At 58.8% G+C, this 56,951-nt stretch carries 49 protein-coding genes (2 of these 49 running past the window's edge); 31 read left to right on the top strand and 18 right to left on the bottom strand.

From position 1 onward, the window contains the following. The 7 genes from ilvG to AC4PR2_RS10565 all read left to right on the top strand — a co-directional run. Positions 1 to 1,602, top strand: partial view of an acetolactate synthase 2 catalytic subunit gene (gene ilvG / locus AC4PR2_RS10595; protein ID WP_197804302.1) — the 3' portion only. Its footprint begins 45 nt before the window's first position; only the last 1,602 of its 1,647 coding nucleotides appear in the window; the start codon falls outside the window, past its left edge; its stop codon occupies positions 1,600 to 1,602. Beyond that, positions 1,599 to 1,856 (top strand): acetolactate synthase 2 small subunit, encoded by a 258-nt coding sequence (ilvM, locus tag AC4PR2_RS10590; protein WP_038874702.1) that lies wholly within the window; start codon positions 1,599 to 1,601, stop codon positions 1,854 to 1,856. Before ilvG ends, ilvM begins: the two co-directional genes overlap by 4 nt. A gap of 23 nt (positions 1,857 to 1,879) precedes the next feature. Then, positions 1,880 to 2,806: a branched-chain amino acid transaminase gene (locus tag AC4PR2_RS10585; RefSeq protein ID WP_033636413.1), complete on the top strand. Its 927-nt coding sequence runs from the start codon at positions 1,880 to 1,882 to the stop codon at positions 2,804 to 2,806. A 76-nt stretch (positions 2,807 to 2,882) separates the two neighbouring features. Further along, entirely contained in the window at positions 2,883 to 4,733 is a 1,851-nt protein-coding gene (ilvD, locus tag AC4PR2_RS10580) for a dihydroxy-acid dehydratase (RefSeq protein WP_033649965.1), read from the top strand. Between the two features lie 5 nt (positions 4,734 to 4,738). Further along, a complete protein-coding gene (gene ilvA / locus AC4PR2_RS10575; RefSeq protein WP_033654502.1) occupies positions 4,739 to 6,283 on the top strand; it encodes a threonine ammonia-lyase, biosynthetic in 1,545 nt (514 codons plus the stop codon). A gap of 23 nt (positions 6,284 to 6,306) precedes the next feature. Further along, complete coding sequence (gene ssi4, locus AC4PR2_RS10570) at positions 6,307 to 6,870, top strand: immunity protein Sip4 (RefSeq protein ID WP_489433946.1); 564 nt, start codon at positions 6,307 to 6,309, stop codon at positions 6,868 to 6,870. Between the two features lie 21 nt (positions 6,871 to 6,891). Beyond that, positions 6,892 to 7,593 carry a DUF2461 domain-containing protein gene (locus AC4PR2_RS10565; RefSeq protein WP_070914471.1) on the top strand — a complete coding sequence of 234 codons (702 nt, stop codon included), beginning with the start codon at positions 6,892 to 6,894 and terminating at the stop codon, positions 7,591 to 7,593. Positions 7,594 to 7,601: 8 nt separating this feature from the next. On the opposite strand, the gene ilvY is transcribed toward AC4PR2_RS10565, so the two are convergent. Next, the gene (ilvY, locus tag AC4PR2_RS10560) at positions 7,602 to 8,492 is read right to left on the bottom strand and encodes an HTH-type transcriptional activator IlvY (RefSeq protein WP_033636409.1); all 891 of its coding nucleotides are present in this window, start codon (positions 8,490 to 8,492) and stop codon (positions 7,602 to 7,604) included. A gap of 168 nt (positions 8,493 to 8,660) precedes the next feature. On the opposite strand from ilvY, the gene ilvC reads away from it, so the two are divergent. Further along, positions 8,661 to 10,136: a ketol-acid reductoisomerase gene (gene ilvC / locus AC4PR2_RS10555; protein WP_038874693.1), complete on the top strand. Its 1,476-nt coding sequence runs from the start codon at positions 8,661 to 8,663 to the stop codon at positions 10,134 to 10,136. A 48-nt stretch (positions 10,137 to 10,184) separates the two neighbouring features. Here the strand turns inward: ilvC and AC4PR2_RS10550 are convergent, their stop codons facing one another. Next, complete coding sequence (locus tag AC4PR2_RS10550; protein ID WP_060441493.1) at positions 10,185 to 10,886, bottom strand: LuxR family transcriptional regulator; 702 nt, start codon at positions 10,884 to 10,886, stop codon at positions 10,185 to 10,187. A 239-nt stretch (positions 10,887 to 11,125) separates the two neighbouring features. Further along, positions 11,126 to 12,058, bottom strand: coding sequence for a 2-dehydro-3-deoxygluconokinase (kdgK, locus tag AC4PR2_RS10545; RefSeq protein ID WP_084827063.1), 933 nt, complete (start codon positions 12,056 to 12,058; stop codon positions 11,126 to 11,128). A 238-nt stretch (positions 12,059 to 12,296) separates the two neighbouring features. Here kdgK and pdeH point away from each other — a divergent pair, with 238 nt between their 5' ends. Next, positions 12,297 to 13,088: a cyclic-guanylate-specific phosphodiesterase gene (pdeH, locus tag AC4PR2_RS10540; protein WP_060425390.1), complete on the top strand. Its 792-nt coding sequence runs from the start codon at positions 12,297 to 12,299 to the stop codon at positions 13,086 to 13,088. 90 nt (positions 13,089 to 13,178) lie between these two features. Next, on the top strand, positions 13,179 to 15,218 hold the full coding sequence (locus tag AC4PR2_RS10535; protein WP_492175108.1) for an AsmA family protein: 2,040 nt from the start codon (positions 13,179 to 13,181) through the stop codon (positions 15,216 to 15,218). Here the strand turns inward: AC4PR2_RS10535 and AC4PR2_RS10530 are convergent, their stop codons facing one another. The 3 genes from AC4PR2_RS10530 to yhjD all read right to left on the bottom strand — a co-directional run bounded on the left by AC4PR2_RS10530 (position 15,219) and on the right by yhjD (position 18,757). Beyond that, on the bottom strand, positions 15,219 to 15,986 hold the full coding sequence (locus AC4PR2_RS10530) for a CDP-diacylglycerol diphosphatase (protein WP_047729636.1): 768 nt from the start codon (positions 15,984 to 15,986) through the stop codon (positions 15,219 to 15,221). Between the two features lie 100 nt (positions 15,987 to 16,086). Next, positions 16,087 to 17,409, bottom strand: a complete 1,323-nt coding sequence (locus AC4PR2_RS10525) for an MFS transporter (RefSeq protein ID WP_038874673.1) — start codon at positions 17,407 to 17,409, stop codon at positions 16,087 to 16,089. 328 nt (positions 17,410 to 17,737) lie between these two features. Beyond that, positions 17,738 to 18,757 (bottom strand): inner membrane protein YhjD, encoded by a 1,020-nt coding sequence (gene yhjD / locus AC4PR2_RS10520; RefSeq protein WP_060425396.1) that lies wholly within the window; start codon positions 18,755 to 18,757, stop codon positions 17,738 to 17,740. Positions 18,758 to 19,099: 342 nt separating this feature from the next. On the opposite strand from yhjD, the gene AC4PR2_RS10515 reads away from it, so the two are divergent. After that, positions 19,100 to 19,966, top strand: coding sequence for a crotonase/enoyl-CoA hydratase family protein (locus tag AC4PR2_RS10515; protein WP_038874666.1), 867 nt, complete (start codon positions 19,100 to 19,102; stop codon positions 19,964 to 19,966). Positions 19,967 to 19,982: 16 nt separating this feature from the next. On the opposite strand, the gene pdeR is transcribed toward AC4PR2_RS10515, so the two are convergent. Next, complete coding sequence (gene pdeR / locus AC4PR2_RS10510; RefSeq protein WP_197659079.1) at positions 19,983 to 21,977, bottom strand: cyclic di-GMP phosphodiesterase; 1,995 nt, start codon at positions 21,975 to 21,977, stop codon at positions 19,983 to 19,985. 535 nt (positions 21,978 to 22,512) lie between these two features. On the opposite strand from pdeR, the gene spy reads away from it, so the two are divergent. Then, entirely contained in the window at positions 22,513 to 23,001 is a 489-nt protein-coding gene (gene spy / locus AC4PR2_RS10505; protein ID WP_038874659.1) for an ATP-independent periplasmic protein-refolding chaperone Spy, read from the top strand. 92 nt (positions 23,002 to 23,093) lie between these two features. Here spy and AC4PR2_RS10500 read toward each other — a convergent pair whose 3' ends face one another. Continuing rightward, on the bottom strand, positions 23,094 to 24,311 hold the full coding sequence (locus AC4PR2_RS10500; protein WP_060425401.1) for a Tm-1-like ATP-binding domain-containing protein: 1,218 nt from the start codon (positions 24,309 to 24,311) through the stop codon (positions 23,094 to 23,096). 250 nt (positions 24,312 to 24,561) lie between these two features. Between AC4PR2_RS10500 and AC4PR2_RS10495 the strand changes: the two genes are divergently transcribed. The 4 genes from AC4PR2_RS10495 (at position 24,562) to AC4PR2_RS10480 (ending at position 33,247) form a co-directional block, all read left to right on the top strand. Further along, the gene (locus tag AC4PR2_RS10495) at positions 24,562 to 25,215 is read left to right on the top strand and encodes a TetR/AcrR family transcriptional regulator (RefSeq protein ID WP_492175106.1); all 654 of its coding nucleotides are present in this window, start codon (positions 24,562 to 24,564) and stop codon (positions 25,213 to 25,215) included. A 478-nt stretch (positions 25,216 to 25,693) separates the two neighbouring features. Beyond that, a complete protein-coding gene (locus AC4PR2_RS10490; RefSeq protein ID WP_492175105.1) occupies positions 25,694 to 28,717 on the top strand; it encodes an autotransporter outer membrane beta-barrel domain-containing protein in 3,024 nt (1,007 codons plus the stop codon). Positions 28,718 to 28,834: 117 nt separating this feature from the next. Further along, complete coding sequence (locus tag AC4PR2_RS10485) at positions 28,835 to 31,939, top strand: autotransporter outer membrane beta-barrel domain-containing protein (protein ID WP_492175104.1); 3,105 nt, start codon at positions 28,835 to 28,837, stop codon at positions 31,937 to 31,939. A 456-nt stretch (positions 31,940 to 32,395) separates the two neighbouring features. Then, a complete protein-coding gene (locus AC4PR2_RS10480; RefSeq protein WP_038873866.1) occupies positions 32,396 to 33,247 on the top strand; it encodes a helix-turn-helix domain-containing protein in 852 nt (283 codons plus the stop codon). Here the strand turns inward: AC4PR2_RS10480 and AC4PR2_RS10475 are convergent. The 4 genes from AC4PR2_RS10475 to AC4PR2_RS10460 all read right to left on the bottom strand — a co-directional run bounded on the left by AC4PR2_RS10475 (position 33,237) and on the right by AC4PR2_RS10460 (position 37,994). Further along, complete coding sequence (locus AC4PR2_RS10475) at positions 33,237 to 35,021, bottom strand: ATP-binding response regulator (protein ID WP_102985379.1); 1,785 nt, start codon at positions 35,019 to 35,021, stop codon at positions 33,237 to 33,239. The genes AC4PR2_RS10480 and AC4PR2_RS10475 overlap by 11 nt on opposite strands. Continuing rightward, positions 35,018 to 35,512 (bottom strand): putative pterin-binding protein, encoded by a 495-nt coding sequence (locus AC4PR2_RS10470; RefSeq protein WP_033636391.1) that lies wholly within the window; start codon positions 35,510 to 35,512, stop codon positions 35,018 to 35,020. The genes AC4PR2_RS10475 and AC4PR2_RS10470 overlap by 4 nt, the downstream gene beginning before the upstream one ends. A gap of 156 nt (positions 35,513 to 35,668) precedes the next feature. Next, entirely contained in the window at positions 35,669 to 37,021 is a 1,353-nt protein-coding gene (gene gorA, locus AC4PR2_RS10465; protein WP_141960502.1) for a glutathione-disulfide reductase, read from the bottom strand. A 130-nt stretch (positions 37,022 to 37,151) separates the two neighbouring features. Continuing rightward, on the bottom strand, positions 37,152 to 37,994 hold the full coding sequence (locus tag AC4PR2_RS10460) for a 23S rRNA (adenine(2030)-N(6))-methyltransferase RlmJ (protein ID WP_004931012.1): 843 nt from the start codon (positions 37,992 to 37,994) through the stop codon (positions 37,152 to 37,154). A gap of 159 nt (positions 37,995 to 38,153) precedes the next feature. Between AC4PR2_RS10460 and AC4PR2_RS10455 the strand changes: the two genes are divergently transcribed. The 8 genes from AC4PR2_RS10455 (at position 38,154) to AC4PR2_RS10420 (ending at position 45,605) form a co-directional block, all read left to right on the top strand. Further along, on the top strand, positions 38,154 to 39,371 hold the full coding sequence (locus tag AC4PR2_RS10455) for a tyrosine-type recombinase/integrase (RefSeq protein ID WP_492175103.1): 1,218 nt from the start codon (positions 38,154 to 38,156) through the stop codon (positions 39,369 to 39,371). Positions 39,372 to 39,398: 27 nt separating this feature from the next. Beyond that, complete coding sequence (locus AC4PR2_RS10450; protein ID WP_492175102.1) at positions 39,399 to 40,376, top strand: hypothetical protein; 978 nt, start codon at positions 39,399 to 39,401, stop codon at positions 40,374 to 40,376. Positions 40,377 to 40,485: 109 nt separating this feature from the next. Continuing rightward, on the top strand, positions 40,486 to 40,803 hold the full coding sequence (locus tag AC4PR2_RS10445; RefSeq protein ID WP_492175101.1) for a helix-turn-helix transcriptional regulator: 318 nt from the start codon (positions 40,486 to 40,488) through the stop codon (positions 40,801 to 40,803). An 84-nt stretch (positions 40,804 to 40,887) separates the two neighbouring features. Further along, on the top strand, positions 40,888 to 41,517 hold the full coding sequence (locus tag AC4PR2_RS10440) for a host cell division inhibitor Icd-like protein (protein ID WP_492175100.1): 630 nt from the start codon (positions 40,888 to 40,890) through the stop codon (positions 41,515 to 41,517). Between the two features lie 173 nt (positions 41,518 to 41,690). Beyond that, entirely contained in the window at positions 41,691 to 41,957 is a 267-nt protein-coding gene (locus AC4PR2_RS10435; protein ID WP_492175099.1) for a hypothetical protein, read from the top strand. A gap of 183 nt (positions 41,958 to 42,140) precedes the next feature. Continuing rightward, entirely contained in the window at positions 42,141 to 42,467 is a 327-nt protein-coding gene (locus tag AC4PR2_RS10430) for a derepression protein (protein WP_492175098.1), read from the top strand. 45 nt (positions 42,468 to 42,512) lie between these two features. Beyond that, positions 42,513 to 45,170, top strand: coding sequence for a toprim domain-containing protein (locus tag AC4PR2_RS10425; RefSeq protein WP_492175097.1), 2,658 nt, complete (start codon positions 42,513 to 42,515; stop codon positions 45,168 to 45,170). Positions 45,171 to 45,191: 21 nt separating this feature from the next. Continuing rightward, positions 45,192 to 45,605 carry a hypothetical protein gene (locus AC4PR2_RS10420; protein ID WP_492175096.1) on the top strand — a complete coding sequence of 138 codons (414 nt, stop codon included), beginning with the start codon at positions 45,192 to 45,194 and terminating at the stop codon, positions 45,603 to 45,605. A gap of 1,192 nt (positions 45,606 to 46,797) precedes the next feature. On the opposite strand, the gene AC4PR2_RS10415 is transcribed toward AC4PR2_RS10420, so the two are convergent. Both AC4PR2_RS10415 and AC4PR2_RS10410 read right to left on the bottom strand, forming a co-directional pair. Next, on the bottom strand, positions 46,798 to 47,445 hold the full coding sequence (locus AC4PR2_RS10415; RefSeq protein WP_492175095.1) for a hypothetical protein: 648 nt from the start codon (positions 47,443 to 47,445) through the stop codon (positions 46,798 to 46,800). Positions 47,446 to 48,181: 736 nt separating this feature from the next. Continuing rightward, entirely contained in the window at positions 48,182 to 48,460 is a 279-nt protein-coding gene (locus tag AC4PR2_RS10410) for a hypothetical protein (protein WP_492175094.1), read from the bottom strand. 183 nt (positions 48,461 to 48,643) lie between these two features. Here AC4PR2_RS10410 and AC4PR2_RS10405 point away from each other — a divergent pair, with 183 nt between their 5' ends. Continuing rightward, positions 48,644 to 49,456, top strand: a complete 813-nt coding sequence (locus AC4PR2_RS10405) for a hypothetical protein (RefSeq protein ID WP_492175093.1) — start codon at positions 48,644 to 48,646, stop codon at positions 49,454 to 49,456. Between the two features lie 27 nt (positions 49,457 to 49,483). Beyond that, entirely contained in the window at positions 49,484 to 49,669 is a 186-nt protein-coding gene (locus AC4PR2_RS10400) for a hypothetical protein (RefSeq protein ID WP_492175092.1), read from the top strand. A gap of 3 nt (positions 49,670 to 49,672) precedes the next feature. Here AC4PR2_RS10400 and AC4PR2_RS10395 read toward each other — a convergent pair whose 3' ends face one another. Then, positions 49,673 to 49,885, bottom strand: coding sequence for an ogr/Delta-like zinc finger family protein (locus AC4PR2_RS10395; RefSeq protein WP_492175091.1), 213 nt, complete (start codon positions 49,883 to 49,885; stop codon positions 49,673 to 49,675). Positions 49,886 to 49,896: 11 nt separating this feature from the next. Further along, positions 49,897 to 50,130 carry an ogr/Delta-like zinc finger family protein gene (locus AC4PR2_RS10390; protein WP_492175090.1) on the bottom strand — a complete coding sequence of 78 codons (234 nt, stop codon included), beginning with the start codon at positions 50,128 to 50,130 and terminating at the stop codon, positions 49,897 to 49,899. A gap of 317 nt (positions 50,131 to 50,447) precedes the next feature. On the opposite strand from AC4PR2_RS10390, the gene AC4PR2_RS10385 reads away from it, so the two are divergent. Further along, on the top strand, positions 50,448 to 50,852 hold the full coding sequence (locus tag AC4PR2_RS10385) for an ASCH domain-containing protein (protein WP_443014715.1): 405 nt from the start codon (positions 50,448 to 50,450) through the stop codon (positions 50,850 to 50,852). Here the strand turns inward: AC4PR2_RS10385 and AC4PR2_RS10380 are convergent. Next, the gene (locus AC4PR2_RS10380; protein ID WP_033649404.1) at positions 50,847 to 51,752 is read right to left on the bottom strand and encodes a LysR family transcriptional regulator; all 906 of its coding nucleotides are present in this window, start codon (positions 51,750 to 51,752) and stop codon (positions 50,847 to 50,849) included. The two genes, AC4PR2_RS10385 and AC4PR2_RS10380, sit on opposite strands and share 6 nt — an antisense overlap. Positions 51,753 to 51,858: 106 nt before the next feature. Between AC4PR2_RS10380 and AC4PR2_RS10375 the strand changes: the two genes are divergently transcribed. The 4 genes from AC4PR2_RS10375 (at position 51,859) to rsmJ (ending at position 56,766) form a co-directional block, all read left to right on the top strand. After that, complete coding sequence (locus AC4PR2_RS10375) at positions 51,859 to 53,301, top strand: amidase (protein WP_230201703.1); 1,443 nt, start codon at positions 51,859 to 51,861, stop codon at positions 53,299 to 53,301. A gap of 87 nt (positions 53,302 to 53,388) precedes the next feature. Next, on the top strand, positions 53,389 to 53,850 hold the full coding sequence (locus tag AC4PR2_RS10370) for an HIT family protein (RefSeq protein ID WP_159318763.1): 462 nt from the start codon (positions 53,389 to 53,391) through the stop codon (positions 53,848 to 53,850). A 118-nt stretch (positions 53,851 to 53,968) separates the two neighbouring features. Then, complete coding sequence (gene prlC / locus AC4PR2_RS10365) at positions 53,969 to 56,011, top strand: oligopeptidase A (protein WP_149571556.1); 2,043 nt, start codon at positions 53,969 to 53,971, stop codon at positions 56,009 to 56,011. Between the two features lie 8 nt (positions 56,012 to 56,019). Then, positions 56,020 to 56,766 (top strand): 16S rRNA (guanine(1516)-N(2))-methyltransferase RsmJ, encoded by a 747-nt coding sequence (gene rsmJ / locus AC4PR2_RS10360; RefSeq protein ID WP_087762442.1) that lies wholly within the window; start codon positions 56,020 to 56,022, stop codon positions 56,764 to 56,766. A 28-nt stretch (positions 56,767 to 56,794) separates the two neighbouring features. Here the strand turns inward: rsmJ and AC4PR2_RS10355 are convergent, their stop codons facing one another. Then, positions 56,795 to 56,951, bottom strand: partial view of a KpsF/GutQ family sugar-phosphate isomerase gene (locus AC4PR2_RS10355; protein WP_060424423.1) — the end only. Its footprint extends 443 nt past the window's final position; 157 of the gene's 600 nt are visible here — the last part of the coding sequence; the start codon falls outside the window, past its right edge — the gene reads right to left on this strand; it ends in the stop codon at positions 56,795 to 56,797.

Raw genomic sequence — 56,951 nt, 5'->3', positions numbered from 1 at the left:
GTGGATACCGTATTCGGCTATCCGGGGGGGGCAATCATGCCGGTGTACGATGCGCTGTACGACGGCGGTGTGGAACACCTGCTGTGCCGCCATGAGCAGGGCGCCGCGATGGCCGCCATCGGCTACGCCCGCGCCACCGGCAAAGTCGGCGTTTGCATCGCCACTTCCGGCCCTGGCGCCACCAACCTGATCACTGGCCTGGCTGATGCGCTGCTCGATTCCGTTCCCGTTGTCGCCATCACCGGTCAGGTGGGTTCCGCGCTGATCGGCACCGATGCCTTTCAGGAGATCGATGTTCTCGGCCTGTCTCTGGCCTGCACCAAGCACAGTTTCCTGGTGGAATCGCTGGACGCTTTGCCGGGCATCATGGCGGAAGCGTTCGCCATCGCCGCAGGCGGCCGCCCTGGCCCGGTGCTGATCGATATCCCGAAAGACATCCAGCTGGCGCAGGGCGACTTGCACCCGCATCTGATGCCGGTCGACGAAGCGCCGGCGTTCCCGGCGGCAGCGTTGGCAGAAGCGGCCGAGCTGCTGGCGCAGGCGCACAAACCGATGCTGTACGTCGGCGGCGGCGTGGGCATGGCACAGGCGGTGCCGGCGCTGCGTGAATTTATCGCCGTGACCCGCATGCCGAACGTCGCCACCCTGAAAGGACTGGGCGCGCCGGATGCGCAAGATCCGCTGTACCTCGGCATGTTGGGCATGCACGGCACCAAGGCTGCCAACCTGGCGGTGCAGGCGTGCGATTTGCTGATTGCCGTCGGTGCGCGTTTCGATGACCGCGTGACCGGCAAACTGAACGCCTTCGCACCGCACGCCAAAGTGATCCACATGGATATCGATCCGGCGGAGATGAGCAAGCTGCGCCAGGCGCATGTGGCCCTGCAGGGCGATCTGAAAGCGTTGCTGCCGGCGTTGCAGCGCCCGCTGAACATCGCCGCCTGGCAGCAGCAGGTGGCGGCACTGAAAGCCGAACACGCCTGTCGCTACGATCACCCCGGCCAGCCGATCTACGCGCCATTGTTCTTGCGCCAGCTGTCCGCCCGCAAGCCGGCCAACAGCGTGGTGACCACCGACGTGGGCCAGCACCAGATGTGGAGCGCGCAGCACATGACGTTCGAACGCCCGGAGAATTTCATCACCTCCAGCGGCCTCGGCACCATGGGGTTCGGCGTGCCGGCGGCGGTGGGGGCCCAGATCGCGCGCCCGCATGATACGGTGATCTGCGTCTCGGGCGATGGCTCCTTCATGATGAACGTGCAGGAGCTGGGTACCATCAAGCGCAAACAGCTGCCGCTCAAGATCGTGCTGCTGGACAACCAGCGCCTCGGAATGGTGCGTCAGTGGCAGCAGCTGTTCTTCGACGGCCGCTACAGCGAAACCAACCTGTCCGATAACCCCGACTTCCTGATGCTGGCCGCCGCCTTCGGCATTCCCGGCCAGCGCATCAGCCGCAAGGATCAGGTGGAGGGCGCGCTCGAGGCGCTGTTCAACACCGAAGGCCCTTATCTGCTGCAGGTCTCTATCGACGAACTCGAAAACGTCTGGCCGCTGGTGCCGCCGGGCGCCGGCAACGAAACCATGTTGGAGGAAATATCATGATGCAGCATCAACTCTCTATCCAGGCGCGTTTTCGCCCCGAAATGTTAGAGCGCGTATTGCGGGTCGTGCGTCATCGCGGCTTTCAGGTTTGTGCTATGAATATGGTTTCTCCGGCCAACGCCGACAGCATCAATATCGAATTGACCGTTGCCAGCCCGCGTCCGGTCGCCCTGTTGTCATCTCAGCTAAGCAAACTGCTGGACGTCTCCTGCGTCGAGATCCAGCAGCCAACATCACAACAAATACGCGCCTGAGGCGCCGAGAAGGATAAATAACAATGACAAAGAAAGCCGATTACATTTGGTTCAATGGTGAGATGGTTCCCTGGGCCGAGGCCAAAGTGCACGTGATGTCGCACGCGCTGCATTACGGCACGTCGGTATTTGAAGGCGTGCGCTGTTACGACTCGCACTTGGGGCCGGTGGTGTTTCGCCATCGCGAGCATATGCAGCGCCTGCATGACTCGGCAAAAATCTACCGCATGCCGGTTTCGCAAAGCGTCGACGAGCTGATGGAAGCCTGCCGCGCCACGCTGCGCAAGAACAACCTGGTCAGCGCGTACATCCGCCCGCTGGTGTTCGTCGGCGATGTCGGCATGGGCGTCAACCCGCCGGCCGGTTACAAAACGGACGTGATTATCGCGGCGTTTCCTTGGGGCGCTTATCTGGGTGAAGAAGCGCTGGATCAAGGCATCGATGCGATGGTCTCCTCCTGGCACCGCGTCGCACCAAACACGATCCCCACTGCGGCCAAGGCCGGCGGTAACTATCTTTCCTCCCTGCTGGTGGGCAGCGAAGCGCGTCGCCACGGCTATCAGGAAGGCATCGCGCTCGACGTCCACGGTTACATTTCCGAAGGGGCGGGCGAGAACCTGTTTGAAGTGAAAGACGGCGTGATTTACACCCCGCCGTTCACCTCTTCGGCGCTGCCGGGCATCACCCGCGACGCGATCATCAAGCTGGCGAAAGACATGGGCTTCGAAGTGCGTGAGCAGGTGCTGTCGCGCGAATCGCTGTACCTGGCCGACGAAGTGTTCATGTCCGGCACCGCGGCGGAAATCACGCCGGTACGCAGCGTGGACGGCATTCAGGTCGGCATCGGCAAATGCGGCCCGGTGACCAAACAGATCCAACAGGCGTTCTTCGGCCTGTTCAGCGGCAAGACAGAAGACAAATACGGCTGGCTGGATCCGGTAAATCCGTAACGACAAGACAGACAGATAAGAATATCCAGGCGGTTCGTTCGCCGCCTGTCATAAATACATTTGGAGTGAAAAGAGCATGCCTAAGTACCGTTCCGCCACCACCACCCACGGCCGCAATATGGCGGGTGCCCGCGCATTGTGGCGCGCGACCGGGATGACCGACGCCGATTTCGGCAAGCCGATCATCGCCGTGGTCAACTCCTTTACCCAGTTCGTGCCGGGCCACGTGCATCTGCGCGATCTGGGCAAACTGGTCGCCGAGCAGATCGAAGCTTCTGGCGGCGTGGCCAAAGAGTTCAACACCATCGCGGTGGATGACGGCATCGCCATGGGCCACGGCGGCATGCTCTATTCCCTGCCGTCGCGCGAGCTGATCGCCGACTCGGTCGAATACATGGTGAACGCCCACTGCGCCGACGCGATGGTGTGCATCTCCAACTGCGACAAGATCACCCCGGGCATGCTGATGGCGGCGTTGCGCCTGAATATCCCGGTGATCTTCGTCTCCGGCGGCCCGATGGAAGCCGGCAAGACCAAACTCTCCAACCAGATCATCAAGCTGGATCTGGTGGATGCGATGATCCAGGGCGCTAACCCGAACGTCAGCGACGCCGACAGCGAGCAGATCGAGCGTTCCGCCTGCCCGACCTGCGGTTCCTGCTCCGGCATGTTCACCGCTAACTCGATGAACTGCCTGACCGAAGCGCTGGGCCTGTCGCAGCCGGGCAACGGCTCGCTGCTGGCCACCCACGCCGATCGCAAAGCGCTGTTCCTCAACGCCGGCAAGCGCATCGTCGAGCTGACCAAACGCTATTACGAGCAGGACGACGAGAGCGCGCTGCCGCGCAATATCGCCAACAAGGCGGCGTTTGAGAACGCCATGACGCTGGACATCGCCATGGGTGGCTCGACCAACACCGTACTGCACCTGCTGGCTTCGGCGCAGGAAGGCGAGGTGGACTTCACCATGGAAGACATCGATCGCCTGTCGCGCAAAGTGCCGCACCTGTGCAAGGTGGCGCCGAGCACGCAGAAATACCATATGGAAGACGTGCACCGCGCCGGCGGCGTAATCGGCATCCTCGGCGAGCTGGATCGCGCCGGCTTGCTGAACCGCGAGGTGAACAACGTGCTGGGGCTGACCCTGCCGCAGACGCTGGAAGCCTACGACGTAATGCTGACCCGCGACGAAAGCGTCAAGAAAATGTACTCCGCCGGGCCGGCCGGTATCCGCACCACGCAGGCATTCTCGCAGGACTGCCGCTGGGATTCGCTGGACACCGACCGCAAGGAGGGCTGCATCCGCACCCGTGAACACGCCTACAGTCAGGACGGCGGGTTGGCGGTGCTGTACGGTAACCTGGCGGAAAACGGCTGCATCGTCAAAACCGCCGGCGTAGACAAGGAAATCCTCACCTTCCGCGGCCCGGCCAAAGTGTATGAAAGCCAGGATGATGCGGTAGAAGCGATCCTCGGCGGCAAAGTGGTGGCGGGCGACGTGGTCGTTATCCGTTACGAAGGGCCGAAAGGCGGGCCGGGCATGCAGGAAATGCTTTACCCAACCACGTATCTGAAATCGATGGGGCTGGGCAAGGCGTGCGCGCTGATTACCGACGGGCGTTTCTCCGGCGGCACCTCGGGGCTGTCCATCGGCCACGCCTCGCCGGAGGCGGCCAACGGCGGCCTGATCGCCCTGGTGCAGGACGGCGACATGATCGCGATCGACATTCCTCATCGCGGCATCCAGCTGGACGTCAGCGAGCAGGAGCTGGCGGCGCGGCATGAAGCGGAACTGGCGCGCGGCGACGCGGCCTGGACGCCGAAAAACCGTGAGCGTCAGGTATCCTTCGCGCTGCGCGCCTACGCCTCGTTGGCCACCAGCGCCGACAAAGGCGCGGTGCGCGACAAGAGCAAACTGGGGGGATAAGCAGCATGGCGGTCTCTCAACCCCTACCCAGTGCCCCCTGCGGCGCGGAATATCTGCGAGCGGTACTGCGCTCGCCGGTCTACGAGGTGGCGCAGGTCACCCCGTTGCAGGCCATGAGCAAAATTTCTTCGCGCCTCGGCAACACCATTTTGGTGAAGCGCGAAGATCGCCAGCCGGTGCACAGCTTCAAGCTGCGCGGGGCCTATGCGATGATCGCCGGGCTGGACGAAGAGCAGAAGGCGCGCGGCGTCGTGACGGCTTCGGCCGGCAACCACGCGCAGGGCGTCGCCTTCTCCGGTAAACGGCTGGGCATCAAAACGCTGATCGTGATGCCGGTGTCCACTGCGGACATCAAGGTGGATGCGGTGCGCGGTTTCGGCGGTGAAGTGCTGCTGCACGGCGCCAATTTCGACGAGGCCAAAGCGAAGGCGATCGAGCTTTCCCAGCAGCAGGGCATGACCTTCGTGCCGCCGTTCGATCATCCGACGGTGATCGCCGGGCAGGGCACGCTGGCGATGGAGCTGCTACAGCAAGACGCGCATCTGGATCGGGTCTTCGTGCCGGTCGGCGGCGGCGGCCTGGCCGCCGGGGTGGCGGTGCTGATCAAGCAGCTGATGCCGCAGATCAAAGTGATCGGCGTCGAAGCGGAAGACTCCGCCTGCCTGCGCGCGGCGCTGGATGCCGGCCATCCGGTGGATCTGGCGCGCGTCGGGCTGTTCGCCGAAGGCGTGGCGGTGAAGCGTATCGGCGACGAAACCTTCCGCCTGTGCCGTGAGTATCTGGACGACGTAATCACTGTGGACAGCGACGCCATCTGTGCGGCGGTCAAAGATCTGTTTGAGGACGTGCGTGCCATTGCCGAACCTTCCGGCGCGCTGGCACTGGCGGGGCTGAAAAAGTACGTCCAGCAGCACAACATTCAGGGCGAGCGTCTGGCGCACGTGCTGTCTGGCGCCAACCTCAACTTCCATGGGCTGCGCTACGTTTCCGAACGCTGCGAACTGGGCGAACAGCGTGAAGCGCTGTTGGCGGTGACCATTCCGGAACAGCAGGGCAGCTTCCTCAAGTTCTGCCAACTGTTGGGCGGCCGCTCGGTGACCGAATTCAACTATCGCTACGCCGATGCCGACAACGCCTGTATTTTTGTCGGCGTGCGTCTGACGCGCGGGCACGCCGAACGGCGGGAAATCATCGACGAGCTCAATGCCGACGGTTATCAGGTGGTGGATCTGTCGGACGACGAGATGGCCAAACTGCACGTGCGCTACATGGTGGGCGGGCGTCCGTCGAAGCCGCTGCGCGAACGGCTGTACAGCTTTGAGTTTCCGGAGTCGCCGGGCGCGCTGCTGAAATTCCTGCAAACGCTGGGCACGCACTGGAACATTTCGCTGTTCCACTATCGCAGCCACGGCACCGACTTCGGCCGGGTGCTGGCGGCCTTCGAACTGGCGCAAACCGAGCCGGAATTCGAGCGGCACCTGCAGGCGCTGGGCTACGATTGCCACGACGAAACCGACAACCCGGCGTTCCGCTTCTTTTTGCAGGGGTGAGCCCGGTGCGTTTACCCGGCCGGCTGGCCCGCTTATTGACGCAGGGCCGGGAGATGGAACGCCAAATCGCGGCGCGCGATCGCGCACTGTTCGCCGGCGTGGATGCGCAGCTCGAACAGCATTTCCTGACGCCGGGCCAGCGGCTGTCGCCGCCGGGCGTCGGCAATGTCATGTTGCTGCTGGTATGCCTGACGTTGGGGCTGGCGGGCGTGATGGGCCTGGCCACGGACGTGGCGGCCGCCTGGAGCGGCAACACTTCCGCCGCCGTTCTCATGGGCAGCGGCGCGATCGTGGCGGTGTGGATGACATTGATCCTGTTCCAACTGGTGCAGGGTAAAAACAGCGGGGTGGTATTGTTGCAATATTACCTTGGCATGCTCGGCCTGTTTTGCCTTGGCGCCGCAGCGGCGTGGGCGTCGGGGATGACCGGCATCGCCACCGTCGCCATGCTGCTGGGGGGCGTGGTTGGCGGTGCACTATTCAGCAACCGGGCGGCGTTCTCTCTCTATGTCGCTTACTTTCGCACGCGTCGGCGCGTGTTTATCAAACGCCGTTGGCAGAGGGAAGATCTGCGCAACACCCGATAAACCGTCAGAACGGAAAAACTTATGGCGCAACCTTTCTCCGGCTTTAGCCAGCAGGGTCTGAATTTCCTGCAGCAGGTGCGGATCGAGAACGATAAGGCGTGGTTCGACGGCAACCGCGATATCTACGATCGCGAGCTGTTGGCGCCGTTTCGCGCGCTGGTGGAGCAGCTGGCTCCCGGCATGCTGGCGATCGACCCGCAGTTCGAGACTCGCCCGGCGATCGGCAAAACGCTGTCGCGCATTCATCGCGACACGCGCTTTTCTCATGACAAATCGCGCTACCGCAGCCGCATGTGGCTGACGTTCAAGCGTCCGAGCAAAGACTGGAAAGACGCGCCGGTCTACTTTTTCGAACTGGGGCCGGACATGCTGCGCTATGGGCTCGGCTACTACAGCGCCAACAAGCCGACTATGGATCTGTTCCGCCATACGCTGAGGCAGCGGCCGCAGCCTTTCCTTGAGGTGGCCGCCTGCTGCCGGCGGCCGTTCGAGCTGGTGGGTGAGAGCTACAAGCGCCCGCTGGTGAAGGAGCAGGCGGCGGAGATCGCCACCTGGTACAACCGCAAGTCGTTTGCGGTGATGGTGACCGACAGCGAAGTGGAAAAGCTGTTCAGCGCCGATCTGGTGCCGCTGCTGACCGGGGCATTTTTGCAGCTTGAGCCGCTCTACCACTGGTTGATGCAGGTAGAGACGATGAAGCAGATCGATCCGGCGGATCTGTAAACCTCGCGTCAGCGGGGATGCAGCAAGCGCCAAAAGGCGTCGATCAGCGGATCGCTGAGGCGCTTTTTCTGGACGCAGACCCCCAGCTCGAACGGTTCGACCATCGAGATGTTATCCAACTGCGAGATGCGGTTGCGTACCGGCTCCGGGCTGTTGTCCACCACCACGCTCGGGATCAGCGCGATGCCGCAGCCCAACGCGACCATCGACACGATGGCTTCGTGGCCGCCGACGGTGGCGTAAATCAGCGGATTGCTGATGCGGTGGCGGCGGAACCACAGTTCGATGCGTTTTCGCGACGGGCCGTGCTCCGGCAGGATGAACGGGATCTCGGCCCAGTCGGGCCTGTCGGCGAATGCCTGGCTGCGCACCGCACAGGGCAGCGCCGGTGCGATCAGCACCAGCGGAATTTCGCCGATTTTGGTGAACGCCACGCTGGCGGGCAGCGTTTCCGGCCGGCCGGCGATGCCGAGATCGGCCTCGTTGGATTGCACTTTGTCGACCGCGTCGGCGGCGTCGCCGGTGGTCAGCTTAATCTCGACCAGCGGGTGCTGCGCGCGGAAGCGATCGAGGATCGGCGGCAGGTGGCTGTACGCCGCGGTCACCGAGCAGAACAGCCGCAGTTCGCCGCTCAGCGAAGGGCCGTGCTGGCCGAGCGAGTGCTTCAGCTGCTGATACTGCAGCAGCGTTTGCTGGGCGAATTCTTTCAGCTGTTCGCCGGCGTCGGTCAGCTGCACGGTGCGGTTGTCGCGCAGGAACAGCGGCTGCCCGAGGATCTCTTCCAGCCGCTGGATCTGGCGGGAGAGCGTCGATGGGCTGACGTGCATCGCCTTGGCGGTGCGCCCGAAGTGATGGCTTTCGGCCAAATGCAGGAACAGCTTTAAATCACGTAAATCCATATCGATACGCTCGCAGTGAGAGTGTTGCATAAATTGCAATATCACGTTCTCAATATATCAATTTAAGCAACGCATTTCCTGTTATACATTGAGTTTAACGAATCTCCGCACAGACAGGGCGGGGAATGAAAATAACAATGCAAGACAACATCAAACCGGAGTACCACCATGGCTAACTATTTCAACACATTGAACCTGCGTCAGCAGTTGGCGCAATTGGGTAAATGCCGCTTTATGGCGCGCGACGAATTTGCTGACGAAGCCGGCTACCTGAAAGGTAAAAAAGTGGTGATTGTCGGCTGTGGCGCCCAGGGGCTGAACCAGGGGCTGAACATGCGCGACTCCGGCCTGGACGTCGCCTATGCCCTGCGCAAAGAAGCGATCGACGAGAAGCGCGCTTCCTGGCGCAAGGCGACCGAAAACGGCTTTAAGGTCGGCACCTACGAAGACCTGATCCCGCAGGCGGATCTGGTGGTCAACCTGACGCCGGACAAGCAGCACTCTTCCGTGGTGCGCGCGGTGCAGCCGCTGATGAAAGACGGCGCGGCGCTGGGTTACTCCCACGGCTTCAACATCGTTGAAGTGGGTGAGCAGGTGCGTAAAGACATCACCGTGGTGATGGTCGCGCCGAAATGCCCGGGCACCGAAGTGCGTGAAGAGTACAAGCGCGGCTTCGGCGTGCCGACTCTGATTGCGGTTCACCCGGAAAACGATCCGAAAGGCGAAGGCATGGCGATCGCCAAGGCCTGGGCGGCGGCGACCGGCGGCCACCGCGCCGGCGTGCTGGAGTCCTCCTTCGTCGCCGAAGTGAAATCCGACCTGATGGGCGAGCAGACCATTCTGTGCGGCATGCTGCAGGCGGGTTCGCTGCTGTGCTTCGACAAGCTGGTTGCTGAGGGCACCGATCCGGCTTACGCCGAGAAACTGATTCAGTTCGGCTGGGAAACTATCACCGAAGCGCTGAAACAGGGCGGCATCACGCTGATGATGGATCGCCTGTCCAATCCGGCCAAGCTGCGTGCCTATGCGCTGTCTGAACAGCTGAAAACCATCATGGCGCCGCTGTTCCAGAAGCACATGGACGACATCATCTCCGGCGCTTTCTCCAGCGGCATGATGGCCGACTGGGCGGAAGACGACGTGAAATTGCTGACCTGGCGCGAAGAGACCGGCAAAACCGCGTTCGAGAATGCGCCGCAGTTTGAAGGCAAAATCAGCGAGCAAGAGTACTTCGATCACGGCGTGCTGATGGTGGCGATGGTGAAAGCGGGCGTTGAGCTGGCGTTCGAAACCATGGTCGATGCCGGCATCATCGAAGAGTCGGCTTACTATGAGTCGCTGCACGAGCTGCCGCTGATCGCCAACACCATTGCGCGCAAACGTCTGTATGAAATGAACGTGGTTATCTCCGATACCGCAGAGTACGGCAACTACCTGTTCGCCAACGCGGCGGTGCCGCTGCTGAAGGACTTCATGACCACCCTGCAGGCGGGCGATTTGGGCAAAGCCGCGGCGGGTACGGCGGTGGACAACGCGCAGCTGCGCGACGTGAACGAAGCGGTGCGCAGTCACCCAATCGAAACCGTCGGTCGCAAACTGCGTGGCTACATGACCGACATGAAACGTATCGCCGTTGCGGGCTGATTTTCCGCAAGGTAAAGAACACAAAGCCGGCTGTGATGCCGGCTTTTTTTATGCCTCCGGCGGCGCGAGCAGCTGCCGTTCAAGGCAGCGCCGGATCGCGTGTTTGGCGTTGGCGACCCCCAGCTTACGCACCGCATTGCCGATGTGAAACTTCACCGTGCCGGTTTTGATCCCCAGGATCAGCGCGATCTCATGGTAGGTTTTGCCCTGGCTGGCCCAGTAGAGGATTTCCCCTTCGCGCGGCGAGAGCCGGTCTGTCCGGCTCGCCTCGGCGCTGGCCAAGGCCAGAGCGTGCTGGTGGGTATCGACCAATACCATCTGCAGGCTGGCCCTCTCGTCTTCCATCAGCTGCCGCAGATCGGCGTCATCGGCTGCCGTGGCGCTGATCGACAAGATCGCCAGGTTATTGTCGTGATCGTGCAAAACAAAGCTGCAGCCGTGCACGATGTCGTATTCCCGCGCCTGGCTGAAGATCTTCCGGTAATGCCGATCCTCGGTGGTGACGGGGGTGTCGTGCCACATGAAGGGCGCGCAGCGACTATGGGCGGCGCGCACGACGGGATCGATGCGCTGATAGCGATTGGCGCTGTATATGTCCAGCCATTCTTGCGGGTAGCTCGAGACCAGCAGATGGCGATCGGGACGGTGTTTGTTGAAGGTCAAATAAGCGTATTTGAATTGGCTGAAGGCGTGCAGTCGGCCGTCAAGATGCAGTCTTGCGGCGACGGCGTTGGCGAATGCGACGGCCATCGGTAACCTCCCTGTCGTTCGGCGGCTCAGCCCGACCTGCACCAAAGTCCAGCTAGTCAGTGCGGCGGATTGAAATTTATACTCGGCTAATAAATTCAAAAGGCGGTAATGCCAAGACCCGAGCTTAGCAGCTCTGGGCGGAAATAAGCCAACGCCAGGGAAATTCTTTCAATCATCCTCTGATCAATGTTTCTGGGAACTATTGCGCGGGCGGCGGGGTAACCTCGCCGCCTTATTGGCTATGCGGGCATTGCCGTTGCGGGAATGATGGCGCCGCGATGTTGGATCACCGTCGCGGCAAGCCGGTGGCCGCGCTGCGCCGCCTGCTGGGCGCTGCCGCCGCTCAGGCGTTCCGCCAGATAACCGGCGCTGAAAGCGTCGCCCGCCGCGGTGGTATCCACTACGCACTCCGGCGGCAGCGCAATCGCCGGTACCTCAAGTCGCTCTCCCTCCACGCCGAACACCAGACAGGCATCCGCGCCGCGTTTGATAACGATCTCGCCGACGCCGAGCGCCTGCGTGCGTGCCACCACCTGTTCAACCGGCTGCGTGCCCCACAGCAACGCTTCGTCATCCAGCGTCAGGAAGGCAATGTCGGTGCAGGCCAGCACCTCGCGGTAGGCCAGCTGTGTTTCTTCACGGCTTTGCCACAGGCGCGGGCGGTAGTTGTTGTCGAAGATAACCTGGCCGCCGTTGGCGCGGCAGCGGTGCAGCAGCGCCAGCAGCTTCGTGCGGTCGGCAGGCGCGAGGATCGCCAGGCTAATGCCGCTGAGATACAGATAATCGAACTGCGCCAGCTGGGCGCACAGTACCTCGGCCTGGGGGCCCGCAAGCCAATACCGGGCGGCGGCGTCGTTGCGCCAGTAGTAGAAGGTGCGTTCGCCGGCGGCGTCGGTTTCGATCACGTACAGGCCCGGCAGTTTGTTTTCCAACTGCTGAATCAGCCCGGTCTCGATCTTCTCCTGCCGCCAGGCCTGCAGCATCTCGCCGCTGAAGCTGTCGGTGCCGAGCGCGGTGACGTAATGCACCTGCAGCGCCTGTTCCGGCATTTGGCGGGCGAGGTAGACGGCGGTGTTGAGGGTATCGCCGCCAAAGCCGCGCGTCAGCTGCGCGCCCTGCTGCGACAGCTCGATCATGCATTCGCCGATCACGGCGAGATTTCGGATAGTCATCGTCAATAAGCCCTGGCTAAAGAAGAAGCAACAGCCATCAGTCTCCACGCAAGGCGGTGAGGGAGTCAATAAATTAAAACAGTGTTTTAATTTTTTATGATCGCGATCGGCCCGTGCCAACAGGGCGAAGAGGAAAGCGCGCGGCAATTCATGCTTAAAGTTTTACGCGGTGCGGCCGATAAGCTGGGTAAAGAAACAGCGGCAGCGCTCTCACTTCCCCGCCACGGCGATAGTACCGATGATAACCAACCTGATCTCGGGTCTGCTGGCGCCCTGTTTTGCCCTCTATGCCTGCGCCAAATCGCGGCGCTACTGGCGGCAATGCCGGCGCTTGTATACCTTCCAGCCGATTTATCGCACCAGCGGCGCGCTGCTGGCGGTGGAACTGCTGACGGCGGTATATCACCCGAATGAGCCGGACAAACGGCAATCCCCGGAACAGTATTTCGCCTCGCTCGGCGTCGCCCAGCGTTTACGGGTGATCCAGGAACAGCTGGCGCTGTTGCAGCGCTGGCAGGCATTGTTCATTCGCCACGCGGTGATGGTGTCGGTCAATATCGACGGCATCGCGCTGCAAGCGTTGCAACGTCATAGCGAGCTGCAACGCCAGATCGCCGAGATGCCCTATCTGCGCTTCGAGCTGGTGGAGCACGCCGAAACGGCGTCAAACCACCCGTTGCAGCAGATCGTCGGCGGCGAACGGCTGTGGCTGGACGATTTCGGCAGCGGGCTGGCCAACTTCTCCGCCGTCGGCGCCTGGCGCTATCAATACATCAAGGTGGCGCGCGAGTTGTTCACCTTGCTCAAACAGTCGGAAGAGGGCGTACAGCTGCTCGGCACCCTGATCACGATGATGAACCAGCACAGCGACGGGGTGATCGTCGAAGGCGTGGAAACCGAGCAGGAGTGGCGGCTGGTGCAGCGTTCCGGCGCGTTGGCCGCGCAGGGCTACTATCTTTCCCGCCCGGCGTGCTTTGAAACTCTGCACAGCGTACCGACGCTGTTCGCCGCGCCCGGCGCGCCGGCGTGAACTCCGGCCTATCCTCAGCTAGGCTTAAACGGGGCTGCTCATTCTTTTTCCTTTCATTCGGCAGCCCGGTTTATGTGCTGAGGGAGCCCTATGACAAGAACAGGAAAGGTTTTCAGCTGGCTGGGCGGCATTGTGCTGCTGGCGATCGTCGCGCTGGCGATCTTCATCGCTACCTTCGACTGGAATCGACTCAAACCCACCATCAACGACAAAGTGTCGGCCGAACTGCGGCGGCCGTTCGCCATCCGCGGCGATCTGGGCGTCGACTGGTCGCGTAACCGGGATGAGGGCGGCTGGCGCGCCTGGGTGCCCTGGCCGCATATTCACGCTGAAGACGTGTGGCTGGGTAACCCGAAAAACATGCCCGGCGACAGCATGGTGACGCTGCAGCGCGTCGACGCCAGCATCGCACCGCTGGCGCTGCTGAGGAAAGAACTGCTGATCCCGCGCATCTGGCTCAAGCAGCCGAATGCGTCGTTAGAACGCCTGGCCAACGGCGACAACAACTGGACGTTTGATCTGGCTGCTGGCCAGGATCCGCAGCAACCGCCTTCCGCCTGGTCGTTCACCGTTCACGACATCGTGTTCGACAAGGGACAGATCGCCTTTAAAGACGCCACCCTGAAGGCGGATTTCCGCGCCGTCATCGATCCGCTCGGTAAACCGCTGCCGTTCAGTGAAGTGACCGGCAAGCAGAGCGGCGGCAAGGCCGCTACCCCCGACTACGTTTTCGGTTGGCAGGTCAAGGGCAAATATAACGGCGAACCGCTGAGCGGCAGAGGCAAGATCGGCGGCATGCTGTCACTGCAGAGCGCCGATCTGCCGTTCCCGCTGCAGGCCGACGTGCGTTCCGGCAGCACCCGTGTTGCGGTGGCGGGCACCTTGTCCGATCCGCTGAACCTCGGCGGCCTGGACGTGCAGCTGAAATTTTCCGGCGAAAGCCTGGGTGACCTCTATGGCCTGACCGGCGTGCTGTTGCCGAACACGCCGCCGTATGCGACCGATGGCCATCTGATAGCCCGCCTGCATCAGCCGGGCGGCGCCGTGTTCGAATATCAGAAGTTCGACGGCAAAATCGGCGACAGCGACATTCACGGTGACTTGAAATACGTTGCCGGTAAGCCGCGGCCGACGCTGAGCGGCGCGGTGAGCTCCCGGCAGCTGAGGTTGGCGGATCTGGCGCCGTTGATCGGCGCGGATTCCAACGCTGCCAAAGCCGGGCGCGGCGAGAAGAGCCGCCAACCGGCGGATAAGGTGCTGCCGGTCGCGCAGTTCGATACGCAAAGCTGGCGCAAGATGGATGCGGACGTGAAGTTTGCCGCCGCGCGCATCGAACGCGGCAGCGATTTACCGCTGAGCGATTTGGCCACGCACCTGAAGCTGAACAATGGCGAGTTGCGTCTGGATCCGCTGCGCTTCGGCATGGCGGGCGGCAGCCTGAACGCCGTGGTGCGCCTCGACGGCGGCAAAAAGCCGATGCGCGGCCAGGTGGATATGCACGCGCGCAAACTCCAGCTCAAACAGCTGTTGCCGAACGTAGCGGCGATGAAGCGCAGCCTTGGGCAAATGAACGGCGATGCCAGGCTGACGGGCAGCGGAAATTCGGTGGCCGAGCTGCTGGCGACCAGCAACGGCGACCTGCGCCTGTTGATCAATAACGGGGTGATCAGCCGTAGCCTGATGGAGATCCTCGGCCTGAACGTCGGCAACTATCTGGTGGCGCAGCTGTTCGGCGACGACGTGGTGGGCATCAACTGTGCCGCGGCGGACGTCGGCATCCGCAGCGGCGTCGCCGCGCCGCGGCTGTTCGTGTTCGACACCGAGAACGCGGTGATCAACATCACCGGCAACACCAACCTCGCCACCGAACGGCTGGATTTGTCCATCGATCCGGAAAGCAAGGGGATGCGCGTGCTGACCCTGCGCTCGCCGCTGTACGTGAAAGGCACCTTCAAGCACCCCGACGCCGGGGTGAAAGCCGGGCCGCTGATCGCGCGCGGCGCGGCGGCGGTGGCGTTGGGGGCGGTGCTGACGCCGGCGGCGGCGCTGCTGGCGTTGGTCTCGCCCAGTGAAGGCGGCGAGGAAAACCAGTGCGGGCAGATCCTGCGGGAGATGAAAGGCAAAAAGTAATCAGGCACGCGGCGGCGGTGAGAGTAGCCGGCAGTCGTGATCCTGGATCTCTTCCGCCGAGGCCAGGGTGAACGGCAGCAGGCTGCGCTCGGTCGCCAGCAGCAGGAAATCGCCGTCCGGCAGCGCGGTCATCGCCAGGCCGAAGCTGCCCATGCGCCCGTCGGCGCGCGGCAGGCCGGAGGCCAACAGACGGAAGGCGCCCTGTTGCTCCAGCTCGGCAGGGGTCACCCGCCGCCCCAGATAGTCATGCCCCAACAGGCCGCCGGGCAGCGGTTGCCATTGCTCGATAAAATCGGGGCCGATCTGCGCCAGCCGCTGTTTTACCGCCGGCAACAGGCAGGAGATATGAATATGCAGCTGGTTTTGCGTGCGGCCATATTCCGAGTTGATCGCCAGTGAAATATCGCCGTCGTCGATCGGTTTGCCATAGCGTTCCGCCATCACGTGGCGCGCGCGCCAGGCCTGGGCGAAGAAATTCGGCGTGGCGGCGTCCAGCACCGCCGGGCTTTCTATCCCGGTGATTTTGGCGCTGGGCATCAGCAGGTATTGCAGCGGCCCGTTGCGATCTTTAAACACCACGAAGCCGGCCGGCACATCCACCTGCGCGCAGGGCGCCGGGTTGTCATGCGCCTGCTGATTGGGCAGACATTGCTGGCTGACGATGCGCCACAGCGCATCGGGATGGTCGGGCTTCAACCCGTAATAGAGCGCGATGGCGAGAGCCGCCAGCAGCGCAACGCAGACAAATACCCCACGACGCAGAGACATCGGCCAATCCTGTTACCGAGAGAAACGTCCAGCATAGCCCGGTTTTATGACAGGAAACGAACAACGCGTGCGGCCCCCCGCAGTGAGGGGCCGTAGGGGATCACAGCGACTGGTGGCGGGTTTCTTTCATCAGCAGCAGGGCCAGCAGCGTCAGCCCGGCCATCGCCGCCAGGTACATGCCGACGTAGAACAGCCCGTAGTGGGCCGCCAGCCAGGTGGCGATATAAGGCGCCACGGACGCGCCGAGAATAGACGCGACGTTGTAGGAGAACGATGCGCCGGTATAGCGCACTTCGGTCGGGAACAGCTCCGGCAGCAGCGCGCCCATGGGGCCAAAGGTCAGCCCCATGATGCTCAGGCCGCACAGCAGGAAGCCCATCACCAGCGCCTGGTTACCGGAACCCAGCAGGGTCGGGAACAGGAACGCGAAGCCGATCATCAGCAGGGTAATGGCGATCATGGTCTTGCGGCGGCCGAACGCGTCCGCCAGCAGGCCGGCGATCGGTACCATCACGCCGAAACCGATTACCGCCACCATCAGCATCCACAGGAAGCTGTTGCGGGAGTAGCCGAGCCCCAACGGCTGCGGCGTGGTGCCGTAGGTCATCGAATACACCGTCATCAGATAAAACAGCGTGTAGGTCGCCAGCATGATGAAAGTGCCGAGGATGGTCGCTTTCAGATGCTTGCTCAGCAGCGTGCCGAGTGGCACTTTCACCTGTTTGCCGGCTTTGGCCACTTTGGCGAACACCGGCGTTTCATGCAGCGACACCCGAACGTACAGGCCAATCAGCACCAGCGCGGCGGAGAGGATGAACGGCACGCGCCAGCCCCATTCCATAAACTGCTGGTCGCTCAGCAGCCAGGAGAGCAGCAGGAAGGTGCCGTTGGCGAAGAAGAAGCCGATCGGCGCGCCCAACTGGGGGAAGGAGCCGTACAGCGCGCGCTTTTTGGCCGGCGCGTTCTCCGTCGCCAGCAGGGCGGCGCCGCCCCATTCGCCGCCCAGTCCCAGGCCCTGCCCGAAGCGCGCCAGCGCCAGCAGGATAGGGGCGAAGATGCCGATGGTTTCATAGCTCGGCAGCAGGCCGATCAGCACGGTGGAAATCCCCATGGTCAGCAGCGAGGCGACCAGCGTGACCTTGCGCCCCACGCGATCGCCGAAGTGCCCGAACAGCGCAGAGCCGATAGGGCGCGCGACAAAGGCGACGGCGAAGGTGGCCAGCGATTGCAGCGTTGCGGTGGTCGGGTCGCCCTGTGGGAAGAAGATATGTGGAAACACGATCACCGCGGCGGTGGCGTAGATGTAGAAGTCGAAGAACTCGATGGCGGTACCGACCAGCGAGGCGACGATGACTTTCCCGCGGGAGTTCACCGGTGTGGACGCGTCGTCGGCGTCGAGTGGGGGTGCGATGGTGGCTTGCATAATATTTCTTATTGTTGGAAGGGGTAAAAATCCATCTTAGTGACAGCATTCGGCCTTTTCAACGCGGGAACTTTGGGCAATGGCCCCGCTAACCGGTTAAAAAGACTAATGTTTTATCTGGCTTGTTTTCTGCAGCGTTAAACGTTGAGAAAGGGCTTTCGTGCAGAGGGAATGGCTGTAAAAGCGGCAAAGAAAAGTGAGCGAGCAGTTTGTTATGCTGGTTTTTCGGATCGCGCGCCGCGTTATTTAGACGTATTGACTGGTTTTCTAGCTGATATCCAGAGGAAAGTGCCGGTGTGTGCGATAACACCGGCACGATCGCATGGCTTCAGCGCGCCGGAGGTTCGCGTTCCGGCAACGCTTTGTCGCCTTTGTAGTCGGCGGTGGCGATCCAGGCGGCGCAAAACAGCGTCAAACGAGCGAAGAAGTAGAAGAACGCCATCAGCCCGATCACCGATCCGAAGGCCGCGCCGGAAGGCGACTTTGCCACCTGCGGCAGCGTCATGGTCATCACGAACTTGATCACCTCAAAGCCGATGGCGGCGAGCAAGGTGCCGCGCAGCAGCGCTTTTTTCTTCGGTTTGTGGCGCGGCAGCATCCAGAAAATCCACAGGAACAGCAGATAGTTGGCGAAGATCGAGATCGACAGCGCGATCAGCGTCAGCGCCGGCCGCAGCCATTCGATGCCGTCCAGCCCCAGCGCATTGACGATCGCCGCCTGCGCCGACCCGGCGACCGAAGTCAGCGACAGCGTAATGATCAGCGCGACCACCAGGCCGGTCAGCGAGATGAAGTCGCGGGTGTATTTGAAGTAGATTTTCTCCTGATCCTGCGGATTGCGCTCCCAGACATCGCGCGACTGCGCGCGGATCGCCTCGCGCAGGTTGCCCATCCAGCTGATGCCGGAATAGAGCGCCAGCGCCAGGCCGGTCAATCCCACGGTGGTGCGCTGTTGAATGGCGGTGTTGACGGTGTTCTTCAGCGTGCTGGCCAACGTCGGATCGCTGATGCTGCCGACGATGCGGTTGATCAAGCGGGCCAGCAGATCCGGGTTGGAGGCCAGCACGAAGCCGGCGGCGGCAAACGACACCATCAGGATCGGGATCAGCGAGAGGAATGAAAAATAGGTAATAGCGGCGCCGAACTGGCTACCCAGCCGATCGTTAAAGCGTTCGGCGGCGCGCAGCAGGTGCGCCACGCTTGGCCAGGCTTTGATGCGTTCAATCAGACGTGAAAAACCACCGATGCGGCGGTCGAGGGTCTCATGGCCGGTCTTGATGGCGATAAGCGGCTTCGGCGGCGTGTCTTGTGCGGGCTGGTGGCGTTCCTGGTCTGGTCCTGTAGGCATTACTTCACGATTTCCTTAACGTTAAACGGCATGTTTCAGCGTTGATTATAGCCAAAGCCCCGCAGCGTTTTGAACGCCGGGGCGGCAAACGGTCATTTTCCGAGCTTAGCGCGTTAGCGCCCGGCATGAAATGCCGGGGAGGGGTCGATAGGTAAAATTCCTATGAAAACCCCGTGGCGCCTCGGTTTTTTTCACTTCCCTACCTCCAATTTTTATCTGTTTCGTCGGCGAGAAAGCGTTTACTCATGATGTGGCGTCGCGCTTTTGCCGCCCACCGCTCCGCTGCAGCCGTAGGGGCTGGAACGGTCTCATCCGTCATCAACAGAAAAACTGGAAGGTCTTATGAAATTGCTTAATCACCCCACCTGTCGTCCGTTTACCGAAGCGGGCAATCTGTCGCAGCTGTCCGCCTACTATGAAGAGGGGCGGCACATCATGTGGATGCTGCTGCGCGCCGCGCCGCGCCCCTGCTTCAACCAGGCGCTGATCGAAGACATCATGACGCTGGCGCAGGCGGCGAAGGAGTCTTCGCTGCGGTTCGATTTCTGGGTCACCGGCTCGCTGGTGCCGAACATGTTCAACGTCGGCGGCGATCTGCAGTTCTTCGCCGAAGCGATCAAAAACCGCAAGCGCGAGGCGATGATGGCCTACGCGCGCGCCTGCATCGACTGCGTACATGCGGCGGCGCGCGGTTTCGACACCGGCGCGGTCAGCATTGCGATGGTCGAAGGCAGCGCGCTGGGCGGCGGCTTTGAAGCGGCGCTGGCGCACCATTTCGTGCTGGCGCAGAACAACGCGCGCATGGGGTTTCCGGAGATCGCGTTCAACCTGTTTCCCGGTATGGGCGGTTACTCGCTGGTGGCGCGCAAGGCTGGCATGCGCTTGGCCGAGGAGCTGATTTGGGGCGGCGAGTCGCACACCGCAGAGTGGTTCGAGAGCCGCGGGCTGGTAGACCAGCTGTTCCAGCCCGGCGACGCCTACATGGCGACGCGCACCTTTATCGATACCATACGGCCGAAGCTCAACGGCATGCGCGCCATGCTGCGGGCGCGTCAGCGCGTGTTGCAGCTGACGCGTTCCGAGCTGATGGACATTACTGAAGACTGGGTGCACTCGGCCTTTACCATTGAGGAAAAAGACCGCGCCTACATCGAGCGGCTGGTGATGTTGCAGGATCGCCATACCCTGAACCTGCGTCGTGCCGGCTAACGTTAACGCGCCCGCCTCACGCGGAGGGTGAGTGCGGGCGGTAGGACTGCAGCCAATGCTCCAGCTGTTCCGGGAGCATTGGCCGCGCAAACAGAAAGCCCTGTTTTTCGTCCACGCCGACCTCGTCGAGGAAGTGGTTTTCGCTCTCGGTCTCCACCCCTTCGGCGATCACCCGGAACGCCAACGCCTCCGCCGCCGCAACAATCGCGCGCACCAACGATTGCGATACCGGGTTGAAATTCACCCCGCGCACGAAGCTTTTATCCAGCTTGATGGCGTCCAGCGGAATACGCGCCAGCTGCGCCAGCGACGAATAGCCGGTGCCGAAGTCGTCGAGATGCACCTGCGCGCCCAGTTCGCGCAACCGGGTGATCAGCGCGCGAGCGCGGTTCTCGTCTTCAATCAGGCTGCTTTCGGTCAACTCGAAGTCCAACAGACAAGGGGCCATGCGGTGACGGCGCAGCACCCCGAGCAGGTCGTTGACGATGCTGTCGTCGGCCAGCTGCCGGGCGGAGAGGTTGACCGCCACCCGCAGATTCAATCCCCGCTCTTGCCACTGCGCCGCCTGGCCGGCGGCGGTCTGCAATACCCATTGCCCCAGCGGGCCGATCAGGCCGGACTCCTCGGCGTAGGAGATGAACTGCAGCGGCGGGATCAGGCCGCGTTCCGGCGAATCCCAGCGCACCAGCGCTTCCACGCTGTGCACTTCACCGCTGCGCGCGTCGATTTTCGGCTGGTAATACAGCACCAGCTGATTTTGCTCCAGGCCTTTGCGCAGATTGGTGTCCAGCCACATGTATTCGGCGACGCGCTTGTTCATCTCCGGCGAGAAGACGGTATAGGTGCGTTTGCCGTGCTCCTTGGCGACGTACATGGCGGTATCGGCGCTGCGGATCAGGCTGTCGAGATCGTTGCCGTGCTCCGGGCACAGCGCGATGCCGATCGAACAGCCGGTATACACCTCAATCAGGCCGATGCGGAAAGGGGTTTTCAGCCTGTCGATGATGCGCTGCGCCAGCGTTTGCAGGCGCTCGCGATCGGTTTGCGGCGCCAGCACCAAGAATTCGTCGCCGCCGAGGCGGGCGAGCACCTGGTCCGGGCTCAGGCAGCCGAGGATCGCCAGCGCGACCTCGACCAGCAGCCGATCGCCGAACATATGGCCGTAGGCGTCGTTGACCTTCTTGAAGTTGTCGAGATCGAGGTAGACCAGGCCGAAACTCTCTTCGCCGCGCGTGGCGATGGCGTGATTGATCTTGTCCTGGATCGCGTTGCGGTTCGGTAGGCCGGTGATGAGATCGGTGTTGGCCAGCACCCGCAACCGCTCCTGCGCACGGCGTTCTTCGGTGATGTCGGTACCGGAGCAAATAAGATACACCTCGTTCTTGCCGCTGCCGCTGTGCACGAACTTATTGCGGAACAGGAACAGCCGTTCGCCCTTGACCGTTTTTACCCAGCGTTCCACCTCATAGGACGAACCGTTGCGGAAGAAGCCGGCGATGTTGCGCCGCGAAGCGGCGGCTTCTTCCGGGCTCATAAACAGCTGGAAAACGTTTTTGCCGATCACTTCATGTTCGCGCAGCCCGGTGTACTCCTCGCTCAGCCGGTTGAAGCGTTGGATGCGGCCGTGCTGATCGACGATCACGATCACCGAGTTGGCTTCGGACACCACCTGCTCGGCGAAGGAGAGGCCGTGCACCAGATCGCGCGCCACGGATTGGGTGTCGCTGAAGGCGGAAGCGGTGCCCGCCCATTCGAGGTTATTGACGCGGCGCCCCACCAGATGCAGATGCAGCGGCTCTCCGGCGAGCGTAATGGTCAGTTCAAGGCTGGCGGTGACGCCGGTCAGGCGGCGGATTTTCGCCGCTTCCATGGCGCTGAGCGCCACCGCGACGTGGGCTTTGCCCTTAACGGCGGACAGCTCCAGGGCATTGCTGTCAAACGCCAGCCGCCAGTGGGGGCTTTGGGTGCCGAAGTGGGCGTTAAGAAGCTCAGGGCCTTGGTCTGCGGGCATGATGATTCCTCAAAAGAGCACGGGCGGCCGGTCAGCACAGCTCCGGGGCAGCCTGTTGGCCCGAAAGTGGTCGCCGTGCGCATCTGTGCATCATATAACAGGTTTTCACAGGCGAGGCGGGTGATGGAAACTATTATATAAGCAATGATTAGTTTTGCGGTGTAAACGTCACCCGGCGGCCGGTTGTCTTAAAGTGTAGGAGAACATCGGATCCTGTGATGTTTGTACCGACCTCCCCGCTATCGGAAAACGGTTGATGCAAGGTTGCCGTGGAGGCGAGTAAATTATAGCGGTGAGGGGAAAGCGGAAAAATAACTCCACCGGGGGGATTTTTACCGGGAAATTAAAATTTCCATCAAATAAACGCCATCTTCATAGTTTTCTCATAATTGGTGAATAAATCCGAGACGGGTTTTAAAAAGTTTACACACCCTCGCATTACTTGAATTTTATCAGCCTATTATTATCTCCGACGACGAATGAGCCTGTTAACGTACAGCGCTCCTGATGAAGAAAAACTTTTAAGGAAATGATTATGCGTAAATTGACGGCTTTATTTATTGCTTCCACGCTGGCTCTGGGTTCTGCTTCTGCGGCGTTCGCTGCAGACACGACGGCACCGGCACCGGATGCGGCGCCGATGAAAATGATGCATCACAAGGGTGAAGGCAAAGGCGGCCCGTTCGCCGGGCTGAATCTGACCGAACAGCAGCGCCAGCAGATGCGCGACATCATGAAAGAGTCGCACCAGAAGCGCGGGCCGGGCATGAAAGAGGAACGCCAGGCGCTGCATAATCTGGTGGCTTCCGACAGCTTTGACGAAGCGAAGGCGAAAGCGCAAATTGACGCGATGGGCAAAGCGCAATCCGAACGCATGCTGGAACGCGCCAAAGCGGAAAATAAAATGTATAACCTGCTGACTCCTGAGCAGAAAAAACAATACAATGAGAATTATCAGAAACGCGAGCAAAAGATGATGGACCATATGAATAAAATGAAGGAGCAGATGTCCTCCGGTCAGTAATATCCGCTCGCGGTGAATATAAAAGGGCCAGACTATTTGTCTGGCCTTTTTTATTTGGCGTTATCACCGGCAGGTTCTGCAGTGAGTGATAATCATTCCCCGCCGACAATGTGCCGGAACTGTTCGGCAACGGCCTGTGCAAAGCGCGGGTCGTTAATATGATAAGGCGTTTTTATCAGCCGGCGTTTGTCGGTGGCGTATACCGTCTCCTCCAGCGCTTGCGTAAAGGCGGCCAGCGCCGCCGGATCCCAGAACGGTTGCCCCGGCGCATCCAGAGCCGATACGCCGCCTGCCGGGATCACGAAGCGCACTTCGCCCGTACAGGCATTGATTTTTTCGCCCATCCAACGTCCGATTAACGCGCTTTCCCGCGCGCTGGTGCGCACCAGCGTCACTTGCGGATTGTGATGGTGGCGCAGGCGGTTGGCGTAGCGAGCCGGCACCGTATTCGGCGCGCCGAAGTTGATCATGTCGATCGCGCCGCAGGAGAGCACGCAAGGGATGCCGGTACGCGCGATGGCCCCGAAACGATCTGCATTGCAGGGTAGCACACCGCCAAACAGGTAATCGGCCACTTCGGTGGTGGTCAAGTCGATGGCGCCGCGCAGTTGGCGGCTATCGATCAGTTTTTCCAGCGCTCTGCCGCCGCTGCCGGTGGCGTGAAACGTCAGGCAATCCCATTGCGGCTCAAGGTCGGCAACCAGCGCCTGAATGCAGGGCGTGGTGACGCCAAACATCGTCAGGCCAATCGCGGGCTTGTCGTCGGGATAGTCGACGGCGGCGAAGCGTACGGCCCCGGCTATCTGGCGCGCCGCGTTGCCGAGCACCCGTCGCGAGATGCGGTTCAGACCGGCGAGATCGGTGACCGAATACAGCATGTTGATGTCACTGGCGCCGACATAGGCGGAAACGTCACCCGCCGCCATGCTTGAGACCATTATTTTCGGCAGGCCGATCGGCAGCTGCTGCATGGCCGGCGTGATGATGGCGGTGCCACCGGAGCCCCCCAGGCCAAGCAGGGCGGCAATATCGCGGCGCGTCAGGATAAAGCGTTCGAAAGCGGTCGCCATGGCGGCGATCGCCTGGCCGCGGCTGGCGCAGAAGACCGCGCCGGCGCCTGCCGGATGGTGGCGGGCAACGTCCTCTGGGCTGATATCGGCGGGGGAATCAAACGGCAGGCTACGGGTGGAGAGATCGACGGTTCGCGTAGGTAAATTCAGGGCAGCGATCAGCCGCCGTACGTACTCCAACTCTTGTCCTTTGGTATCTGCTGTGGTAGCAATATAGACAAAATTTGAAGTATCAATCATGGGGTTTTCCCGAGTGTTTCTAGTTTTTATTTATAAATTATGATGTTATATTTTTAGTGGAACCCTGGTGCTGGCTATTAGGTTAAAGTAATTAATGTATTTATATAATGAGACGGCCGTATCATTTTTGCAAGGGTTAGGCGATGCAAAATGGGACTTCTGTCTCATTTTTGAGCTTTTCAACGTGGCCGGCGCTTTGCCGGCAACCGGCCAACAGAGGCATCGTCCCCGGTTGTGCTAGCGTGTGCAGATGCATGAGGTTTATGTGCCGATAGATGCTTTTCCCGTCCCTCTCGATCCTTCTCTGACCTCCGCCCGGGCAAAAACCTACCGTTTGTTGCTGGCCAGCGCGATGGCGCTGTATGACGAAGGCGCGTTTCCTTCGATCACCGAACTGGCGGCGCATGCACAGGTATCGCGTGCGACGGCCTACCGTTACTTTCCGACCCAAAGTGCGCTGATTAGCGCCGTGGTGGCGGAAAGCCTGGGCCCAATCCTGGAATGGCGCCCGCAAGACGATGATGCTTTGAAGCGTATTCAGCAATTGCTGAGCTTCGCCTATCCTCAGATGGAGCGGCATGAGGGGGCGTTGCGCGCGGCGTTGCAGCTCTCTTTACAGCAGTGGGCGAGCGCGACGCCGGGCGAAAAATTCGTGCGCGGCAACCGCAAGCGTCTGCTGGCGCTGGCGGTAGAGCCGTTGCAGGGCAAACTGCCGTCGGACTCTCTGCAGAGAGTGATTCATGCTTTCTCGCTGATTTACGGCTCGGAAGTATTTCTGGTGTTGAAAGATATCTGGGGCCTGGAGCTGGATAATATTCAGGACGTCACGCAATGGATGGCCAAAGCCATCCTTCGTCAGGCGGAAGAAGACGCGATGAACAGCAAAAAAACATCAGCAGGATAATCCAATTTTTGCCGATGGCTGAGTGAAAATCCAGCATAATTCACTGAGTGAATATTGGCAAAATTTATAATTAAAAGTGATAAAAGACGCCTGTTAATCACTTTTCAGGCGTTCTGCCTCTTTGTTATTTACTGAATTATATTCTTATTTATCATAGTCATAATATTGTTTCTCTCACCTCATGCCGCGACTTCGGCGTTGGGGGATGTCATTGCCATTTCTTATCCTCCTTCGCCTGATTCACCCCTGAAACTTTCTCTCCTCCCTCCTGACTGCCGGATGACACATTAAGCGCACTTGAGATTGTTGTGCTTTATTTATTTGGTGTTACCAAACTGTTACACAAAAAATCTTATAAAACATTTGCAAACAACAACGGACGGTATCTGGGATGGAGAAGAAACTTAGAGGAGTCAAATCCGCTCGGGCGGCCTTCGGCTGGCCTGAAATCGGAGTTCATCGCGCACAATGGAGCGCGATGCTGATCTGCCTGACGGCGATCGGCGGGGCGCAGGCTGCCACCTATATAGAGAACGGCAAAGCGGGCGATCCGGCCAGCTGGCGCAGCAGTGAGTTCAACGCGGAATGGGGGCTGGGGGCGATCCACGCCGACCAGGCCTACGCCGCCGGTTATACCGGCAAAGGCATCAAACTCGGCATTTTCGATCAGCCGGTCTACGCCAAGCACCCCGAGTTTTCCGGTCCTGATAAGGTGATCAATCTGGTTACCGAAGGCATACGCGAATACACCGACCCCTATATTCCGGTGAAAAAAGGCGACGTTTTCCGCTATGACGGTACGCCGAGTGTGGACTCTGACGGTACGCTCGGTTCGCACGGCACCCACGTGGGCGGCATCGCCGCCGGCAGCCGCGACGGCGGCGCCATGCACGGCGTGGCGTTCAACGCGCAGATCATCAGCGCGGAAAACGGCGATCCCGGCCCGGAGGACGGCATTGTGCTCGGTAACGACGGTGCGGTTTACCAGGCCGGCTGGGAGGCGCTGGTGGCCAGCGGCGCGCGCATCATCAATAACAGCTGGGGCATCGGCATTACCGATAAATTCGCCAAGGGAGGCAAAGATCCCGCTTATCCTCATTTCACGGTCGACGATGCGCAAAAGCAGTTCGATCAGATCAAGGTTATCCTGGGCACCAAGCCCGGCGGCGCCTATCAGGGCGCGATCGACGCGGCGCGCAGCGGCGTGGTCACCATCTTCGCCGCCGGGAACGATTACAACCTGAACAACCCGGACGCCATGGCCGGCCTGGCGTATTTCGTGCCGGATATCGCGCCGAACTGGCTGTCGGTCGCCAGCCTGCAGGATCCTACCAATACCGGCGATTACAGCATCAGCACCTTCTCTTCCCGCTGCGGCTATACCGCCAGTTTGTGCGTCTCGGCACCGGGTACCCGGGTGTACAGCTCGGTGATTGAAGGCACCAGCGTGGAGAATCTGACGACCGGCTACGCCAAATACAGCGGTACCTCGATGGCGGCGCCGCACGTGGCCGGCAGCGTTGCGGTGCTGATGGAGCGGTTCCCGTATTTGAATGGCGCACAGGTGGCGGACGTGCTGAAAACCACTGCCACCGACATGGGCGCGCCGGGCATCGACGCGCTCTACGGCTGGGGGATGATCAACCTGGGCAAGGCCATCAACGGCCCGGGCATGTTGGTGACCGTCGAAGATATTCCTGCGGAGTTCCGCATTCCGGATCCGACAGGCGTGGCTTACGGCCCGACCCAGTTCGTGGTGGATCTGCCGGGCGTCGGTGCGGTGCTGGACAAGGGTAAACCGACCGAGCGCGTCTGCAGCAGCGATCTTTGCGGCCTGGACTTCTGGAGCAACGACATCTCCGGCCACGGCGGCCTGACCAAGCAGGGCATCGGCACGCTGGTGCTGACGGGTAACAACACCTATGCCGGCCCGACGCTGGTCAATCAGGGGCGGCTGGCAGTCAACGGCTCGGTCACCTCGGCCGTCAGCGTGCAGAACGGCGGCATCGTCGGCGGCAGCGGCACGGTCGGTTCGCTGACCGCCCGTCAGGGCGGCACCGTGGCGCCGGGCAACTCGATCGGCACCCTGAACGTGGCGGGTAACGTCAGCTTCGAGCCGGGTTCGCGCTACGCGGTGGAAGTGGGGCCGAACGGCCAGAGCGATCGGATCCAGAGCAGCGGATCGGCGACGATCGGCGGCGGCGAGGTGGCGGTGACGCTGGAGAACAGCCCCAACCTGCTGACGCAAAGCGAGGTGCGCAGCCTGCTGGGCCAGCAGTACAACATTTTGAGCGCGCAGCAGGGGGTGAGCGGGCAGTTTGACGCGGTGGCGCCGAACTACCTGTTCCTCGGCACCGGGCTGAGCTACCAGCCGACCGGGGTGACGCTGAGCGTCGGGCGCAACGGCACGAGCTTCGCCAGCGTGGCGCAGACGCCGAACGAGCGGGCGGTGGCGGCAGCGGCGGATGCGCTGGCGGCGGGCAATCCGGTGTACGAGAGCCTGCTCGGCAGCGGCACGGCGGGCGAAGCGCGGCAGGCGTTCCGTCAGCTGTCGGGGCAAATCCATGCGGATATCGCGTCGGCGCTGGTGAACGACAGCCGCTACCTGCGTGAGGCGCTGAACGGGCGTCTGCGTCAGGCGGAAGGGCTGGCGAGCTCGTCGGCCATCAAGGCGGACGAGGGCGGTGCCTGGGCGCAGCTGCTGGGGGCGTGGGACCACGCGTCGGGCGACGCCAACGCCACGGGTTATCAGGCCTCGACCTACGGGGTGCTGGTGGGGCTGGACTCGGCGGCGGCGGACGACTGGCGGTTGGGGGTAGCGACCGGCTACACCCGCACCTCGCTGCACGGCGGGTACGGGTCGAAGGCGGACAGCGACAACTACCACCTGGCGGCGTACGGCGACAAGCAGTTCGGGGCGCTGGCGCTGCGCGGCGGGGCGGGCTACACCTGGCACCGCATCGATACCAAGCGGTCGGTGAACTACGGGATGCAGTCGGACCGCGACACGGCGAAGTACAGCGCGCGCACCGAGCAGCTGTTCGCGGAAGCGGGTTACAGCGTGCAGGGTGAGTGGCTGAACCTGGAGCCGTTCGTGAACCTGGCGTACGTGAACTTCGAGAACAACGGTATCGCGGAAAGCGGCGGCGCGGCGGCCTTGCGCGGGGATAAACAGCATACCGACGCGACGGTATCGACGCTGGGTCTGCGTGCGGACACCGAATGGCAGGTGAGCGCGGGCACGACGGTGGCGCTGCGCAGCGAGCTGGGGTGGCAACACCAGTACGGCGGGCTGGAGCGAGGCACCGGGCTGCGGTTCAACGGCGGCAACGCGCCGTTCGTGGTGGACAGCGTGCCGGTCTCGCGCGACGGGATGGTGCTGAAGGCGGGGGCGGAAGTGGCGGTGAACGAGAACGCCACGCTGTCGCTGGGCTACGGCGGGCTGCTGTCGCAGCACCACCAGGACAACAGCGTCAACGCCGGCTTCACCTGGCGCTTCTAAGCAACATCGACTTAATCCTTGTAGGGAACCGTCTGCGGGCGGTTCCTTTTTCACATCCTGCTAATGAGAACCCGGCGCACCTGGGGCGTCGGCCAATAACAAGCAAAAGGTAAGGAAATGACAACAACAATGGGTTTTGATAGCAAAGGAAACGTTCGTCGCTCGCCGTGGCGGCTGAACGCGCTGGTCTGCTGCATGGCGCTGGCGGGGTATGCGCAGGCGGCACCGCACGAGGTGAACGGCCAAGCTGGCGATCCGGCCAGCTGGCGCAGCGCCGAATTCAACGCCAACTGGGGGCTGGGGGCGATCCATGCCGATGAGGCCTACGCCGCCGGTTATACCGGCAAAGGGCAGAAGGTGGGCATTTTCGACACCCCGGTCAACCGCCATCCCGAGTTCGCCGGCGACGGCAAACTGATCAACGTGGTCACCGAAGGCTATCGCGCCTACACCGATCTGCACCGGCCGGGCATTAACGCCGGCGACCGCTTTTACTTCGACGGCACCTTCCACTTCTACAGCGGCTCACAGGGCATGCTGAGCAATCACGGGGTGCACGTCGCGGGCATCAGCGCCGCCAACCGCGATGGCGTCGGCATGCACGGCGTGGCCTTCGATTCGCAGGTGATCAGCGTCGATAACGACAACGACGGCCCGGCCTACGGCGAATTTCTCGGCCTGGACGGCGCCGTCACCAATGCCGGCTGGCAGGCGATGATCAACAGCGGTGCGCGGGTGATCAACAACAGCTGGGGCGTCAGTATTCCCGACTTTCTGTCCGACGGCGGCCGCGATCCTAACGCGCTGCACTTTGAGCTGAAGGATGCGCAGGAACAATTCGATCAGGTCAAACCGCTGCTCGGCAGCCTGGCCGGCGCAGGCTATCAGGGCGCCATCGACGCGGCGCGCAAAAATATTCTGGTGCTGTTCGCCGCCGGCAACGACGGCAACTACAACCAACCGGATGTGATCAGCGGGCTGGCCTACTTCGTGCCGGACATCGCGCCGAACTGGCTGTCGGTTGCCAGCGTGGCGCAGGATGCGGCATCGACCAACAGCGTGCCTTACACCATCAGCGGCTTCTCTTCCCGCTGCGGCTATACCGCCAGCTTCTGCGTCTCGTCGCCGGGCAGCAAAATCTACAGCACCGTGGCCAATGGTTCCGATCCGGCCAACCTGGTGTCGGACTACGGCAATAAAAACGGCACCTCGATGGCGACGCCGCACGTCACCGGCGCGGTGGCGGTGTTGCTGCAGCGCTTCCCGTACATGACCTCGGCGCAGATTGCCGACGTGTTGAAAACCACCGCCACCGACATGGGCGCGCCGGGCATCGATGCGCTCTATGGCTGGGGGATGATCAACCTGGGCAAGGCCATCAACGGCCCGGGTATGTTCTATACCGTCGAGGATATTCCCGCGGAGTTCCGCATCCCGGATCCGACGGGCGTGGCCTATGGCCCGACCCAGTTTGTCGCCAATATTCCGGGGAGGGGCGCCGAGGTGGATGCCGGTACGTTGCACGCCAGGAAATGTGATGACTTCCACTGTGGATGGGAAATCTACTCCAACAACATTTCCGGCCACGGCGGCCTGACCAAAGAGGGCGCGGGAATCCTGGAGCTGACCGGCACCAACACCTATGCCGGCCCGACGCTGGTCAATCAGGGGCGGCTGGCAGTCAACGGCTCGGTCACCTCGGCCGTCAGCGTGCAGAACGGCGGCATCGTCGGCGGCAGCGGCACGGTCGGTTCGCTGACCGCCCGTCAGGGCGGCACCGTGGCGCCGGGCAACTCGATCGGCACCCTGAACGTGGCGGGTAACGTCAGCTTCGAGCCGGGTTCGCGCTACGCGGTGGAAGTGGGGCCGAACGGCCAGAGCGATCGGATCCAGAGCAGCGGATCGGCGACGATCGGCGGCGGCGAGGTGGCGGTGACGCTGGAGAACAGCCCCAACCTGCTGACGCAAAGCGAGGTGCGCAGCCTGCTGGGCCAGCAGTACAACATTTTGAGCGCGCAGCAGGGGGTGAGCGGGCAGTTTGACGCGGTGGCGCCGAACTACCTGTTCCTCGGCACCGGGCTGAGCTACCAGCCGACCGGGGTGACGCTGAGCGTCGGGCGCAACGGCACGAGCTTCGCCAGCGTGGCGCAGACGCCGAACGAGCGGGCGGTGGCGGCAGCGGCGGATGCGCTGGCGGCGGGCAATCCGGTGTACGAGAGCCTGCTCGGCAGCGGCACGGCGGGCGAAGCGCGGCAGGCGTTCCGTCAGCTGTCGGGGCAAATCCATGCGGATATCGCGTCGGCGCTGGTGAACGACAGCCGCTACCTGCGTGAGGCGCTGAACGGGCGTCTGCGTCAGGCGGAAGGGCTGGCGAGCTCGTCGGCCATCAAGGCGGACGAGGGCGGTGCCTGGGCGCAGCTGCTGGGGGCGTGGGACCACGCGTCGGGCGACGCCAACGCCACGGGTTATCAGGCCTCGACCTACGGGGTGCTGGTGGGGCTGGACTCGGCGGCGGCGGACGACTGGCGGTTGGGGGTAGCGACCGGCTACACCCGCACCTCGCTGCACGGCGGGTACGGGTCGAAGGCGGACAGCGACAACTACCACCTGGCGGCGTACGGCGACAAGCAGTTCGGGGCGCTGGCGCTGCGCGGCGGGGCGGGCTACACCTGGCACCGCATCGATACCAAGCGGTCGGTGAACTACGGGATGCAGTCGGACCGCGACACGGCGAAGTACAGCGCGCGCACCGAGCAGCTGTTCGCGGAAGCGGGTTACAGCGTGCAGGGTGAGTGGCTGAACCTGGAGCCGTTCGTGAACCTGGCGTACGTGAACTTCGAGAACAACGGTATCGCGGAAAGCGGCGGCGCGGCGGCCTTGCGCGGGGATAAACAGCATACCGACGCGACGGTATCGACGCTGGGTCTGCGTGCGGACACCGAATGGCAGGTGAGCGCGGGCACGACGGTGGCGCTGCGCAGCGAGCTGGGGTGGCAACACCAGTACGGCGGGCTGGAGCGAGGCACCGGGCTGCGGTTCAACGGCGGCAACGCGCCGTTCGTGGTGGACAGCGTGCCGGTCTCGCGCGACGGGATGGTGCTGAAGGCGGGGGCGGAAGTGGCGGTGAACGAGAACGCCACGCTGTCGCTGGGCTACGGCGGGCTGCTGTCGCAGCACCACCAGGACAACAGCGTCAACGCCGGCTTCACCTGGCGCTTCTGACCTTCAACGGCGATCTCAAGGACAACGGAGCCGGCATGCCGGCTCCGTTTTTATTTGCGGCTGCGGGGTGAGTCCGTATGATGGCGCGGCGCCAGGGGCAATAAAAAACCGGGACCCTGACGGATCCCGGCTCAAAAGTGGGTAAAACAGATTAGCGCTAAAGGCTCAAGCCCCGTTTTGCTTGTGCAGTCCGAGCGATGTGCTCATCGTCTCAGTAGCGGCAACGGAACAAATTTTCCCTGGTGTTACTATGGTTATTATTAAAAAACGTGCTGGTGTTATTTTTTATAGTGTATTGCTGTATGTCTCTTTTGATACCATGTTTGACGATGCAACATGGTATGTCAAGCAACGTTTTTAACGCATAATTGCATGAGATGCTAGTTTTAGATGTGGCTTTTTCAGCAGAAATAATCAAAACGACTGATAAATCAGTAAAAAAAATCGAAGGAACAAATGGATAACAATCACCAAAAATTCGATTCACAGTCGATTGCCAATCGGGTCAGGGAGCTGTTTTTACATTACGGGATTGGAAAACGTCAGCATGCCCGAGAGCTCAGCCGCATCTTGGATCTGAGTTTTTCACATGCGCACCGCAAACTGAAAGGGCAAAGCCCTTGGACGCTGGAGCAGATCAACAGCGTCGCGGCCGCGCTGGGAGAAACGCCGGCGGCGATCGCCGATTTGAGCGCCGAACACGAGACGCCCGAGCCAAACATGGCGCGCGATGCCATCTTTGTCGTGGCGGGGGTGGCGATACCTTGCGTCGGGCACATCGGCGACGAGCTTGCTGCCGGGCGGCCGGCGGAGTTTGTGGCGCTGCGCGTGGAAGGGCAGTGGCATATCTATCGCGCTGATGAGGCGCCGGCAGGCCCGCGTTACGGCGTCGATCTGATCGAAATCCGGCCCGGCTTCGGCGACGACGAGCGGCTGAGCATCGCGGTATTGGACGATTCGCATCAGGCGGCCGATGAGCTGGCCAAGTATCTCGGCGGCTGCGGTTTCAACGCGGTGGCGTTTTACGACGTCGACAGCTTCTGTCAGGCATTGCAGCAAAGTCTGTTCGACGGCTACGTGGTGGACTGGCTGATCGGTGAGGAAACGGCGGATCGCTGTATCGCCACTATCCGCGCCTCCGACAACCCGGATGCGCCGGTACTGGTGCTGACCGGCGAGCTGGGGACCGACCGACGCGAGTCGGAAATCGCTCAGGCGATGCGCGAGTACGACGTGCTCGGCCCTTATGAAAAGCCGGTGCGGCTCCATGTGATCGAAGCCGCACTGCAACGCTGTTTTAATCTTTAGCGGGGAACACCTCGGCCAGCGCGCTCGACAGCGCATCCAGCCGGACCGGCTTCATCAGGTAGTTGTCGAACAGGGCGCGCTGGTCCGCCGTCAGCTGCTCCGGCGTGTAGGCGCTGATGCCGATGATCGGCACATGGCGGTTGGGGCCGCGACGGTTGCGCAGCTGCCTGGCCAGGGCGGCCCCGTCGATGCCCGGCATCTGCAGATCCAGCAACAGCGCGTCGTAAGGGCGTCTGAGCAGCTTCTGCAGCGCGCGCTCCGGCGAGTCGCACAGTTCGTGCTGATAGCCCAGCTTGTCCAATAGCGCCGCAAAGGCGTCACCCACCGACTTGTTGTCATCCACCACCAGGACCTGCTGCGGCTTCTGCTGCAGAGAAGCATTGGCGGCGGCGGGCTCGTCGGCACGTTCGTCTTCACTGATCTGCACCGGAATGCTGACGATAAAGGTGCTGCCCTTCTTGATTTCGCTGTACACCGTGATGGTGCCGTCGAGCAACGTCACCAGGCCGTGCACGATCGCCAGCCCCATCCCCACGCCGGCATACTGCTTGGTATGCGACTGATCCAACTGGGTAAAGGGTTTGAAGATCTGATCGAGCTGGTCTTTTTCGATACCGATGCCGGTGTCGGTCACTTCGATGATCAACGAACTGCCGCCCGATTGGCGGCGCAGGCAGCTGTGCAGCGTGATGCTGCCGCTTTCGGTGTATTTGTAGGCGTTGGTCAGCAGGTTGACGATAATCTGCCGGATGCGCAGCGGATCGGAGTGCACCAGCAGGTGGCTGCACTCCACCTCGCAGCTGAGTTTGACCTGCTCTTTGCGGGTCAGGGTGGCGATTTCGTTGGCGGTCTCCGCGATCAGCTTCTGCGCGTCGAACGGCACGATGCGCAATTCCATCATGCCGCTGTCGAGGTGCGCATAGTCGGTCAGATCTTTCATCTGGCTTTCGATTTGCTGCGCGGCGGTCTCCAGCCGCTGGAAAGTGTCCGCATGCTCCACCGACACCCGGGTGTTCACCAGTACGTCGATGGCCGACATCACGCTCTGCAACGAGGTGCGCAGCTCGTGGCCGATGGCGCCGAGGAAGGCGTTCTTGGTGCGAGTCGCTTTCTCCGCCTCGATCGCCTTGGCCTGCTGGCGAATGGTCAGCCGCTGCTGGCGGAACACGATCAGGGTGATGGCGATCAGCGCAATCACCGAGAACATGACGATCACCAACCCATAGAAAATAATGTGCCGTTTCTCGATGTAGTCCTCATAGGCGGCGGTGCGCTGCTTCACCTCGGCGTGGTCGGTCAGGTTGGCCATTTCGATGGCGTAAGGCTTGATGGCCTTCATGGCCGCGAAAACCTGGTCGAAGTCGATTTTCGGGCTGTCCAGCAGCTTATCGATGCGATCCATCTGCAGGCGCATCTGTTTGACCACTTCCGGGTAGCCCGGCTCGGCGTACAGCGGCTGGGTCGATTCGGAGACGGTTTCCAGCACGTAAAAGCGCGAATAGAGGATTTCGAACCGCAGCCGCAGATTGTCGTTGTCGACCTGCGGAGCGTGGCTCTGCTGCTCGACGAAGGTGTCGAATTCCGCCAGCTTGATGGAGAACTTGGCGATCGACCACGAGTAGTTCTCCTGCGTGCCGGCGATGGCATACAGCCCTTTCTTCGACAGGGTGGCGCTGTAGTAATAGAGCGTGACGGTCGACGCCACCAGAAACAGCGCGGCAAAGATCGCCGGGATCGCCAGCCTGCTGCCGTTCTTAAAGGTCGTCAGCTTCATTTGATCACGATCCTGTCGACTTGCCAGATAAAGCGCGAGTTGTACAACGGCGAGTTCAGTTCAGGCCCGGCGGCGTCGCGCGGGTAAACCAGGAACAGCGGGCCGAAGTTTCTGAGCTTCAGCATTTCCCCGTCCATCTTGTAGGCCAGGATCATGTTGTACTTTTTGACGTCGGACAGCGGCACGTCGATGTAATAATCGTTCAGCGCGTAGAAGGTCAGCGTCTCGCCCTTGGCGCCGACGCGCTCCAGGATATCGGCCACTGAAATTCCTTCGAATTTTCTCTGCGGCGTCCAGGACGTGGAGGTGGTGATGCTGCGCACCGGCATCGCCAACAGCTGCTTATCGGTGAACAGATAGCTTTTATTGACCGGGTCGGTCACGTTGTCGATCTTGCCCGCCACTTCCAGGGTAAAGCTGAGCGCGCTGCTCTGGGCGATAATCAGGGCCACGCAGGCCATCGCAAGGGTTTTGCATAGTTTGAACAGCATCGGTGTTCTCCAGAGGCGCGGGGAGGTTGTATCAGTCCCGCTAATTTATCAGGCAGAATAATGGCAGAAAAAGCAGGCGGGTGCGAAGGGAATAGTAAACCGCACAAAAAGAACAGGCCGGTGTTTACCGGCCTGAGAATGGGCTAACCGCAGCGGTTAGCGCATGGTAACGAACTCTTCCGCCGCGGTCGGGTGGATCGCCACGGTGTTGTCGAAGTCCTTCTTGGTGGCGCCCATCTTCACCGCTACCGCGAAGCCCTGCAGGATTTCATCCATGCCGAAGCCGATGCCGTGCAGGCCGACGATCTTCTCTTCTTTACCCGCGCACACCAGCTTCATGCGGCACGGCTGGCGGTGCTGCGTCACGGCGCTGTACATGGCGGTGAAGGAGGATTTGTATACCTTCACGTTGTCCGCCCCGAACTTCTCGATGGCTTCCGGCTCGGTCAGGCCGACGGTGCCGATCGGCGGGTGGCTGAACACCACGGTGGCGATGTTGCTGTAATCCAGGTGCTCGTCCGGCTTGTTGTTGAACAGGCGCTCGGACAGGCGGCGGCCGGCGGCCACGGCGACCGGGGTCAGCTCTACCGCGCCGGTGTTGTCGCCCACCGCGTAGATGCCTTTGACGTTGGTATTCTGGAACTTATCGACGTCAATGTAGCCTTGATCGTTGGTCTTCACCCCGGTAACGCCGAGGTTCAGGTTGTCGGTCGCCGGTTCGCGGCCGATGGCCCAGATCAGGCAGTCGACGGTGAATGCCTTGCCGTTTTCCAACTGCAGCGTCAGGCTGCCGTCGGCGTTCTTGACGATCGCTTTCGGCACCGATTCGGTGTGCAGGCTCGGCCCTTCGGTGTTCATCACTTCCACCAGGGTTTCGACGATCATCGGATCGAAGCTGCGCAGCGGCGCGTGCTTGCGCACAAACAGGTGCGTTTCCGCGCCCAGCGCGTTCAGCACGCCGGCGATCTCTACGGCGATATAGCCGGCGCCGACTACGGCGACGCGCTTCGGCATGGCGTCCAGCTCAAAGAAGCCGTCGGAGTCGATGCCGTATTCCGCACCCGGAATCGCCGGGTGGCTCGGGCGGCCGCCGGTGGCGATCAGGATGTGGTCGGCGGTGATGGTCTCGCCGTTCACTTCCACGGTGTGCGCATCCACGAAGCGCGCGAAGCCTTTGATCACGTCGACCTTGTTCTTGCCCAACACGTTGTCGTAGGAGTTGTGGATGCGGTCGATATAGGCGGTGCGGTTGGCGACCAGCTTCTTCCAGTCGAAGGCGTTGACGGTGGTGTCGAAGCCGTAGTCCGGGCCGTACTGATGGATGGCCTCGGCGATCTGCGCCGCGTGCCACATGACTTTTTTCGGTACACAACCCACGTTTACACAGGTGCCGCCCAGCTCTTTGGCTTCAATCAGCGCACACTTTTGGCCGTACATGGCTGCCCGGTTGATCGATGCGATACCGCCGCTGCCGCCGCCAATTGCTAGATAATCGTAATGTTTCGTCATCTGGGATTTCCATGAGTTGTGAATTTGAAGAGGGTAAGAGTTTAACGCCTGACCGGGGTTTGTCGCAAAGATTGCGTCGATGGCTGCGATAGGTGGACGCAGGGCGCGGCGAACCGCGCCCTGCCGGGGATTATTCCGGTACCACCCAGTTCACCAGATGGTGGCCGATGCCCGACGGCACCAGCACCTTGTGCAGCCACGGCAGCACGTTTTTCATCTGCTGCTCCAGCTTCCACGGCGGGTTGATGACGATCATGCCGGAGGCGGTCATGCCGCGCTGATCGCTGTCGGGTTTCACCGCCAGTTCGATCTGCAGAATGCGGCGAATGCCGGTGGCTTCCAGATCGCGCAGCATGCGTTTGATCTGCTGGCGCATCACCACCGGGTACCACAGCGCGTAAGTGCCGGTGGCGAAACGCTTGTAGCCTTCCTGAATGCCTTTGACCACGTCCTGGTAATCGGTCTTCATTTCATACGGCGGGTCCATCAGGATCAGGCCGCGGCGCGACAGGGGCGGCAGCTGGGATTTCAGCTGCTGATAGCCGTCGGCGCGCTGCACTTTGGCGCGTTCGTCTTTCTGGAACTCGCTGCGCAGCAGCGGGTAGTCGCTCGGGTGCAGCTCGGTCAGGTGAATTTTGTCCTGCGGGCGCAGCAGCTGGCGGGCGATCAGCGGCGAGCCGGGATAGTAGCGCAGCGTGCCGGAACGGTTGAAGTTGTGTACCACGCTCATGTAGGCCGCCAGCTCTTCCGGCAGATCGTCGCGCTGCCACAGCAAGCCGATGCCTTCCAGGTATTCGCCGGTGCGCTCGGCGTGTTCGCCGCTGAGCTGATAACGGCCTGCGCCCGAGTGGGTATCCAGATACAGGAACGGCTTCTCTTTTTCCTTCAGCGACTCGATGATCAGGCTCTGAACGGTGTGTTTGAGCACGTCGGCGTGGTTGCCGGCGTGGAAACTGTGGCGATAACTCAACATAATGTTTTGATGCTTCCTAATGGTTTCATTATTTTATTAAAAATCAGTAAATTAACTTTTTCCGATACCTAATCTGGTTCTGGTGTTTATTGATGTTTTCGAGCTTTTACGGTAAACCGTTGATCACGTGGTTGATCACGAAAACCGGAATTTATCCTCATGGCATCCAGCATAAACCACCTGACTGACAAAAAGCTCAAAGCACTTGCTGCCGGAGGGCATGACAAAGAATATACACTATCCGATGGTGGGGGGTTGATGATTCGAATTAGCAAAAACGGTGCAATAAGCTGGTTCTATCAATACAAGCTAGAAGGTCGCTCATCGACGGTATCCCGCCCTCGGCTGGGGCGCTACCCTGATATGTCGCTAGCAAAGGCAAGAGAAATGCGTAGCCAGTGCCGCAGGTGGCTTGCTGAAGGCAAAGATCCCAAACGCATGCTAAAACTTGATAGGGAATCATCACTAAAACCAGTAACGGTAAGGGATGCTATAGAATATTGGTTGGCAGAATATGTGGATGGAAATATTATTAACGACTCTAGATACAGAGAACGCTTTAATAAGCATATTTTTCCATACATCGGTGATATTGCTCTATCTGATTGTGAAACCCACCTTTGGCTTGTATGTTTTGCAAGAACGAAGAAGAATGCACCCAGTACCGCAGGCATGTTGCTGCAAATGTCGCAGCAAGCTCTTAAATTCTGTCGAGTACGGCGATTTGCTTCATGCAATCATTTGGATGACCTCACCGCTCAAGATATAGGTGTAAAAATTAAAAAAAGAAAACGGTTTTTAAATCGTGAAGAGTTTGGTGATTTAATAAAAGCAATTAATGGCGGGGTCTTCAACCATTATTACTCGAATTTAGTATATTTGCTAATTGTTTTCGGCGCTAGGACGGTGGAAGTTAGACTGTCAGAATGCCATGAGTGGGATTTAAAAAGTAAGGTATGGACGACTCCAGAGTCTCATAGCAAAACAAATGAGAAAATAGTACGACCAATACCGGACAGAGTAGCCCCTATGATAGAGCGATTGTTAGAGGAAAACAAAGAAAGTGGCTATTTACTTGGTGAATTAAAGAAGAACACCGCTGTTAGTCAAACTGGGGGAAGGATTTATAAACAGTTGAGGCATGTCGAACGGTGGCGTCTTCATGATTTACGAAGGACTTTTTCTACATACTTAAATGATCTAGGTGTAGCACCGCATATAGTTGAATTGTTGTTGGGGCATAGCCTTGGCGGAGTGATGGCGGTGTATAATAGGAGCTTGTATATGAACGAGAAGCTTGATGCTTTAAATATATGGCTTGATGAACTTCAAAAGATAGCTGGAAAAAACGTGTTTTGCTTTCCCGTATCTCGTTGAGACTCAGAATTACAAGGATGCCTATTTATGTCATTACCATTAAAAGAATTTTATCCAATATCTCAAGTTGCTGATTTGTTATCTTGTACTATTGATGATCTGGTTCATTGGGCGGCCATTGGCTCTTTAAGATTATACATTAAAGTTGAAGGCGCAATAGGGATAATTAATGATTATGTTACGGAGGATACTGAATATTTCATTCAGGATATCATCAATGAAACGTCATTTGCGGAATTATCAAATGATGACAGAGAAGATTTATCGCCACAGGTGATGTATCAGGTATTGATTGAATATATTAATAAGCATGGGCTTGATAGTATATCCCCTGTTCGTGATGGATATGCGGCATTGACCTATATCACTGGTTGCTATGTATCAGAAGACTTATGTCTTGCGGAAAGTTTTATTTTGAATGGTCGTGTGGAAGGTGGTAATGATTCCAGGCTTGAGCTGATAAAGTCAAAAGTAGATGAAGAATATCATGGCGAATTAGTGTCAGTTACTGGCTTCTTAGGGCTTGGTAATGAATTTTTCCATAACTATACATTCAACAATAAATTGATAGCTAATTATGGAGCTTCATTTAATGAAACGATAATGCCAGAAAACAATATCATGATTAATTTGATTCCCGATTGCGACGTTGAAATAAAAAATTGTGACTTATTTGTCTTGAAAAAAGATTTTATTAGGATTCGTTGCGCCTTTGAGTCTAATGAAGAGCTGGATAAGATTTATAATGTGATGAATATCTCTAACTTACATAGCTGGGCATTTGCACCGGGCATTAATGCTAAAAATAAAGTTGTTCCATTGGAGAAAAAAGAAAGGGTGTCTGCAAGGGCAAAGGATGCCATTAGGATTTTAATTAATCAACTTTACCCTGAATTAAAAGAGAATCCAGCTAAGTTAGCTGGTGTTTTAACTGCGGAAGCAAATAGACAAGGTACGCCATGTAAATTTGATAAGACAACTGTTTCCAAATGGTTAAAGGACTAATCGCCATCTAATTAAGCTGCGTCAGTGGCTTAATTAGACCTCTGTTGCTTGCTTGCGCGAATCAGGTACTCAAGAATGCTTACGAAAGCGCAAGAACAACGGAGGCTACATGTCAGAGCATATATTCATCCCGCCAACACCAGAACAGCGACGCACCATTTTGGCTGAATATGGTTTTTCTATAGAGCGACGTGTTCGTGAAAAAGAATGCAAGCTCATGACGAGCCTTTCACGCTCTACTCGGCACGTCTTGGAGAAGGAAGGGCGATTTCCACGGCATCAATATTTAGGTCGCAATTCTTGCGCCTGGCTTCTAAGTGACGTTCTTTGGTGGGTGCGTAATCCACCGAAGGTTGATGCGGTGAATAACCCATATGAGAAGAAGTTAGAGAGCGAAAATATGAAGTGCGGTGCTCAAAGCGATTAGAGCTTGAATTCTCATGAGTTTAGATTTGGCGTTAAGCAATAAACTTTGGGGGTAATGCCCGGATTATTCCGTGAGGTGTATATTATGTTTCATGTCACGAAAGCTGCGACGTATGGCGTTCTGTACGTTAATAGTCAATATTTTCATGTAAAGCACTTGCGCTACCGTGAAAATGCGGGTTATAGTTTCTTCGTTGCTGCAAAATCAGTAACCGGGCGTAGGAACCCGTGTATGTTATCGGCGACGATAGACGCGCCATGCGTCTTTTTTTACGTCGCAATCAACGCCACAGAGCGCCATTTTATGGTGTGGTGCGTTCACACCGGGCATGCAATTGCCGGGTATGGGCAGATGTCGCATCACTCCACCGTGTCAATGGTAGCTCAGGCGGGGCAGCTTTCGGGCTGGCCGGTTTCCGATAACGCCGGTATTCCTACCCCCGTCTGGGCTATCGCCATCAGTGAGCGTAGGAACTCCGGCGATAGCGTAATTTACGTTGTTATCGGAGGTTGCCTTATGGCTACTGCCCCAATTCACACACCCCCTCAATTTGTATGGCTATTTCTCGCTGTCCGCCGTTCTGACGCGCTCGATCGCCCACACCGCCATCAGGTCACAGCCCCAACCTATGACGCCGCACGTCGCCTTGTGGCGCGTGATTTCGTTGCTACCTTTGCAGGGCGCCTACCGGCCGAGAGGGCCAATCATGCTTAAGACGTTCCAGGTGGCCGGCTATGCCGTGAATAAGCGCGGTAATACCGTCGCTGTTCGCTATGACGTGCAGGCCTCTAATGTTATCCAGGCAAAACAGGTTGCGGAGCAGGTTGCCGCAGAGAAAGGATTTACTTACCCGCGTTTAACGAGCGCTATCTCTCGGAGAAGACAAAATGTCTAGTTTATTTCGCAAACAACTCTACATTGTTTACTTCTGCTGTATCGACCCTGACGGGGCTTACGCCACGGCAGATTGCGTAACCGAAGCATTGACGCAAACTCAGGCCAAAAGCCAGGTTATTTCAGCGGCAAAGTTACAAGGATTTAGTCGCATTGAAATTACCGATTGTTGCTTGGCAACAAAAGACGACATTGAGCGTGTTACTCAATTGGCTGAGGCTGAGATGTCGGGAGCTCCAGGCGGGATTTCATTGAATTAAATTGGTGAGGTTATCGCATAGCGTTATTGGCGATTAATATTGCTTTGGCTTGCCAATTATAAATATTTGTACGCTGACCGTAAAATACTGTGCATATGAGTTCTAAATCGCACTGCCGCTGCCTGAACTTTCAGGGTAGAGGTGAAAACACATTTACGCTGTAGGCGATAAAGGGAGTTTGGAATGAAAACAAACAATGAGCGCGATTGTGCTCAGGTCATCCCCATGCCTAAATTCAGTAAAAAAGAAAATGCTAACGAGGGTGTAAACATGAAAAGCACAAATATCAGTATCGACGGATACCGTAAAATCCACCGTGTTAAAAACGTCTCTTTTAATATGCATTTGCTCATTCGTCACCAAGAAGCAAATGCCGCTCCGCTGCTTTGGATTCCAGATATTTTTAGCTATATCGCTGACGACATAAGCGACATTAGCGAGGAGTTGAAGGCGAAAGGGCTGTTTGACCAATGGTTACAGCAAGAACGCGATGAAATTGATAATGCGTAATGTAAAGAAAAAGCGCCGGTAAGACGGCGCTTTTGAGGATTTAAAATGAATAACACTCTTCACCAAGAAATCATACGCCGATTGGTACGTGAATTCCAGTTTAAAGAGCAGAATGGATATTTACGTCAAGGTATTTGTCCTCATTGCAAAAAAAAGGAGTTATTCACCAGTGTGGACAAGCCTTATGTGTTGCGCTGTGGCCGGGAAAATAAATGTGGCGGTGAAGTGGTTGTGAAAGAGCACTATGCCGATTTATTCGATAACTGGTCAGAACGCTACCAGCGCACCGAAAGACAGCCACACGCCGCCGCAGAGGCTTATTTGCGTGAGGGGCGCGGGCTGGATACGGCGTTGATCGCCGGCTGTTACAGCCAGGAAAGCTATCACCAGAAAGGGATCGGCAGCGCAACGGTACGCTTTACCCTGCCTGGCGGTGCGTATTGGGAACGGCTGATTGACCAACCTGAACGATTTGACCGTAAGGCCAACTTTGGCGGACGCTATGCTGGTCAATGGTGGAGCCGGCCCGAACAAGACCTCGCTGGGCAGAAAGAGATCTGGTTGGTTGAGGGGATTTTTGACGCCATCTGCCTGAATCAGAACGGCGTTACGGCGGTGTCGCTCATGACCTGCAACAACTACCCGGATAAAGCCTTGCAGGCGTTGGCAGGGTTGTACGACAGCAGCCCGCGCCCGGTGCTGGTTTGGGCGCTGGACAGGGGCCAGGCTGGGGAGCGGGCGATACGTAAGCACGTTGAGCGCTGCCGCGCCGAGGGATGGACGGCAAAGGCAGCTCTTCCGCCAGACAGCAAGAAAAAAGCTGACTGGAACGATCTACACCTTCAGGGCAAGCTGACGGCCAAGGATTTGGACACTTACCGCTATTACGGTGCGCTCTTGATCGCGCGTAGCGCCAGCGATAAGGCGTTGCTGATGTTCAACCGCACCGAACGGCACGAGTTCCATTTTGAGTATGATTCCCGTCTTTACTGGTTCAAGCTCGATGTAGACCGTCACATGAAGGCGGTCGAGCGGATCCAGATGGCCGACCCGGATTTAGATGAACGTGACGCCAAGGCGAAGGCGCTGAAAGAGTCTGGGGCGGTGGCGGAGATCGCCAACTGCTACCCGACACCGCTGTATTTTCAGAAGTCAGAAGCAACGGACGAGGCATGGTACTACATGCGCGTGGATTTTCCGGGCGGTTTGCCTCCCGTTAAAGCCACATTCACCGCCGCGCAGCTCTCCAGTGCCTCCGAGTTCAAAAAAAGGCTTCTGCATGTGGCTAAGGGCGCGGTGTACACCGGCAACACCAATCAGCTCGACAAGCTGGCAAAGCAGGATTTGCCGAGGATCAAAGAGGTCAATACTCAAAATTTCATCGGGTATAACAAAGAGTTCGGCGCGTATGTGTTCAACGACGTGGCCGTGCATAACGGTACGCTCTACCCGCTCAACGATGAAGACTATTTTGAAATGCGCAGCCTCAGCCTGAAGAGTCTCAGCGCTTCGCCGCACCTGGCGTTAAATCCTGACCTGGCTGCGTTTGATCCCGGCTGGAGTGCCGACCTGTGGCGGGCGTTTGGCGTCAAGGGTTACATTGCGCTGGCCTTCTGGCTGGGGACGTTGTTTGCCGAGCAAATCCGCGCCGTACAGAAAAGCTATCCGTTCTTGGAGGTTGTTGGGGAACCCGGCTCCGGCAAAAGTACCCTGCTTGAATTTCTATGGCGGCTCAGTGGCCGGCCAGATTACGAAGGGTTCGACCCGTCTAAATCTACCCCCGTTGCGCGGGCTCGCAATTTTGCCCAGGTGGGTAACTTGCCGGTATGCCTGATTGAGGGGGATCGCACTCTGGATAACGCCAAACAACGGGCGTTTGACTGGGACGAACTGAAATCTCTGTACAACGGCCGTTCCCCGCGGGCGGTGGGTATCAAGACGAACAACAACGAAACCTATGAGCCGCCGTTCAAGGGGGCGATCATCATAGCGCAAAATGCCAATACGGACGGCTCTCCTGCGTTCCTGGAGCGCATCATTCATCTGCATACTGACCGGCGCGACCAAACTCCGCAGACCAAGGCCGCAGCGGAAGCGCTGGAGCGTTACCCGATCGAGTCTATTTCCGGTTTTGTCCTGCTGGCCGTTCTCAAGGAGCGGGAGATTATGGAGCGATTTTTTATCCGCTTTGTGGCCGCCGAAGCGGAGGTGTTGGCCGTGATGCCCTCGCAGCATATCCGCATCATCAAAAACCATGCGCAGCTGATCGCCTTGCTGGAGGCGCTAGCGCTGGTGCTGCCTTTGGAAAGCCGACATATCGAGGAAACAAAGAACGTGCTTCTCAAGATGGCGCCGGAACGTCTCAAGGCTGTCCAGGCTGAACACCCCCTCGTGCAAGAATTTTGGGAGGTCTTCGATTACTTGGATTCGGTGGTACCGGGTGGCATCAACCACGCGCGAGAGCCGGGCGAGATCGCCGTGCAATTTAGCCATTTTCAGGAGGAGGCAAGCCACCACCGGCAATCACACGCCGACATCAAGGAGATCAAGAAGCTACTGGAGGGAGCCAAAGCTCGGCGTATTCTTCGCAAAGGGGCGGTCAGGAGTCGGGTTTATGAGGCCTATAATCGTCAGCTCCCTGCCGACAGCCCAGCCAGGCGGAGCGAGGTGCAGCATTGTTGGATATTTAAAGCGCAGGACTGACAACGGTAACTATCGAGGTTGATGATGAAGAAAAAATTTTGCCTTACCACATCGCGGCAGAGTGACGCCGTGTGCTACCAAAGAGAAAGTGCCTGGCTTGCGCATTGCGAGGCAGAGGAGATCCCCTATATCCAGTTGCGCCGACGAACAAAACGAACGGATATTCATTGGGATTACATTACATACCCGCACTCCCTGGATGAAGCCTTTAATGGCGAGCGTGGCGCATGGCTGCGCTCTGAGGTCAGAGAGATGTTTGCGCGGGTAGCCTATGAGAACCGCAATACCACAATGTCCTATATGGCAAGTGGATGGACAGCTGATTTTCACGATGTTCCCAACGCTATCGCTGAGAGCCTGGCCTGTGAGTTATACGGCCTTGTAGCACGTCATTTACTGAATTTTAAGGTGGCAATGGACAAAACCCCAGCTTAACCCTTGGCACCTCATTCCCCTGGTATCGTCATTTTTCGCTATGTTGGCCATCCGGCCCGCATAGCGTTTTTGTTTCTATCCCCCCACACTGCACCGGCAGGTATAGACGGCCCCGTCTATACCGCCTGGCATTGAGCACAGACATTGTTAACTGTCCCGGCCGTTCCTGAGCGCATAGACGCCTACGACCGTGCTGCAGCACAGGCATTTCTATCTGTACCAGAGTGGCCGGGAAGACTGGCGGATCATCACCCGCCGTCGCTCCCCTCACGGGCAGGTACAGGAAAACCCAATGATTAACAAGAAAGAGACATTGACACCACAAATGCGCTCGTAAATTAGCCTGCTTTAATGGTTTTCAAAATCTTAGGGGGTGTCTCGGAAACTCATTACATTATTACAAACCTGAAAAACATATCATAACACCATGATATATATAATAAATGTTTGTAATGGAATAACCATTACATACCATTACATGTAATAAAATGGATTTGTTACAAATGACGAAGGCAACCCATTGTTTTTAAAGGGCGTAATTTTTATGTAATGCGATGTAATGTCAGAGTTATTACAAATATTATCCATTAAAATCATTTGGTTAAGTCCTGATTTTAGACCCCGTAATAATGTAATAGGTTTCCGAGACACCAACTGGATTTTCGACGGAAGAGTCTTTTTCTTGTTAACAATAAATTCACAGGGTGTTGATGTGGCTGGTGCTGACTCTTCTGCCGGTATAGGGCATTTTGAGCGGCTTCACTCGACAAGCACATTCGCGGATCACTGAAGTAAGTTCCGGTAGCAGACCTTGATCGGCCTTGCGTGGTAGTGGCAACCCCGGCGCAAACGCTGGACTGGCGCCAACGGAAAGCGGCACTCGTCACATTGGCAGATGAGGGGTTTGGGTCGGAATATGCACGGCATTTTTAATGTATGGGAGCTGGATTGATAATGCTTGATTAGCTTTCATTGCTCCCACGTTCCACAATCTACACCCCATCATAGAAATGCATTGCTAGCCTGTATACTAAGTAAGCGGGGATAAAGCCAACACATGAGAGAAAAGCTAAGGCATATTTATAATCTGACTCCGAGATAAACGCGAAATAACCAATGATGACTAACGTCATAGCTCCAATGGCATTGCTAGTTCCAACGAGTATCTTGGATATAAGTTTATTCATGGCGGTCATTTTGCTACCTTTTGGAAGAATAGTTCAGCAATTCTATTAAATTCACTCCTACTGCTATGCCAAATGGCGATCGCATCTTCAAATGGCCTTGTCCGCTTCTCTACAAAAATATAAAGAAGGTCAAGATTTCCCATCCTTCTAAGTCGATCATACAAACGAGGGTTTCTTAATTTTAACTCGCGCGACGTGTAGATAGCGCGGGAGTTGATTGATCCAACGGTTAGAATAGAACTTAATGAAATGCTTACAGCGAGTTGAAGAATAAATCTTTCAGCTATCACAGCGCCAAGGTTCGCGCCAAGGACTTGGTTACTCACGAACCTACCCAGGAATTTACCAGAACCTTTTTCAATAATTAACTTTATTCGCTCAAGATCAACCTTCTCAAGAAAGTCATCAGCGACCATCCTTGCAATTTTAGCCAGGCTCTCTTTACTGGCTAGGCCAGACTTAATTAAGCGGATCATCCTCTCTGTATCATCTCTATTGGCGGTTCGGTTTTCGGTATCAAGGAAATCATAAGCCAAATAGCCAAGGTCAATAGGGAACGATATCGCTCCCTGGACAAACCCAATTATGAAGTTGTTATTCACATTTAAAGCGTCGGCCATATCCTGAGCGATATCTTTTGCACTTTTGTTCATCGTTCCATCCCTTGGAGTATCAAACCTTCATGCCTTGTTGTCCCACACCCGCCCAATCGGCAAAAAATCACGTCAGGCTTACCTTATTCTACAGTAAAATTTGGCTGCACAGGAACGCGCAATTTTGCACAGATTTTTGCCCACCAGAAAAACCCACCCAGGCCAGCACTGGCGCGGCCTCGGGCACTTTGCACAACTGCACAAAAAAGCACCCTTTTAGTGCGCGGGCGAGGCGGGGGAGCAACCGCGCGCCGGGCGTGCTGAGAGAGCTCGCTGTCGTTGTGAATCAGAAGGGGTATAGGTATGCATGAATTCGTCGCTGTAGGCGGCCAAGACGAGATGGAAAAGGAAACGGGAGGAGGTTGGGGGTTAAAGAGTCAAAACCTTACAGCGTGGCGCTCCTGCGCTCTGCGTTGATGCGGATGATCACAACGCTGCGGAGCGCGGGATTCAGTTGTTGCCAAGTCGTTGAATGATTGCCGAGTATTTGCGCTGGGTACGTCTGAGCGCCTCCTCAAATGAAAGCGGTTTTTGCGTGGCTGGCGCCGGCGACAACGGTTTTGTTTTGTCAGTGTTACGCATTCAAGTCCTAATAATCAGTGAGATAGCTACCTAATGGCGTCGGTTATTCCTGTTTGTTGCCTAATTTACGCCAAAATTAGGCAGCAAAAACAACAAATGGGTAAGTGGACGCGGCGGGCCCCTGGCAGAGCATGGTACCCGCTGGAATGGTGGGTTACTTCTTGTTTTGGTATTTGCTCAAGTAGGGGTAATTTCCCGCCAGGCTTCCCGCTGGCGTTGCGTTTGTCTCACCTTCTTTGGCCGGTGCCGGCGCCGATCGCGGCGTTACCGCTGCTGCATCACCGAACATTGATCTCACCGCATTCAATACCACCGCGGCATAACTGCATTGCTCTTGGCGAGAACGCTTGATAATCGCTTCATCAAGGTCAATTGGTACGCGCACCGAACGGTGCGCGGTAGGTTTATAGTGTCGTTTTGCCGTCGTCATCATATTCATGCCTTTAATGTCACACAGAAGGTGATTCTTTCATCCTGATAACGCTTCTCCAAGGCGTGAAAGGTTGTCGCTGTTCTACGACATATTTCAATGATGGAGCCAACTGCCAAAGGGCTTTACCGTTAGTTCGTCCCACAGGCATAGGCCTGTTTCACTTTGTTAGGAGGATTGAGGGTGATGAGTCAAGATAAGAGTCACACACGCAGCGAACTGGAGCGTGCCAAATCGGCATTTGAAGCCGAGCAAGAAATCATTAACAGCAAGAGTGCAATATTGGCCCGGCTTATTAGATCTTTAAACACGAGAAAGCAGGGGGTAAAAAAAGAAAATCCTGGAATGGTGGACGAAGTAATCGATAATGCCGGTGTTATTCCTGATGAAGTAGAGTCTGAAATGTTTGAGCGTTTTATGACTCAGCGGAAAATTGAACTTGAACAGCAGGCCATTGAGAAGTTACAGCTCGATATTTTGGAAAAAAAGATTGCCATTGCCGATAGTGCCAATGCCTACAGCAATGCATATTCCAGATGTGTTACGCCTATGGTAGAGCGCGAGGTTGAGTTATTGCTCAATGAAATAGATGAAGTCTTTGCTGAGCGTATTGGCCGTGTTATTGGTCTTATTCAGGCTGTTCGCGATCCCATGGGTGGAAACGCGGCATTCAGAAAACTGGTAAGGCAAGAAAATGACCCCATCACGAAGATTATGGATAAATTGAGCCATATCGTGAATAAAATTGATTGGGTTGAACATGCATTGAAATGGGCGCCTGAAGAATTCCCCGGTCAATATCCTCGCAGTGTGATTAACGCGCTGGAAACGGGTGTTACGCCTGCCCAAGCTAAGCGCATGGAGCACGATGTAGAGTATAAACGAGCGATAGCAAATGGCATGGTGGATGCGTTAAGCCCAAAGGTTTTATATCAAACGGGAGAAGCATGTGAAGCCCATCGCGTTATCAGCACCATTATTGGCCGCGCTGGAAATTGATAAATAACCACCTGAAAGGAAAATAGTATGGACAGAATTAAGTTGACGATTGAGAATCGCGCTCATTATTTTTCACAAGAAGAAGCGTTACGGTTAATGGAAGAGTGCCAAAAACAATTGGCAACCAAGCCGGGCGGGATTTTGATGCTTAGTAAAAGAGGCTTCGCGGGGAATAAGCCCGCGAATGATGGGATGGAAGTTTGTGATTGCTGATGTTTAAAGTTCTTTGCTGATGTCTTTACCGGGCAATATATTATTACATTGCCCGGTTTTTATTTTTTCTTTAGAGTGGTCGATTTCTTCAAGGGTTGTAAAACAATGTCCACAAAAAATATTTCTGCATTGATGGAAACGGCGATAGCTCCCTTCTTTTATCTGAAATACAGATGTTACGTTTGCTGCTGAACCACATTTATTACAGGGAAACATTCATTCCACCTTTATGCTTCATAGCAATCAAAATTATACGATGAAAACACAGCATCGTCGTGATTAAGTCCGTTGAGTGTTGATTCATAACACTGCCAGGAATTAACCAATATGCCGCAATGGGAATTGGTGCATTTTCGGTAGATCCGTTTGATGTCGGGAGAGTGCATCTCACTCGTACGCGTTCTCAAGGGAGAACCGCAACAAGGACATTTTGGAGAGCGTTTAAGCGAAGTTCGAGCCATCAAGCGCTTGGGGTTAGAGGATGTGCCTGGTGAGATGATACAAAGCAGGTAAACTCTTGTCACGTTCGGTTGATCACGTAGTGGATCACGGAAGTTATGTTATTAACGTAATAAAATAAAAATAAATTAATTAAATCAATAAGTTAATGTGTTTCGTTGCTTCTGTGGCGATAACTTAACATGACGGGTGGCGATTCCTTGTGCTCCGCAGACGGAGCATTCAATGCAATAAGGCTTATAATCTGCACAGTATAAACTGTCTGGCCGGGAAAAACTGGACTCCGTTGCCGCAGACGTTCACAGAAAGGGACAGGACGATGAGCAAACAGGCGATTTTGGCGAACTACCCCGACGCGGCGCGCTGGGCGTTCGGCGACGGCCCCGAGTTGGCCGACGAACTGCTGCAGTTGGTGCTGAGCGGGGAAAAGACCGCCACCTGCAGCTCCTATGCGAGCTATCGCCGGGAGCAAACGCCGATGATCGGCGACGATAGCATTATTCTCGACGGCCGCGGCGAACCGGCCTGCGTGATCAAAACCCTGGCGCTGCGCCTGGTGCGCTACGACCAGGTGACCGCCGAGATGGCGGCCAAAGAGGGCGAAGGCGACAAAAGCCTGGCGTTTTGGCGCGAGGGGCATCGGGAATTTTTCACCCGCGAAGGCACTTTTGCGGCGGATATGTGGCTGGTGTTCGAAGAGTTTGCGCTGGTGGAGATTTTATAGCGGCCCCAGCGCGGCCACCACCTGCTCGCGCAGCCAGCTGTGGGCCGGGTCGAGATGGGAGCGTTCATGCCATACCATCACCATGTCGTAACCCGGCATCTCCAGCGGAGCCGCGCAGGTGCGCAATTCCCCCAACAGTTCCCCCAGCATGCGCGAAGGCAGCATGGCGACCATATCGGACTTCGCCAGCAACGCGGGAATAAACAGGAAGTGCGGCACCGACATTACGACCCGTCGGGTTAGCCCCTGTGCGGCCAGCAGCGTATCGATCTGGGTACGAAAACCGCCGCCATCTTGCGAAACCATCACAAACTCAAGCTGGCAGAACTGTTCGAGTGAGGGCGGCCGTTGCAACAGCGGGTGATCCCGGCGGCCGACCAGCAGGTAGTTCTCGTGAAACAGCGGCCGATGGCGCAGCTCCGCCGGCGCTTCTTCCCGGCTCAGAAAACCGAGATCGATCACCCCGTCCGCCAAATCGCGGCTCATGCGTTTGGGCGCCGCTTCGCGGATCGCCAGACGGGATTTCGGCGCCGCCAGCCGCAGACGGGGCAGCATCGGCAGCAAAATTGCGTATTCAGCGGCATCGGCGGCGGCCAGCTGCCAGGTGACTTCCGCCTGCCGCGGATCAAAGGGCTGCTCCGGCGCGACCAGGCGGCCCACATCGGCCAGCGTTTGGCGCAGCGGTGCCAACAGGCCGAGCGCGCGCGCCGTCGGCAGCATGCCGCGCGGGTTCGGCAGCAGCAGCGGGTCACGGTAGATCTCACGCAGCTTGGCAAGCTGAATGCTGACCGAAGGCTGGCTGAGATTGAGGCGCGCCGCCGCCCGCGTCACGCTGCGCTCGCTGAGCAACGCTTCCAATGTGACCAAAAGATTGAGATCGAGCCGCTTTAAATTGTTGATAACTATTCCCCGAATTAAATCTATCAATTTTAACTATAGCGCCGATCTCCCTACCGTGGAACGGACGCCGGAACAGACCGGTGAAACCGCAACGGAGAGGGGGACGATGATGAAATTGAGCGAATACGTGAGCTACGATGCGCTGGGATTGGCCGAATTGGTGCGGCGTGGCGAGGTCAGCGCAGCGGCGCTGCAACAGGCGGCGCGGGCCGCCGTCGAGGCGGTGAACCCGGCGATTAACGCGGTGGTGGAACACTGGGAGCAGCCGCCGGAACAAGACGACGGGCCTTTGTCGGGCGTGCCTTTCCTGATCAAGGACATCGCCATCAGCATGGCAGGCAAGCGCGTTGAGCTGGGCAGCCGGTTGGCGCAGGGCAGCGTCGCCGCCGCCGACAGCCATCTGATGAGCAATATCCGCCGGGCCGGGCTGGTGACCTTTGGCCGCACCAGCACGCCGGAAATGGCGTTCAGCACCACCACCGAGGCCGTGCTTTACGGTGCCACGCGCAACCCTTGGAACCTGGATTTCAGCGCCGGTGGATCCAGCGGTGGCGCCGGTGCGGCGGTTGCCGCCGGTATGGTGCCCATCGCTCACGCCACCGACGCCGCCGGCTCGATTCGCGTACCGGCTTCGTCAAACGGGGTATTTGGTCTCAAGCCTACGCGCGGTCGGGTGCCGCATGGCCCGGTGATGGATGAGGTCTTCAACGGCTTTGGCGTCCAGCTGGGTCTCAGCCGCACGGTGCGTGACAGCGCCGCGTTGCTGGATGCGATGCAGCGTCCTCACGTTGGCGAGCCGTATTACACGGCGCCGCCGGCGCACAGCTGGTTATCGCAGGTGACGCGGCAACCGGGCAGGCTGCGCATCGGCATGATGACCGAGGCGTGGAACGGCGGAAAAACCGAGTCGAACATCGCCGGCGCCACGGCGGAAACGGCGGTGTTATTGGCGGCGTTGGGGCATCAGGTCAGCGAAACGGAAATGGCGATCGGCGTCAGTTGGCAAGAGTTGGTGTTCGCCAATGCGCAAATCTGGTGCGCCAATCTGGTCGGCTGGGTCGATGGTCTGAGCCAAGCGAGCGGACGGGCTATTTCAAGCGAAACGCTGGAGCCGGAAACGCTGGCCTGCTATCGCTACGGCCAGGCGGCCAGGGCGGTGGATATGGTGCGTGCGCTCGAGGTACGCAACCGGGTGACTCGCGCAGTCGGCGCCTATTTCCAGCAATACGACCTGCTGCTGACGCCGACGCTACCCGACCTGCCCTGGCGGCTTGGCCGTTATGGCGCGAATGCGGCGAATATGGACGGGCTGGAATGGACGGCACATTTGTTCGATCATTCACCGTTCACCCCGGTATTTAACGTCGCCGGCGTACCGGCGATGTCGGTGCCGCTGGCCCAGGATGCGCAGCACAACCTGCCGATAGGCATGCAGTTTGTCGCCGGTTTTGGCCGTGAGGATCGGTTGTTGCAGCTGGCCGGACAGCTGGAACGCGCCGCGCCCTGGCATGGGCGGCGTCCGGCGATTTGGGCGGGGAATGCCGTTTAATAGCGGTAAAAAAGCAAAATATCCGCTATGTTGCCGAGAGGTGTTTGATGGCGGGCCGTCGGCTCGACGCTGCACCCTGGAGGCGATATGAGCTGCATTTTTTGCGACATCGTGGCGGGCAAGGCGCCGTGCCATAAAATCTGGGAAGACGACGACCATCTGGCGTTCCTGTCCATCTTTCCCAACACCGACGGCTTCAGCGTGGTGATCCCCAAGGCGCACCACCCGAGCTACGCCTTTGACCTGCCGGACGAGGTGTTGAGCGCGCTGATGCTGGCGACCAAGCGGGTGGCGAAGCAGCTGGACCGCGCGTTCGACGACGTCGGCCGCTGCGGCATGGTGTTCGAGGGCTACGGCGTCGACCATGTGCACGCCAAACTGATCCCGCTGCACGGCACCGCGTCGCTGGATCAGTGGCGGCCGATCGAATCGACCTCGCCGAAGTTTTTCGAACGTTACGAGGGCTATATCTCCTCCCACGACGCCGCGCGCGCCGACGACGAACAGCTGGCGGCGCTGGCCGCCCGCATCCGCCAAAGCGCCGTTTAAGGCACGAACGATCAACGCCGGGCATTGATTTTCCTGTTGTCTGGCTCCATGTTAGAGATTCATACGCATTTTAAGGCTCGCCCCCGCGGCGGGCCCCAACGCTAATCAGGACTGCCCTATGACAAATCCGTTGCTGACCCCGTTTTCCCTGCCGCCGTTCTCGGCGATCCGCCCTGAAGATATCGTGCCTGCGGTGCAATCCGCGCTGGCGGACTGCCGCGCTGCGGTAGAGCGCGTGGTTGCGCAGCCGGGGCCGTTCACCTGGGACAATCTGTGTCAGCCGCTGGCGGAGTCGGACGATCGCCTGTCGCGCATCTGGTCGCCGATCGGGCACCTGAACTCGGTGAAAAACAGCCCGGAGCTGCGCGCCGCCTATGAGCAGGCGCTGCCGCTGCTGTCTGAATACGGCACCTGGGTTGGCCAGCACGAAGGGCTGTACCAGGCCTACCGCAGCCTGAAAGAAGGCGCGGCGTTCGAGGCGCTGAGCGTGCCGCAGCGCAAGGCGGTGGACAACGCGCTGCGCGATTTCGAACTGTCGGGCATCGGCCTGTCGGCGGATAAACAGCAGCGCTACGGCGAGATCGTCGCGCGCCTGTCCGAACTGGGTTCCACCTACAGCAACAACGTGCTCGACGCCACCATGGGCTGGAGCAAACTGATTACCGACGAAGCCGAGCTGAGCGGCCTGCCGGAGAGCGCTCTGGCGCAGGCACAGGCGATGGCGCAGGCCAAAGAGCAGGACGGCTGGCTGCTGACGCTGGACATGCCGAGCTACCTGCCGGTGTTGACCTACGCCGACAACCGCGCGCTGCGCGAAGAGATGTACCGCGCCTTCGCCACCCGCGCCTCCGATCAGGGGCCGAACGCCGGCAAATGGGACAACAGCGAAGTGATGGCGGAAACGCTGGCGCTGCGCCACGAGCTGGCTCAGCTGCTGGGCTTCGATACCTACGCCGACAAGTCGCTGGCGACCAAAATGGCGGAGAGCCCGGAACAGGTGATCGGCTTCCTGAGCGATCTGGCCAAGCGCGCCCGCCCGCAGGCCGAGCAGGAGCTGGCGCAGCTGCGCGCCTTCGCCAAACAGCACTATGGCGTGGACGAGCTCGAAGCCTGGGACATCACCTATTACGGCGAAAAACAGAAGCAGCACCTGTTCTCCATCAGCGACGAGCAGCTGCGCCCGTACTTCCCAGAGCAGCGGGTGGTGGAAGGGCTGTTCGAAGTGGTGAAACGCATTTACGGCATCACCGCCAAAGAGCGTAAAGACGTGGAGACCTGGCATCCGGACGTGCGTTTCTTCGATCTGTTCGACGCCGACGGCGAGCTGCGCGGCAGCTTCTACCTCGATCTGTACGCCCGCGAAAACAAACGCGGCGGCGCCTGGATGGACGACTGCGTCGGCAGCCTGCGCAAGGCCGACGGCACGCTGCAAAAACCGGTCGCTTACCTGACCTGCAACTTCAACCGCCCGCTGGGCGACCAGCCGGCGCTGTTCACCCATAACGAAGTGACCACGCTGTTCCACGAGTTCGGCCACGGTCTGCACCACATGCTGACGCAGATCGATACCGCCGGCGTCTCCGGCATCAACGGGGTGCCGTGGGATGCGGTCGAACTGCCGAGCCAGTTTATGGAAAACTGGTGCTGGGAGCCGGAAGCGCTGGCGTTTATCTCGGGCCACTACCAGAGCGGCGAGCCGCTGCCGAAGGCCATGCTCGACAAGCTGCTGGCGGCCAAGAATTACCAGGCGGCGCTGTTCATCCTGCGCCAGCTGGAGTTCGGCCTGTTCGATTTCCGCATGCACTTCGAATACAGCCCGGAAAAAGGCGCGCAGATCCTGCCGACGCTGGCGGAAGTGAAGAAAATGGTGGCGGTGGTGCCTTCGCCAAGCTGGGGCCGCTTCCCGCACGCCTTCAGCCACATCTTCGCCGGCGGCTATGCGGCGGGTTACTACAGCTACCTGTGGGCGGAAGTGCTGTCGGCCGACGCCTACTCGCGCTTCGAAGAAGAGGGGATTTTCAACGCCGAAACCGGCAAATCCTTCCTCGACAACATCCTGTCGCGCGGCGGTTCGGAAGAGCCGATGGCGCTGTTCAAACGCTTCCGTGGCCGCGAGCCGCAGCTGGATGCTATGCTGCGCCATTACGGCATTAAAGGATAACCCGACACGTGAGCGTGTGTTTATTGTGTGAAGCAGGCGCCGATCCCGGCGCCTTGTCTGTTTTGGCGCAGCGCTGGCAGCTGGTGTCCGACGACGACGCGCCGATGGCGCTGGTACTGACCCCGCAGCGGCTGGAGCTGCGCAAGCGCGACGAGCCGAAACTCGGCGGGATCTACGTCGATTTCGTCACCGGCACCATGGCGCACCGGCGCCGCTTCGGCGGCGGCCGCGGCGAGGCGGTGGCCAAAGCGGTCGGCATCAAGGGCAGCTATCTGCCGGACGTGGTGGACGCTACCGCCGGGCTGGGGCGCGACGCCTTCGTGCTGGCGGCGCTGGGCTGCCGGGTACGGATGCTGGAGCGCAATCCGGTGGTGGCGGCGTTGCTGGACGACGGTCTGCAGCGTGGCTATCAGGATGCGGAAATCGGCCCGTGGCTGCGCGAGCGTCTGACGCTGCTGCACGCCTCCAGCCTGACGGCGCTGGCGGATCTCAGCCCGCGCCCCGAGGTGGTGTATCTCGATCCGATGTTCCCGCACAAGCAAAAAAGCGCGCTGGTGAAAAAAGAGATGCGGGTGTTTCAATCGCTGGTGGGCAGCGACGATGACGCCGACGGCCTGCTGGAGCCGGCGCGCCGCCTGGCGACCAAGCGCGTGGTGGTGAAACGTCCGGACTACGCGCCGCCACTGGCCGACGTGCCGGCGCACGCCGCCACGCTGACCAAAAGCCACCGTTTCGATATCTACATGCCGCTGTAATGTCTGCCGGGCCCGCGGTGTCGGGCCCTCAGTTTTCCTCCCGCAAACTTTTCCCCACGCCGCCGCCCGGATGCACCGCCAGCAAGGCCTCCTTGTCGTAACCGCTGCGCGCCATCAGGCAGGCGCAGGCGGCGTCGAAGATCGCCAGCACCAGCACAATTGAGGTGGTGGCCAGCATGTTCAGC

The organism is Serratia sp. A07 (assembly GCF_058725505.1).
Note: the sequence above shows the minus strand (reverse complement) of the source record. Positions and strands in the feature narration are given on the sequence as shown.

What these genes read in the sequence shown, in the direction of transcription:
- AC4PR2_RS10495 (WP_492175106.1), top strand. Translation starts at nt 24,562, where the DNA reads ATGCATGAGGTTTATGTGCCGATAGATGCTTTTCCCGTCCCTCTCGAT.
- ilvC (WP_038874693.1), top strand. Translation starts at nt 8,661, where the DNA reads ATGGCTAACTATTTCAACACATTGAACCTGCGTCAGCAGTTGGCGCAA.
- ilvY (WP_033636409.1), bottom strand. Translation starts at nt 8,492, where the DNA reads ATGGATTTACGTGATTTAAAGCTGTTCCTGCATTTGGCCGAAAGCCAT.
- AC4PR2_RS10515 (WP_038874666.1), top strand. Translation starts at nt 19,100, where the DNA reads ATGAAATTGCTTAATCACCCCACCTGTCGTCCGTTTACCGAAGCGGGC.
- AC4PR2_RS10565 (WP_070914471.1), top strand. Translation starts at nt 6,892, where the DNA reads ATGGCGCAACCTTTCTCCGGCTTTAGCCAGCAGGGTCTGAATTTCCTG.
- AC4PR2_RS10530 (WP_047729636.1), bottom strand. Translation starts at nt 15,986, where the DNA reads ATGTCTCTGCGTCGTGGGGTATTTGTCTGCGTTGCGCTGCTGGCGGCT.
- AC4PR2_RS10485 (WP_492175104.1), top strand. Translation starts at nt 28,835, where the DNA reads ATGACAACAACAATGGGTTTTGATAGCAAAGGAAACGTTCGTCGCTCG.
- gorA (WP_141960502.1), bottom strand. Translation starts at nt 37,021, where the DNA reads ATGACGAAACATTACGATTATCTAGCAATTGGCGGCGGCAGCGGCGGT.
- AC4PR2_RS10425 (WP_492175097.1), top strand. Translation starts at nt 42,513, where the DNA reads ATGAATAACACTCTTCACCAAGAAATCATACGCCGATTGGTACGTGAA.
- AC4PR2_RS10440 (WP_492175100.1), top strand. Translation starts at nt 40,888, where the DNA reads ATGTTTCATGTCACGAAAGCTGCGACGTATGGCGTTCTGTACGTTAAT.
- AC4PR2_RS10395 (WP_492175091.1), bottom strand. Translation starts at nt 49,885, where the DNA reads ATGTTTCCCTGTAATAAATGTGGTTCAGCAGCAAACGTAACATCTGTA.
- AC4PR2_RS10410 (WP_492175094.1), bottom strand. Translation starts at nt 48,460, where the DNA reads ATGATGACGACGGCAAAACGACACTATAAACCTACCGCGCACCGTTCG.
- AC4PR2_RS10525 (WP_038874673.1), bottom strand. Translation starts at nt 17,409, where the DNA reads ATGCAAGCCACCATCGCACCCCCACTCGACGCCGACGACGCGTCCACA.
- pdeH (WP_060425390.1), top strand. Translation starts at nt 12,297, where the DNA reads ATGATAACCAACCTGATCTCGGGTCTGCTGGCGCCCTGTTTTGCCCTC.
- AC4PR2_RS10405 (WP_492175093.1), top strand. Translation starts at nt 48,644, where the DNA reads ATGAGTCAAGATAAGAGTCACACACGCAGCGAACTGGAGCGTGCCAAA.
- spy (WP_038874659.1), top strand. Translation starts at nt 22,513, where the DNA reads ATGCGTAAATTGACGGCTTTATTTATTGCTTCCACGCTGGCTCTGGGT.
- AC4PR2_RS10585 (WP_033636413.1), top strand. Translation starts at nt 1,880, where the DNA reads ATGACAAAGAAAGCCGATTACATTTGGTTCAATGGTGAGATGGTTCCC.
- AC4PR2_RS10375 (WP_230201703.1), top strand. Translation starts at nt 51,859, where the DNA reads ATGATGAAATTGAGCGAATACGTGAGCTACGATGCGCTGGGATTGGCC.
- ilvM (WP_038874702.1), top strand. Translation starts at nt 1,599, where the DNA reads ATGATGCAGCATCAACTCTCTATCCAGGCGCGTTTTCGCCCCGAAATG.
- AC4PR2_RS10490 (WP_492175105.1), top strand. Translation starts at nt 25,694, where the DNA reads ATGCTGATCTGCCTGACGGCGATCGGCGGGGCGCAGGCTGCCACCTAT.
- AC4PR2_RS10500 (WP_060425401.1), bottom strand. Translation starts at nt 24,311, where the DNA reads ATGATTGATACTTCAAATTTTGTCTATATTGCTACCACAGCAGATACC.
- AC4PR2_RS10480 (WP_038873866.1), top strand. Translation starts at nt 32,396, where the DNA reads ATGGATAACAATCACCAAAAATTCGATTCACAGTCGATTGCCAATCGG.
- AC4PR2_RS10450 (WP_492175102.1), top strand. Translation starts at nt 39,399, where the DNA reads ATGTCATTACCATTAAAAGAATTTTATCCAATATCTCAAGTTGCTGAT.
- pdeR (WP_197659079.1), bottom strand. Translation starts at nt 21,977, where the DNA reads ATGCCCGCAGACCAAGGCCCTGAGCTTCTTAACGCCCACTTCGGCACC.
- AC4PR2_RS10370 (WP_159318763.1), top strand. Translation starts at nt 53,389, where the DNA reads ATGAGCTGCATTTTTTGCGACATCGTGGCGGGCAAGGCGCCGTGCCAT.
- AC4PR2_RS10430 (WP_492175098.1), top strand. Translation starts at nt 42,141, where the DNA reads ATGAAAACAAACAATGAGCGCGATTGTGCTCAGGTCATCCCCATGCCT.
- AC4PR2_RS10400 (WP_492175092.1), top strand. Translation starts at nt 49,484, where the DNA reads ATGGACAGAATTAAGTTGACGATTGAGAATCGCGCTCATTATTTTTCA.
- ilvA (WP_033654502.1), top strand. Translation starts at nt 4,739, where the DNA reads ATGGCGGTCTCTCAACCCCTACCCAGTGCCCCCTGCGGCGCGGAATAT.
- AC4PR2_RS10460 (WP_004931012.1), bottom strand. Translation starts at nt 37,994, where the DNA reads ATGTTGAGTTATCGCCACAGTTTCCACGCCGGCAACCACGCCGACGTG.
- AC4PR2_RS10435 (WP_492175099.1), top strand. Translation starts at nt 41,691, where the DNA reads ATGTCTAGTTTATTTCGCAAACAACTCTACATTGTTTACTTCTGCTGT.
- AC4PR2_RS10385 (WP_443014715.1), top strand. Translation starts at nt 50,448, where the DNA reads ATGAGCAAACAGGCGATTTTGGCGAACTACCCCGACGCGGCGCGCTGG.
- AC4PR2_RS10390 (WP_492175090.1), bottom strand. Translation starts at nt 50,130, where the DNA reads ATGGCTCGAACTTCGCTTAAACGCTCTCCAAAATGTCCTTGTTGCGGT.
- kdgK (WP_084827063.1), bottom strand. Translation starts at nt 12,058, where the DNA reads ATGACTATCCGAAATCTCGCCGTGATCGGCGAATGCATGATCGAGCTG.
- ilvD (WP_033649965.1), top strand. Translation starts at nt 2,883, where the DNA reads ATGCCTAAGTACCGTTCCGCCACCACCACCCACGGCCGCAATATGGCG.
- AC4PR2_RS10420 (WP_492175096.1), top strand. Translation starts at nt 45,192, where the DNA reads ATGATGAAGAAAAAATTTTGCCTTACCACATCGCGGCAGAGTGACGCC.
- AC4PR2_RS10470 (WP_033636391.1), bottom strand. Translation starts at nt 35,512, where the DNA reads ATGCTGTTCAAACTATGCAAAACCCTTGCGATGGCCTGCGTGGCCCTG.
- yhjD (WP_060425396.1), bottom strand. Translation starts at nt 18,757, where the DNA reads ATGCCTACAGGACCAGACCAGGAACGCCACCAGCCCGCACAAGACACG.
- AC4PR2_RS10535 (WP_492175108.1), top strand. Translation starts at nt 13,179, where the DNA reads ATGACAAGAACAGGAAAGGTTTTCAGCTGGCTGGGCGGCATTGTGCTG.
- AC4PR2_RS10415 (WP_492175095.1), bottom strand. Translation starts at nt 47,445, where the DNA reads ATGAACAAAAGTGCAAAAGATATCGCTCAGGATATGGCCGACGCTTTA.
- AC4PR2_RS10550 (WP_060441493.1), bottom strand. Translation starts at nt 10,886, where the DNA reads ATGGCCGTCGCATTCGCCAACGCCGTCGCCGCAAGACTGCATCTTGAC.
- prlC (WP_149571556.1), top strand. Translation starts at nt 53,969, where the DNA reads ATGACAAATCCGTTGCTGACCCCGTTTTCCCTGCCGCCGTTCTCGGCG.
- AC4PR2_RS10475 (WP_102985379.1), bottom strand. Translation starts at nt 35,021, where the DNA reads ATGAAGCTGACGACCTTTAAGAACGGCAGCAGGCTGGCGATCCCGGCG.
- AC4PR2_RS10445 (WP_492175101.1), top strand. Translation starts at nt 40,486, where the DNA reads ATGTCAGAGCATATATTCATCCCGCCAACACCAGAACAGCGACGCACC.
- AC4PR2_RS10455 (WP_492175103.1), top strand. Translation starts at nt 38,154, where the DNA reads ATGGCATCCAGCATAAACCACCTGACTGACAAAAAGCTCAAAGCACTT.